The following is a 57671-nucleotide window of genomic DNA, read 5'->3' on the forward strand; positions in this document are numbered from 1 at the left end:
CCTTCTCGCCCTTGGCCTGCGCGATGATCTCCGCCGAGACGGTGAGGCCGTCGGTCGACTTCAGCTCGCCGCCGTCGCCGGCCAGCAGGACGTCGCCCAGCGTGATGGTATCGCCCGCCTCTCCGGCGAGCTTCTCGACGACGATCTTGTCTCCGGCGGCGACGCGATACTGCTTGCCGCCCGTGCGCACGATTGCGAACATGGCTTTCCCAGACACCTTCAATAACTTGACCGCGCAAGCCCAGGGCTGCGCGGGGACGCTGGCTGCTACATAGGGAGGCGCCGCCTGTCAACCAAGGGAGGGCCGTCCGGGGGAAAAGTCCGGACCGGCGGCGGCGCCGCCCGACGTCTCAGTGGCAGCGCTCCGGCCGCAGCCGGTAGCGGCCGCCGGCGAAATCCTCGAACATGCCGCTGATCGCCGGATGGTCGATCGGCTCGCCGAGCGTGTCGGGCACCAGATTCTGCTGGCTGACATAGGCGATGTAGCTCGACTCGCCGTTCTCGGCGAGGAGGTGGTAGAAAGGCTGGTCCTTGGGCGGCCGGACGTCCTCTGGGATCGCCTGATACCATTCCTCGCTATTGGCGAAGACCGGATCGATGTCGAAGACGACGCCGCGGAAGTCGAACAGGCGATGGCGGACGAGCTCGCCGATCGAGAAGGAGGCGTGCGCGACCGGCGGCGCCTTGACCGGACCGGGATTGCCGTTGGCGGCGTTATGGTTGCGGGAAGGACTCATGTGCCCCACATGTAGGCCTCCGCACGCCGACCGACAAGCGAGGGCATCCGCCTGCTTGGCAAGGCCGAATCCATGAGCTAAGGCGCGCGGCTCATCGACCGGCCCCTCCTGGCGAGGGGCCCGCTGACCAAGCAGCGGAGAGGTGCCGGAGTGGTCGATCGGGGCGGTCTCGAAAACCGTTGTGCCCTCACGGGTACCGTGGGTTCGAATCCCACCCTCTCCGCCACTTGTGCGCCGCCAGCCATGCCGAGTCCCGCAAACGCTGCCGCCCCCGGCCGCTAGCTCGCTTCGGTCGAGATCTGCCGATTCATCGACGACTGGATCGCCGGTTCCGATTGCGCTCTGGAAAGCGCCTCCGGCGACTGCTACAAACGTAGCACGAACATCCGGTGGGAGGGTAAAGGCGATGGTCCGCCTGATCGTGCTCGTGGCATTGCTCTTGTCGGTGAGCACGCCTGCGTCGGCGCAAGCCGGCGGCGCGCAGCCGGACGAGGCGGAACGGCTGGACGTGGCCCACAATGGGATCGCCGCGCGCTATTACGTGCCTGTCGATCGCCCGCCCGGAGTCGCGGTGCTGCTGCTGGGAGGGTCCGACTGCGGCTATCCCTCCGCTCGTGCAGCCCGTGACCTCGCCGGCGCCGGCTATGCGGTCCTTGCGCTTGCTTATTGCAGCGGTTTCAATGGTCCGATCGAAGGGCTGCCCGCTAGCCTCGCGAACATCCCTCTCGAATATGTGGATCGCGGGTTCGATTGGCTGCGCGGCCGGATCGGCAGCGGCATCCCCATCGTCATGATCGGCGAGTCACGAGGGGCCGAGCTGGCATTGTTCTATGCGGCCACTCGATCGGACGTGGACGGAGTGATCGCCTTTTCTCCGTCGTCCCTGCTCTGGGGCGCCGTCGGAGATGCGACCGGAACCGTCCCGGCCTGGACCCGCGACGGAATTCCCTTGCCGCGTGTCACCCGTCCGCTCGGGGCGGCGGCCGGGCCCCAGCCATTTCAGGCGATACTCGACGAGCCTGAACTGGTCCGCGCGGCGGCGATCCCCGTGGAGCGGATCGCGGGACCGATCCTGCTGGTCTCGAGCCGAGCGGACAATATTTGGCCTGCCGCAAGGATGGCCGATCAGATCGAGCAACGCCTCCGCCGGAACGGCTTTCGCCACGCTCTTTCGAACCTGCAGTTCGACGACGCCAGCCACCTGCTCATGGGCCCGGGCCCGGGACGGGTGACGTTCCGGCACGGTGACTTCAGCATCCATTTCGGGGGCAGCGAGCAAGGCACGCTTGCCGCCCGAACCTCCGCCTGGGAAGCGGCCAAGACCTTCCTCGAACATCTTGATCGAGGAGACCGGGTTCCGGCGGGCTCCGGTGACACCGCGGGTTCCCGTAATTTCGGGGACGCAATACTAAACTCCCGTGCCGCCGGTGCCTATGCCGCCAGCCGTAGTTGCGGGGACACAATACTCAATTCGCCTCAGCGGCATCCGCTCTCGGCTTCGGTCCGGGCTTGGCGGGCCTGAGCCTTCGCCCGAGCGCCGCCTCCTGGGCTTCGATCCATGCCTCGGTGCCGAGAGGGCGGCCGGTGCGCAGCCGCGCCTCGATCGCCTCGGCCAGTTCCTCTCCCTCCTCGCGAACGTCGCTCGCCTCCAGGCCGTGGCGCAGCATCGCACGCCAGTTCGGCACACGCGCCTTCAAGGCGCCGACATCGGTCAGCGGATCCTGCCCGGCCCGCCGGCCCACCACATGGCTGCGCGCGCTCGACCACGGCCAGTCCTCGGCCCGCTCGACCATCCCGGCGGCGACAGGGTTGCGCTCGACATAGCGCACCGCCACCATCAGATGCGCGTCGTCCATCGGATAGCTGGCGAAGCGGCCCTGGAAGAGGAAGCCGCGCCAGCCCTCGCGGAAATTGACGTGGCGGGTGTAGCGCCGGTGCGCCTCGGCGAGAGCGCCACGCAGCCCCTCCGCGCTCTCCGGCACCAGGATCAGGTGGACGTGATTGTCCATCAGGCACCAGGCGAGGCAGCGAACACCGGCACCGGCGCAGCCGTCGCGCAGCAGCGCGAGGTAGAGCTTGCGGTCGTCGTCGCCGAAGAAGATCGGCAACCGCCGATTGCCCCGCTGCGTCACATGATGCGCAGCGCCGGGAACCACGATGCGGGCGAGGCGGGCCATGGCCTGTAATATAGCGGGAGGAGGAGCCGCGGGCAATTCAGTATTGTGTCCCCGGAACTGTGTCCCCCGGAACTCTGTGTCCCCGCAACTCTTCGCGGACCTTGCTCGCATGTTTGACTCGGAGCTGAACGCTGCGTGCTTAGCCATATGTCCTCGGGGCGGAGTTTGCTCAATCCGCCGGGAACTGTCTGGCACCACCCCGTCGAGAACCCGAACGTTATGCGGCTTCTCCGCTCGACTGAGCACACGAATCCGCTAACACAGCCGACGCTGCATCCGAAGGGGATCGGTGGTTTTGGAACATACTATGGAAACTAATGCATTCAGGTCGAAATCCCGCGCGCGACTGGCGAAGGCAGGCGTGGACATTCCCGCGACGTTGCCGATGATTGACGACTTCTCAGTGCGTCCCAAGGCTGAGATTTTGGATCGCATCGCGTGTTTGAATGCTGTTGCCGCAGTCGCCCACGCCTTCGATAAAAACAAGGCGTTGGCATGGATTTCGCACGAGGGAATACTCGAAAGTCTCACTGACGATGAGCTCTCTTTCCTGGATTCTGGCGCGGGCAACGTAGATGAGTTCAAGGTTCAAGTGGAAGGGATGTGGGCATTGGCCTGGCTCGTCGGCGTCGTCCCCAATTTCGACTTCTGGCGAGGGTGCGATCAACGCTTTGTAACAATGCTTCCCGATCTCAGAACGGCTGAAAGCAGTTCCAACTTCCGCGCTCGCGCGAATGTTCGAAATGAGGTGGAGATCGGGTCCGAAGTCGACCTCGCTTACTGCCTGCACTGGGCGTTGCGGGACGCCGATATCAAGGGTGAGAACCCGCCTAAGGGCATCACTCCGTTTGTTGTTGTAGAACGCCGTAGGGCCCTTGAATGGGCAGTCGGTAACGCGGCTTGGAACGAAGTGTCGCTCGACACATAATCCTCTATCGCCGCAGAGAGTGCAGGGGCTCGATCCGCCGGCCTTTAGACGAGGACCGAGGTCAACGGTACCCGCGTCTATCGCCGCTCGGATCTTATTGATCCTGGTGCCATTTATTCCCTTGGCCGATCCAATCTACAGCGCATAGGAGCAGGGACTCGCGCCGCTTCGTGAGTTCCGGGGCCAAATACTTCCGGGGCCACAATACTTAATTGTCGTCGTTCCCGCTCCTGCGATGTAACTGGCCATGGCTCGGCTCCCCCGCATCGTGAAATTTCGGTTCCACTTCACCAGAAGTCACGGGGACATCAAGAGTCCCGGGACACAATACTAAACTCCCATGCCAATGCCCGGTGACTACGCCGCCAGCCGGTCGGGCACCATGCAGGCTTCAGCGTCGACGTTCGCCGATCCGTCGGCCGGAAGAACGCCCGCCCCGAACCGCCGCACCAGCGCCACCGTCACCCCGTTCGTCCAGCCGAAGCCGTCCTGCAGCGGATATTCGCCGCCACCGCCGGGCCGGCGCTCGGCGACGTCATATTTCTCGAGCAGCCTTCCGCTCTCGCGGTAGGTGCGGCCGACGGTGGCGAGCCAGCGGCGGGCAATCTCCTCGGCGAGCGCGGTCTCGCCATAGGCGCCGAGCCCTTCGACCGCGATCCACTGGAGCGGCGCCCAGCCGTTCGGCGCGTCCCATTGCTCGCTTGTGGTCTGGTCGGTCGTGGCCAGCCCTCCCTGGACCAGCAGTCGTTCGCGGATCGTCCGGGCGGTCCGGGCCGCCTGCCGCGGCGTCGCGACGCCGGTGAAGAGCGGATAGAGCGACGCGGCGCTGATATTGCCGACCAGGGCGCCCCGCCGCCAGTCGAGGTCGTCGAACAGGCCGTTCGCCTCGTTCCACAGATAGCCCGTCATCGCCGCTCGCCGCGCCTCGGCCTTGGCGGCGAAGGCTTGCGCGCAAGCCGCGTCGCCGGCGCGGCCGCAGCCCGCGGCGATCGCCTGTTCGAGGCCATGGAGGAGCGCGTTGAGGTCCGGCGGCACGATCGACGTCGTCCGGATCGTCGCCAGCTCGCGGCGGTCGGCGAGCCAGCGCGAGCTGAAGTCCCAGCCGCTCTCGGCCGCCGCGCGCAGGTCGCGATAGACCTCCGCCGCCGGCCGGTAGGCGCGCGCGGCCGTCCCGACGTCGGCCGCATAGGATTCGTCGCGCGGCACGTCGCGCGCGTCGTAATAACGGTTGAGGATGGCGCCGTTTGGCAGGGCGACGACGCGCAGCCGTGCCTCGCCGGGTCGCAGCCCGTCAGCGCCGTCCATCCAGAATTCATGCTCGCGGCGAAGGGCGCCCAGATATTCGGCGAAGGCGCGGGGCGGATCGTCAGGCGCGAGCTGCTCGACCATCTTGAAGAAGAAGGGCGGCTGCGACCGGCTGAGATAGTAAGTGCGATTGCCGTTGGGCACATGGCCGTAGGTGCGGATCAAATAAGCGAAATTGTCGACCATCGCGCGCCGCAGATCGGCCTCGGCGTGTCCGAAGCCCAGCATCGTGAAATAGGAATCCCAGTAATAGACCTCGCGGAAGCGCCCGCCCGGCACGACGAAGCGGCGAGGGAGGGGCAGCAGCGACGAACGCGGCGGCGGCGCGGCGGCCTCGCGGGTCAGGAGCGGCCACAGCCCGTTTATGTGCCGGCACAGGGGCAGGCCGGGCGGCGGCGCGGCGCCGGCGCCGGTGCGCGGCAGCTCGAAATGACGATCGACGAAGCTTCGCAGCGCGGCACCGGTCGGTCGCTCCAGGCGATAGGCGCGAACGATGTCCTGCGCGTCGCCGAGCGGACGGGCATCCGCCCAATCCTTGCCGTCCTCGAACTGTCCGGACAAGGCGACGTCGCTGAACAGCTCGCCGAGCAGGAGCGAAGGGGGCGTGGCCTGCGCGGACAGGTTCGCCGCGGCGGCCGCCGGCTGGGCCGGAATCGGCCGGACGCCGGTGCAGCCCGCCGCGAGCAGCGCGAATGCCGCCGCCCAGCCCAGCGCGATCGTTCGCGCCCAGTCGAGGATCCTCGGCGAGACCGGCTGCATGGCCCTGAAACGAGGCGCCGGCGCTAAAGGTGCCGCGTTTCCTCGGGGACGTTCCACCAATTGTCGTTGCGGCCGTCCTGGTAGAGGATCGGCAGCGCGGCCAGCTCGGCCTGGCCGAGATCGTCCAGGGTCGCGACCTGGATCGAGACGAAGGCGCCGCCGAGCGCCTCGACCTCCCCTTCGCCGAAGACGTGGACTCCGCAGCGGCTGCAGAATCGATGATGCCCGGAAAAGGTGCCGAACTGATAGTCGGACAGGCTGTTGGCGCCGGAGACGAGGCGGAAATCCTCGGGCTTGGCGAGCGTCCCCCAGCTCCGGTCCTTCGAGCAGAAGGAGCAGTTGCAGCGGCTGGTCCCCGCGTCCAGGTCGACATCGACTTCGAAGCGGACGGCGCCGCAATGGCAGCTTCCCTGATGGGTCTTCTTCATCGTGATTTCCTCCGTTGCGGGCACCTCCTAGCGCAAGCCTGTTGCCACCCTGCTGTCAGCATGGAATGTCCCTGACGATGCGTCGCGCCGACCGCCTCTTCCAGATCATCCAGATCCTGCGCCGCGCCTCGGGCCCTGTGACGGCGGAGCAGATCGCGCTCGAGCTGGAGACCTCGAGGCGCTCGGTCTATCGCGACGTCGCCGCGCTCATCGGCCAACGTGTTCCGGTCAGGGGCGAGGCAGGCATCGGATACGTGCTCGACGGGGGCTTCGATCTGCCGCCGCTGATGCTGACCACCGACGAGGTCGAGGCGGCCGTGCTCGGCGCGCAATGGGTGGCCGGCCACGGCGAGCCGGCGCTTGCCCGCGCCGCCCGCGACCTGATCGCCAAGATCGCCGCCACCGTTCCCGAGCGGCTGCGGCCGCTGATCGAGGACGGCGCCGCGCGCACGGCGCCGGGCTGGAACATCCCGCCTGACGGCCTCGACGTCGCCCGCGCCCGCGCCTGGGCGCGGCAGGGGCGCAAGATCCGGATCGTCTATGCCGATCGCGAGGCGCGTGAATCGACCCGCATCGTCTGGCCGGTCGCCATCGGCTATTCCGACGCGGCGCGGGCGCTGATCGGGTGGTGCGAGCTCAGGCGGGATTTCCGCAGCTTCAGGGTCGATCGGGTGCTCAGGGCGGACTTCCTCGACGATCGGTTTCCCGACCGGCCGGCATCGCTCCGGCGCCGCTGGCTGGCACGGATCGAGGCGCGCCACGACGACCCGGCGTGATTCTCCGAGGCGTGGTTCAAGGCGTCCCTCGCCTCAGCTCAGCCGGTTGACGCCCCTGGCCGCGCTCATCGTCTCGCGTCCCCCGACGGCCGACGATCGTTCGCGGATAGTGTCCATGAATAGCCACTCGCCCGACACGCGCTCCGGCGTCAGCTCGACGGTGAGGTAGCCGCGCCGGCTGAGATCGGCCCATCGCAGCTGCGGATTGGCAGCGACCGTCACCCGGGCCAGATCCGCTGGCGCCACCCAGGTCAGATAGCTTTCATAGCCCGGTGAGGTCACGCTCTGGACGGCGAATTCGACTCCGGCCGGAGTCCCGCCGAGGTCGAGATCGAAGGCCCAGGCATTGTGGCTGTCGCCGGAAAGGACGACGAGGTTGGCGTCCGCATCGAGCGCCGAACGCAGCAATCGGTCGCGGGCGGCCGGATAGCCGTCCCACATGTCGAGGTTGAACGGCAGCCCCGCGCGCGACGCGGCGGCCCCGGCAAGCACGTTGCGGCGGATCTGCTCGCTCGATTCCGGACGCAGCATGCCCGCAATCTCCGGCGCGAGTCGGACTGACCCCATGATCACCTGCTGGGCGAGCAGCTGCCATTTCGTGCCGGAACGAACCGAGTCTGCCATTCCCTCCGCCAGCCAGCGCTCCTGCGCGGCGCCCATGATGGAGCGGCTCTCGTCGCGCCATGGGCCGTCCCGGAACCGGATCAGCGCCGCCGCCAGATCCTCTTCGCCGGCGAGCGCGCGGCCGAGATCGAGCTGCTCGCTCCGCCCGGTGACGCGCGTCTCCGGTCTGAACAGGGTGGCGAGATCGCCGATCTGGTAGCTCTGCCAGGCCTCGTCGCCGACCGGCAGCCACTCGCGGTAGACGCGCTGCGCCGTCGCCTTGCGCAGCGGCCAGTCGCCCTCGGCGGCCTGGTGATTCTCGGCCCCGTCCATCCAGGCATTGTTGGCGAGCTCGTGATCGTCCCACATCATCACCATCGGGAACAGCTGGTGGAGGCGCTGCAGGTCCGGATCGGCGCGATAGGCGGCATGGCGCAGACGATAATCGGCCAGCGCGATGATCTCGTCCGCCGGCTCGATCACCCGCCTGGCGACGGCCTCGGCCGCGGCCGGGTACTTTCCGCGCTCATATTCGTAGAGATAGTCGCCGAGATGGACCATGAGGTCGATATCGTCGCGCGCGGCGGCATGGGCGTAGGCGTTGAACCAGCCGAAGGGCAGGTTGGAGCAGGAGAAGACGCCGAGCTTGAATCGCGCGGTCGGACCTTCCGGAAGGGTTCGGGTCCGCCCGACCGGCGAAGAACGACTCTGCGCATCGAGGAAGCGATAGAAATAGACCCGGCCGGGCGAGAGGCCCTGCGCGACGGGCTTGACGCAATGATCATGCTCGGCTGCGGCGGTGACGCTGCCGCCGGCGGCGATGCGGGCGAAATCGCCCGTCTCGGACACCTGCCAGTCGAGCCGCGCCGGCCCGCCGGAGCTGACGTAGCGCGTCCACAGCATGACCGAGTCCGAGCGCGGTTCGCCGCTCGCGACGTTGTGGGTGAAGCCGCGGGCGGCGGCGATCTGAGCAGCCCCGGGCACCGCCAGGCCGCCGAGCCCGAAGCTGCCGACCTTGAGGAGCGTCCGACGGTCGATCCTCAGCATGTCAGAACCTTACCGTCGCCTGGACGCCGTACAGGCGCGGCTCGCCCGCGATGAAGGTCGGGAAGCCGATCGCGTCACCGGTATTGCCGGCATCCTTGATATATTCCTCGTCGAGCAGATTGTTGACGAAGAGCTCGATCTCGTAGCGATCGTCGAGCGTGTAGCCCAGGCGGGCGTTGACGAGCGCGTAGCCGCCTTGGGTCTCGTCCTGGACGAGATCCGCGATCAGGGCGCCGGTCGCGACGGTCTGGAGGTCCGGGCGGTCATTGTCGTCGTCGAAATAGACTCGCGAGCGCCAGGTGAGGCTCGGCGCGAAGCTGAGCCGGCCCGGGCCGATGTCGGCGCCGATGATCGCGCCGAGCGAAAGGCTGTGATCGGGAGAGAGGCGGAAGCGGTTGCCGTCGCGAACGCCGGTGGTGAAGCGGCTATGATTGAAGGCGTAGGTCGCGAACAGGGACAGGCCGGAGCCGGCCCGCCACCGTGCCTGGCCTTCGAAGCCATAGGCTTCGGCCTCGCCCGCGTTGGTGACGACGAAGAGCGTGCCCTGCTGAACCGTGGTCTGGAAGTTGTCGTAGCGATAATAGAAGACCGAGCCGTCGAGAAGGAGGTCTCGGGTCTGGCTGCGGGCGCCGATCTCGAAGCTGTCGACCGTCTCGGCGTCCACCAGGTCGAAGCGCGCCGCGCCGAACGGCGTCGCCGGCGGAGAGGCGGAAAGCAGCTCGGGCCGCCGGCCGCGGGCATAGTTCGCATAGAGGCTGCTCGTCGGCGTCAGTTCGTAACGCGCGACCAGCCGCCATGTGAAGCCGCCATCGTCGAGGTCGGCGACGATTGTCTCGCCATTGTTCGGCGTCGGCTGTGATCCGAGACCGAAGAGCGGCACCGGGAACTGGGCGGAGGGAGGAATGGATGTGGCCCCTGGCGCCGCCAGGGCGGTCAGGAGCGCGTCGCGCTGCGCGGCCGGAAGGCCGAGGGCGCCGATGAAGCCGCCCAGGATCGATCGGCCGTTGAGCACGGCCGCACTGATCCCGGAAGCCTTGTCGTCATGGCTGTAGCGCAGGCCGGCGCCGAGCTCGAGCCGGTCGGTTACCCGCACCGTCACGTCGCCGAAAATGTCGAACGACTCGGTCTCGGAGAAATTGGTCGAGGTCTCGCGATGGTCGGCCTTCAGATTGGCCGCGATCCCGGCCGCGAGTGGCGCCGGCAGCGCCACGCCCGATGCGGCGGCGGCGCCCTGGAGCAGGGCCGCGGTGAAGGCGGTTTGCCCGAACAGGGCGGACGACGCCGGGTCGCTGGCCGGCCGCCCGGGGGCGAGCGGTCCTCCATTCAGCGTTCCGGTGAGCCGGGCGAGGAGGATCCGCTCGTCGAACTGGGACGGCGTTCGCTGTGAACCTTCCTCGTTGAAATAGGAGGCGCCGACAAAGGCGGTGACGCGGTCGCTCTCATAGGTGAGACGCAGCTCCTGGCTGAGCTGCTCGCCTTGCGCATCCTCGGCCGCGGTCAGGGCGGCGAGCGAGATGCCGTCGGCATCGAAGATCTCGAGCGAGTCGAATTCGCGCCAGGCGGTGATCGAGGTCAACGTGAAGGCGTCGCCGAGCGCCGCGCGGACGATCCCGGTCACGCCCCACACCTCCCGGTCGAGTCCGAGCGGCCGTCCGTCCTCGAAGCCCGCACCCGGCGCGAGCGTCGCGGCGGTCCATGGGCGGCCGTCGCCGAGCACGGCCCCCGTCGCCGGATCGGTGGGATTGAAGGCGAGCGACTTGAACGAGGTGCCGGACGGGTGGTCTTCCTGATAATTGCCGATCACGTCGATCGAGACCCTGTCGGCCGGCTCCAGTCGCAGCGTCCCGCGGATGGCGCCGGTGTCGGTCGAGTTCAGGTCTTCGCCGAGCAGATTCTCGACATAGCCGTCGCGCTGGCGATAACGGCCGGAAACGCGCACCGCCGCCCGCTCGCCCAGCGGCGCGTTGACCATGCCTTCGAGCAGGAGGCTGTCGTGACTGCCGTAGCCTGCGCGAAGGAGTCCCTCGAAGCCTCCCGGGTCGGCCTTGTTCTGGATGAGATTGACCGCGCCGATCAGCGCGCCGCGGCCATAGAGCGTCGATTGAGGGCCGCGCACGATCTCGACCCGCTCCATGTCGAAAAGCTCCACGTAGGAGCCACGCGATTTGGAGATCGACACGCCGTCCTGGAAAACGGAGACCCGCGGCTCGACGAAGGCGCTTCCGGAATCGGACGTGATCCCGCGCATGTTGAAGCCGGGATTGTTGGGGGACTGGTTCTGGACCTCGAAGCCCGGCACGAAGCGCGACAGCTCCTCGAAATCGTTGAGGCCGAACGCGTCCAGGAAGGCGCCGTCGACCGCGGTGATCGCCATCGGCACTTCGACGAGGCTTTGCTCGCGCAACTGCGCCGTGACGACGATCGACTCCTCCTCGGCGGGAGCCACCTGCTGGGCGAGGCAAGGCGTGGAGGCGAACAGCGCCAGCACGCTGGCGGCGCTGGTCGACGAGAAGCGAGACATGGATCATTCCCCCTGGAAGCGACGCGGTGCCCTTCCCAGACCATCATGACGGCCTCGTGACGTTCGGAGCGGGAAGGCGGGACGAGCGTCGCAGTGGCGGATTCCGCGCGGCCAGGCCTCCTTTCGAGGGGAGGACTGGCATGCATATTCTCGGCGCTCTGATCGTGGCTGCGATCGTCTGGTTGATACCCTCGACGGCCTCCGCCCGCGCCGACCCCCCGCCGCCCCTTTCGGTCCCCTCGCTCGACTACACCCACAGGACGCTCGCCAATGGCGCGCGCATCTACCTCATCCGAGACCCCTCGGCCTCCACCGCCACCGTCGGAATCTGGTACGATGTCGGCCAGAACGACGATCCGCGCGGGCGCAGCGGCTTCGCCCATCTCTTCGAGCATCTGATGTTCAAGACGACGCGGAACCTGCCCCAGGGCGTTTCCGCCTTCGTCACCTCGATCGGCGGCTCGACCAACGCGTCGACGCTGTGGGACTTCACCCAATATTATGCCACCGCCCCGGCCAGCCAGCTCGAAGCGCTGATCTGGATGGAGGGCGAGAGGCTTCGCAATCTCGTCGTCGACGAGGCCGCCTTTCGCTCGGAGCGCGACGTCGTGAAGGAGGAATTGCGCCAGCGTATCCTGGCCCAGCCTTATGGCCGCATCCTCTACACCCTGATCCCGGCATTCAACTTCGGCACCCACCCTTATCTGCGGCCGATCGGCGGCACCATGGCCGATCTCGATGCGGCGACGCTGGACGACGTCCGCGCCTTCCACGAGGCCTATTACCGTCCCGACAACGCGGTCTTCGTCATCTCCGGCAATTTCGACGCGGCGCAGGTCGATGCCTGGGTCGACCAATATCTCGGCTCGATCGCGCGTCCTTCGCGCCCGATCCCGCGTGACCTGACCGCCGAGACGGGCAGCCCGGCGCCGCGGACCGTAGACGCCTACGCCCCGAACGTGCCGCTGCCGGCTTTGGTCTTCTCCTGGCGCGCACCCGCGGCCGACGATCCCGATGCCGCGGGCCTCGCCTTGATCGACACCCTGCTGGCCCGCGGCGCCGCCGGCCGGCTGCGGCGCCGGCTGATCGACGAGCTGCAGCTCGCTTCCAACATCTCGTCCATCAACCTGCCGGCGCGGGACGGCTATGCCTATGCGCTGGTGGTCACACTGGCGCAGGGGAGGGAGGTCGACGAGGCGCAGGCCGCGCTCGCGGCGGAGATCGCGACCCTCCGCGACGGCCTCGTCGGGGATGACGAGCTCGCTGCCGCGAAGAACGCGATGCTCGGCGACGCCCTGGCGCGCCGCGAGACCGCGCGGGGCCGCGGCTTCGAGCTCGGCGGCGGCGTGACCGTGGGCGGCTCGCCCGATCATGAGGACCGGCAGCTGGCGGCGATCCGGGCGCTCGACCCCGCCGGGGTCCAGCGCATCGCCCGGCGCCTGCTCGACGACGGACGACGGATCGTCATCCGATACCAGGACGAATCGCTACGGCCGGCCGGCTATGCCGGCGATGCGCCGCCGGACAGTGCGCAACTCGGCACGATCGTTCCCGCGGCGACCCGCCCGCCCGTGACGCTCGCCTCCGACGCGGAACGGCGGCCGCCGCCGTCCCCGGGTGCCGCTTTGCCGCGCGTCGTCCCCACATTGAGCGACCGGCGCCTCGACAATGGGCTGCGCATCGTCGCCGCGCGCTCGACCGAGGTCCCGCTGGTGACGCTGACCTTGGCCATCGGCGGCGGCGATTCCGCCGATCCTGCCGGCAAGGCGGGCCTCGCCGATCTGCTCGCCGCCGTCGCCCAGCGCGGCGCCGGCGGCCGCAGTGCGGCCGAGCTGGCAAGCGAGGTGGCCGCGCTCGGCGGATCGCTCTCGGCGAGCGCCGAAGCCGACGCGACGCTCATCACGGTCAACGTGCCGGCCGCTTTTGCCGAAGCGGCCGGGCGGCTCCTCGCCGACATCGCCCGGCGCCCCGATCTGCCGGCAGCCGAGCTCGATCGCGTCCGCCGCCAGCAGACCGACGCGCTCGCCGTGGCGGTTCGCCAGCCGACCCAGGCGGCGCTGCGCGTCCTGTGGCGCGCCGCGTTCGCGGGCACGGCCTATGCCGGTCTGCCGACCTCGGAGAGCCTCGGCGACGTGTCCCGGGACGATCTCGTCGCCGCCCACAGGACGATGTGGGGTCCGCGCAATGCGACATTGATCGTCACCGGTGCCCTCACCGCCGACGAGGCGCTCCGCCTTGCCGAGCGGCTCTTCGGCGACTGGACCGCCGACGCGGCCGAAGCCGCGCCGCCGCCCGCGCCCGCGCCGGCTGCCGCGCCTCGGATCCTCGCCGTCGACATTCCGGGAGCAGGCCAGACGGCGGTGCTCAGCGCCCTGCCGACGGTCGGGCGCGCATCGCCGGATTGGCCGGCCCTGCAGGTCGCCAATGCGCGCCTGGGCGGCGGCCAGCAGGGTCTGCTCTACCAGGAGATCCGCACCCGCCGCGGGCTGAGCTACGGCGCCGGCAGCCAGATCGAGTCGCGCCGACACCAGTCGGTCCTGCTCACCGCGACGCAGACCCGCAACGAAGCGGCGGCCGAAGTGGTCGGCCTCGTCCTCGATCAGCTCGGCCGGATGGCCGAGGCGCCGGTGAGCCCGGAGGTGGCCGCGGAGCGATCCGATTTCCTCGTCAATGCGCTCGCTTCGCAGACCGAGCGGACGGCCGGCTTGGCCGCCTATGTCGCTTCGCTGGTGACGACCGGTGCGCCGCTCGCGACGGCTCGGGTGGAATTGCTCGGCGAGCGCGATCTCGCCCCTGCGCGGATGGCGGCGGCGGCGCGCTCTTTCGATCCGGCCCGGGCGACGATCGTTGTCGCGGGCGATTCACGGCAGTGGATCGAGGCGCTCCGGCAGCGTTTCCCCGAGGTCGAGCGCGTCGACGCGGACGGCGCTCCGGCCGGTCAGGCGCCGATTTCCACCGGCAGCTCGCTCAATGCGCCCCACTCCGCCCAGGACCCGTCATAGACGGCGGCCCATTCGTTTCCGAGCCGCGCGAGGGCCAGCGCGATCCCCGCGGCCGTGATCCCCGAGCCGCAGGTCGCGGTCACCGGGCGGCCGGGATCGACGCCCGCCGCGGCGAAGGCGGCGCGAAGCTCGCCGGCGGGCTTGAGCTTTCCCTCGAGATCGATGAGCAGGGACAAAGGCAGGCTGAGCGCGCCCGGCATGTGGCCGCTGCGCAGGCCCGGACGAGGCTCGGGAGCCGCCCCGGCGAAGCGGGCGGCGGGCCGGGCGTCGACGACCTGCGCGCCGCCGGTGCCGAGGTCGCGGCGCACGCCCGGCAGATCGCGGACGAGACCCGCCTTGAACGGCGCGCGGAACGTCGCCGGTGGCGGCGCCGGCAACCCCTTCTCCAGCGGCCGTCCCTCCTCGGTCCATTTCGGGAGGCCGCCGTCGAGGACGCGGGCCCGCTCGGCGCCCATGGCCCGGAAGGTCCACCAGACGCGTGCGGCGGAGAACAAGCCGGCGCTGTCATAGACGACGATGTCGTCGCGGTTGCTTATCCCCAATGCGCCGACCGCTTCGGCGAAGGCCTTGGGCTGGGGCAGCATGTGCGGCAGCCGGCTGCCGGTGTCCGAGATAGCGTCGATGTCGAAGAAGACGGCACCCGGTATGTGTCCGGCGCGATATTCCTCGAGCGCGTCGCGCGAGTCGAGGTGCCAGCTCGCGTCGACGATGCGCAGATCGGGTGCCCCGACGCGTGCGGCCAACTGCTCGGTCGAGACCATCGGATCCGACATTGTTCTGCCCCCCTCGTGCGCCTCTCTCGATGGGATGACGCTCCGGAAGCCGTTTTCCTCACCTGCGAGAGAATCTTTGGCAAGAGTGGCGGATCGGTCTTTCCCGTTCATCGTCAACGGCAGGCAAGGGAGCGGGGCATGGGCATGGGCATGGGCGTGGGCATGTATCGGACTTTGGTCGTCCTTCTGTCGCTGCTCCTGGGCCTCGGCGCCGCGATTCCGGCGGCCGCCCAGCCAAGTTTCGCCGTCACCCTGCCGTCGACGGAAGAGGGGCCGGTCACCGGCCGGCTCATCGTGGTCGCGGCCCGCGCCCATGACCCGGAGCCGCGGCTCCAGATCGGCATCACCGGGCCGCCTGCCTTCGGTGTGGACGTCGAAGGCCTCCGTCCGGGCGGGACCGCGGTCGTCGGCGGAGCCGCCGACAGCTTTGCCGCCAACCTTTCCGAGCTTCCGCCGGGCGACTACCAGGTCCAGGCGCTGCTGATCCGCTACACCCAGGTGAGCCGCGCCGATGGTCACCGCATCTGGGTGCCGATCTCCAATCGCCGGGTCTTCTCGACGATGATGGAGGGAAATCTCTACAGCCGTCCGGTGGCGGTGACGATCGATCCGGCCGGCTCGCAACGGATCGCGCTGGCACTGACCGAGCGCGTCCCGGCCACGCCCGAGCGGGTCGAGACGGACTGGATCAAGCATGTCCGCATCCGCAGCGACATCCTGTCCCGCTTCTGGGGCCGGGACATGTACATCGGCGCGAGCGTGCTGCTGCCGCGGGGATTCGCCGAGAATCCGGGCGCCCGCTATCCGGCCGTCTACGTCTTCGGCCATGGCGATGCGCCGTTCGGCTTCACCACCGATCCGGCGACCAACACGCCCCGCGCCCAGGCGGCGGCGCAGGACGCCAACGTCCGCACCGGCTACGAGTTCGCGCAGGAATGGATGGCCGACGGCTTCCCGCGCATGGTCGCGATCACCTTCGAGATCCCGAGCCCCTATTTCGTCGAATCCTATTCTCTCAACTCGGCGAACAACGGCCCCTATGGCGATGCGATCACGCGCGAGCTGATGCCCCATCTCGAGCGCACCTTCCGGCTCATCCAGCAGCCTTATGGTCGGATCGTCGAGGGCGCCTCGACCGGCGGCTGGGAGGCCCTGGCGATGCAGGTCCATTATCCGGAGCTGATCGGCGGCGCCTGGGTGTTCAATCCCGACCCCATCGACTTCACCCGCTACCAGCTCGCCAACATCTACGAGGACGAGAACATGTTCACCTTGCGGGTGAACGACTGGAACGTCCGCGAGCGCCCGTTCCGCCGGTCGCGCGAAGGCCAGCCGGTGTTCGACGTCCGTCAGCTCGCCCGCCTCGAGGCGGTGCTCGGCTCGCGCGGACGCTCCTTCTACCAGCTCGGCATCTGGCAGGCGACGCACGGCCCGGTCGGTGCCGACGGCTATCCGGTCCCGCTGTTCGATCCGCGCACGGGTGTCATCGACCGCGAGGTCGCCCATTACATGCGCGACAACGGCTACGACCTCAGCGCCCATGTCCGGCGCCACTGGGATCGGCTCGGCCCGCAGCTTCGCGGCCGGATCAACCTGTTCGCCGGCGAGATGGACGATTTCTACCTGAACCTCGCTGTCTATCAGTTCGAATCGATGGTGCGCGAGGTCGGCGGCGCCGAATATCCGATGCGCTTCGAATATGGCCGGCCGAAAAAGGGCCATAACTGGCATCACACCGATTGGGCGGGCGTGGTTCGCGAGATGGCTGAGCATGTCCGCCGCACCGCCCCACCGGGCGAGGATGTGTCGGATTGGAATTATTGAGCAAGGAGGGCGGCATGGGGTGGAAAGCGTGGGCAGCGGCGGCATTGGCCTTCGGAGGAGGGACGATGCTGCCGCTGACCTTCGCCTCCGCCGATCCGCAGCCCGGGCCGACGACGTTCGACGAGATCAATGTCCAGAGGCTCAACATCGTCGAACCGAACGGGCGCTATCGTCTCGTCCTCGCCAACAGCGCCCGCTTTCCGGGCCTGTTCATGAATGGCCGGGAATATCGCCACCACAGTCGCAGCGGCGGCGGCATGTGGTTCTACAATGACGACGGCGACGAGGTCGGCGGCCTCACCTATCGAAGCAATGCGGCCAACCGCTCCGCCAGCGCGAGCATCATGTTCGATCAGTACAAGCAGGACCAGACGGTCGGCCTCGAATATGCCGAGAGCGGCGGCCGGCGGTCGGCCGGGCTTCGCGTGTGGGATCGCCCGGATTATTCCATCGAGCCGCTGATGGAGATGAGCGACCGGGCGGCGCGGGCGCAGACCGACGACGAGCGCAACCGCATCCGCGCCGAGATGCGGACCTTCGCCGAGGCCAATGGCGGCGGCGGCGCCGAACGGGTCTTCGCCGGCAAGACAAGCGGCGATGCCCTCGTCCGCCTCGCCGATCCGCAGGGCCGGCCGCGGCTGGTGATGCGGGTGGCGAGCGACGGCACCCCCAGCATCGACTTCCTCGACGAGAATGGCCGCGTCACCCGGAGCATCAGCCAATGAAGGCACAGGGGCGCAAGCGCCTTGACCAGAAGGCCGATCAATGATGCCATGCGACATGGATCATGGCAGCCGCCTTCGCTGGTTCGCCCGCGAAGTCATTCCTCACGAGCCGGACGTCCGGCGCTGGCTGTCGGTGCGGCTGCGCGGGCTGGAATCCTGCGATCTCGATGAGGTGGTGCAGGAGGCCTATGCCCGCCTGTGGACCGCCGACATCGACAAGATCCTCAATGCGCGCGCCTATCTGTTCGTCACCGCTCGCCACATTATCGGCGAGCATCTGCGCCGCTCGCGGATCGTCTCGATCGAGCTGATGGCGGATTTGGAAGTCTTGAACATCGTCGACGATGAGGTAAACGCCCATCGCCGGCTGAGTGGACAGGAAGAAATCGCGCGGTTGCACAGGCTGATCGAAGAACTTCCACCGAAATGTCGCCAGGCATTCAAGCTGAAGAAGTTCGAGGAGCTATCGCAGCGCGAGATCTCGGCGCGCATGGGTGTTGCCGAAAGCACGGTCGAGAAGCATCTAGCGAAGGCCCTGCGCCTCATCTCGCAGAAGATGAAGTCGGCGGAGCAAGGGTCGGAGGTTTTGAAGGTTGGTACGGATCGGTTCTGGAAACGGGGACGAGGTTGAGGGTCAGGCCGCGGCCTGGGCCGTCCGTTCGGCCGAGCGGGAGCTGACCGGCGAGGAGCAGCGCCAGCTCGATGCGTGGCTCGCCCAGAGCCATCGCCATCTCGGGGCCTTCGTCCGCGCCCAGGCGCTCTGGCTCGACGTCGACCGCGTCGCCGCGCTCGACGCGGCGCCCCGGCCGGAGCCCGTCGCCGACGAGGCGCCGCGGCGGTGGAGCCGCTACGCGATGGCGGCTTCGCTCGCCGTCGCGCTGATCGGCGGCGGACTGGCTTATGATCGGCTCCCCGGCCGCGTCGCCACCGAGCGTGCCGAAGTACGCGAGATCGCGCTCGAGGACGGGTCGAGGCTGTTCCTGAACGGCGGCGCCACCGTGCAGGTGCGCTATGGCGAGGATCAGAGGCGGATCGTCGTCCGCGACGGCGAGGCTCTGTTCGACGTCGCTCATGACAGCGCCCGCCCCTTCGTGGTCACCGCGCAAGGCGTCACCGTCACCGCGATCGGCACGCGCTTCGCCGTCGAGCGCCGGCACGGCGAGGTCGAGGTCACGGTCGAGGAGGGGGTCGTCGCCGTCGATGAGGCGGGCGGCGAGCGCCGCCTGATCCGAGCCAACGAGCAGTTCGTCATGGCTTCGACCGGCGCGCGCCGCGCGACCCTCGAGGCGAGCGAGGTCGGCCGCCGCCTCGCCTGGCAGCGCGGCCTGCTGGTGTTCGACGGCCAGTCGCTCGGCCGCGCCGCCGCGGAGGTGAACCGCTATTCCGACGTCGCGGTGACGATCGACGATCCGACCCTGGCGCGGGCCGAGTTCGTCGGCGTGTTCCGGATCGGCGATGGCGAAGCCTTCGCCCGCGGCGCCGCCCAGGCCTTCAACGGCCAGGTGGTCGTTCGCGAGGACGGGCTCCACCTGATGCGGCGGTCGAATTCCCCGTCGCACTGAAACGGTCGCCCGCGCATGGCGTCGCCGTTGGCTAAGCATCTGATACCAAAGAATATTATTGGACGGTTTGCCCCTGAGACCTGCTGCGGACCTGATGCTCCGCAGCCACGCCTTCATTAAGTTTCCCGAGCTATGGTGGATTCCCCCTTGCCGTCGCTCGTTCCCGCTGAAGGACGATGAGTCCGCATCCACGGGAGGGTGGTTCGATGACAGGGGCGGGATCGACGAATTCGACGTTGCGCGGAGCCTTGCTGGCAGGTGTCGGCTTTGCCCTCCTCGCGGCCAGTCCGGCGCTGGCCCAGGGCCGGCAGCGCTACGACCTGCAACCCGGCGATGCGGCCCAGCAGGTCCAGGCCGTCGCGATCCAGTCGGGGGTGCAGATCATTGCGCCGAGCAGCGACCTCGCCGGAATCCGGACGCGGCCGGTGGCCGGAAGCTATACGCCGCTCGAAGCGCTTCGGCAGATGCTCGCCGGCACCGGGTTAGAGGTGACGACCGGTAGCGGCGGCGCGCTGGTGGTGACCCGGGCGGCGGCCGCGGCAACCGCCGCGCAGGCAGGCTCGGCGGCGCCCGCGGAGGCGCGAGAGGACATCTTCGTCACCGGCTCGCGCATCGAGCGCGTCGGCGTCGACACCATCCAGGCCGCGACCGTCGTCGACGAGGCCGAGATCGAACGGCGCGGCTATACCAATGTCATCCAGGCGCTGGCCGACACGCCCGGTTTCGCCCCGCCCGCGAACAGCCAGCTCGGCACCTCCCAGGGCCAGCTTGGCGTCGCCCAGAGCTTCGCCAACTTCTTCGGCCTCGGCTCGCAGCGGACGCTGACCCTGGTCAACGGCCGGCGGTTCGTCTCGTCCAACACGGTCTCCGGCAGCGGCGGTCCGGTCTCGCCCGGCTCCCAGGTCGACGTGAACCTGATCCCCGTCGGCCTCGTCGAGAGGATCGAGACGGTCGCGATCGGCGGCGCCCCGGTCTACGGCTCGGACGCGATTTCGGGCACCGTCAACTTCATCCTCAAGGACGATTATGAGGGGCTCGAGCTGACCGGTCTCGCCTCGATCAGCGAAGAGGGCGACGCCGCCAGCCAGACCGTGCGCGGGCTGTTCGGCCGCAACTTCATGGAAGGCCGCGGCAATATCGTCCTCGCTGCCGAATATGTCCGGCAGGAAGGCATGCGGCTGTCGGGCCGCTTCCCCGAATTCCTCTCGCTGGTCTCGTCCGGCAATACCGACCGCAACGACGGCATTCCGGCGCTCACCGTCATCGATCAGCGGATCGCGCTCTTGACCGAAGGCGGCCTGCCCTTCCGGTCCGGTGCGCTGCCGTCTGACGACACCTACATCACCGCGAACGGCGTGCCGGTCACCGCCGGAGGCACCCCGCTGCAATTCGCTCCCGATGGCCGCCTGGTGCCGTTCGTCCGCGGCGCGCGCTTCGTCGGTGACAGCGGCGGCCTGTTTCGCAACGGCGGCGACGGCCTCAACCCCGCCGATCACGCCCTGCTGCTCTCGCCCAACGAGCGCTACCTGCTCAACGCGCTCGGCAATTTCGACGCGACGCCGTGGCTGAACCTCTTCTTCGAGGGCTCCTACGCCCATACCAGCGGCACCAAGCTCAGCGACCTGTTCCAGTTCGCGGCGCCAGGCGTCGGCGGGCCGTCGCTCGCCTTTCGCGCCGACAATCCGTTCCTGCCGGAAGAGACCAGAGCGATCCTCGCGCTCAACGGTATCACCGGCGACCAGACGTTCCGGCTCAACCGCAACCTCAACGACATCGCCGACAGCGATCCTGCCAAGACGGAGCTCGACGTCTGGCGCATCGTCGTCGGTGGCCGCGGCGAGTTCGACGCCTGGGGTCAGACGCTCAACTGGGATATCGCCTACAATTACGGCCACAGCCGCAATCGGTCCGAACTGAACCAGATCAACCAGACCCGTTTCCTGCAGGCGATCGACGTGGTTCGCGACGGCAGCGGCAACATCGTCTGCCGAAGCGGCGGCGCCTGCGTTCCGTTGAACCCGTTCGGCTATCAGGCCTTCTCGCCCGAGGCGGCGGCTTATGTTATCGATCAGGGCGTCGGCATCAGCCGCAACGCACTCGAGGAGATCACCGCCAATCTCGGGGGGCGGCTTCCCTTCGGCATTGCCGAGCCCATCGCCTTCAGCATCGGCTACGGCCATCGCACCGAGACCGGCTCGTTCGAAGGCAATGACATCATCAATGGCGGCCTGACCCTGCTCGGCGGGGCGGTCGCCTTTCCCGACGCGGCCGAGGGCCGGTTCAACACCGACGAGGTCTATGCCGAGACGGTGGTGCCGCTGGTCAGCGACGCGACCGGCTGGCCGGTCATCCGCCGCCTCGAGTTCGAAGGCGCAGCGCGCTACGTGTCGCATTCGACCACCGGCGGAGACATCACCTGGTCGGCCGGCGGCCGCCTGGAGCCCCGCTTCGGCGGCATCCTCGAAGGCTTGACGCTTCGCGGCGTCTTCACTCACGCGATCCGCTCGCCCTCGATCGTCGAGCTCTTCCTCAATACGACACCTGTGGCCCGCCGCGCCGACGACGTCTGCGCCTCGACCCGGGTCAATGCCGGGCCGAACCCGGCCGTCCGTCTCGCCAATTGTACAGCCGCTCTGGCGGCGGTCGGAGGTCCCGACCCCAATGCTTTCACCCCGACGACGAACGGGGCCTCGCCATTCGGCATCATCGGCGGCAATCCCGATCTCGATAACGAGACCGCCGATTCCTGGTCCGTCGGACTGGTCTGGCAGCCGCCCAGCATTCCCCGGCTGCGGATCACGATCGACTATAGCGAGATCAAGCTCGACGGCGCGATTTCCCGCTTCACGCTCGGCAGCGCCCAGACCGCCTGCTACGACAGCCCCACCTTTCCCGACGAGGCGGCCTGCGACGCTTTCCGCCGCCTCACCGCCGCCGAGGCGGCAGAGCAGTCGGCCGCTACCGGCCGCAACCGCATCGCCGGCGACATCGCCGACGGCTATCAGGAGACCTATTTCAACAGCGCCACGCTCGACTTCGCCGGGATCATCGGCGAGATCGACTATCGCATTCCCATCCCCAATATCGCCTCGGATAGACCCGCCTTCATCCGGCTGGGCCTCAAGGCCTTCTATATCGACCGGTTCCGCAGCCAGGCGTCGGGCGCTGCGCCCATCCTGGAGGCGGCGGGAACGGTGGGGACGCCGGAATGGCGGCTCAACGGCCGGGTCGGGTTCAACTTCGATCCGGTGGACATCGACCTCCAGGTGATCTGGAATTCCGACACGGTCGGCGATCTCGACGCCACGATCGAGGACACGCCGATCAACGAATATGGCGACTATACGATCGTCAACGGCACCGTCGGCTTCGCGGTCAACGACAATGTCCGGATGCAGGTGAGCGTCCGCAACCTGTTCGATGCCGACCTTCCCTTCGCCGCCACCGTGACCCGTCCATTCAACGTCTACGATCCGATCGGCCGTACCTTTACCGCGACCGCTTCGGTGCGATTCTGAGCGTGTCCGAGCGGGGCAGGGCCGTGACGCTTCGGCTGCTGGCGCTCGTCTTCGCGCTGCTGCTCGCGCCCATGCCGGCGGTGGCGGCCGACAGCGCGGTCCGGACCTATACGATCGAGCAACTGATGGCGGCCGACTCGTTCGGCCGCCTCTCTTTCTCGCCGGACAATTCCAAGCTGCTGACCACGAGCAACCGCACCGGCATCGCCAACATCTACGTCGTCCCGGTCGACGGCGGCCCGCTCCAGCGGCTGACTGAGTCGACGGTCGAGACGGTGAGCGCGATCGGCTATTTTCCGCGCGACGAGCGGATCCTCTATTCGAGCGACCAGGGCGGCAACGAGCTCGCCCATCTCTATGTGCGCGAGCTGGACGGCAGCGTCCGCGACGTCACTCCCGGCGAGCGCCACGTCGCCCGCTTCGTCGACTGGGCGCATGACGGCCGCTCCTTCTTCGTCCAGATGAACGATCGCGATCCGCGCTTCTTCGACCTCTACGAGATCTCGGCGGACGGCTACGAGCGGACCAAACTGTTCGAGAACGACCGCGCCTACCAGATCCGCGCGGTCAGCCCGGACCGGCGCTACGTCGCCTTGAGCCGGATCCACGACAACGCCACCAAGCCTTGCTACGTCTATGACCGTCAGGACCGGCAGCTTCGCCAGCTCACCGCAGCCGGCCCGGTCGCCTGCGAGCCCCAGGCCTTCGCCGCCACCGGTTCGGTGCTCTTCTACACCACCGACGATGGCGGCGAGTTCACCTTCCTCGTCCGCCAGGACCTGGCGACCGGCGAGCGCACGACGGTCTTCCGGCCCGAGCGGTGGGACGTGAGCGGCGCCACTCTGTCGAGCGACAATCGCTACCTCGTCGTCTCGGTGAACGAGGATGCGCGCGGCCGGCCCTATCTGTTCGACGCGGCGACGCTCCGCCCGGTGCCGTTCGAGAATCCGGCGCCGCAGGCCAGCGTCGGCCTGCTCCTCGCCAACGGCGCGCCGCTCGCCGCCGTCTCGGTGTCGAGCGGCAACACGCCCGGCGACGTCTATGTCCAGGATCTCGGCACCGGCGAGCGCCGACTGCTGCTGCGCGCCCAGGCGCCGGAGGTCGATCCGGCCGATCTCGTCAATGGCGAGGTGGTGCGCTTCCGATCCTATGACGGAGTCGAGGTGCCGGGCGTGCTCTATCTCCCGCACGGCGCCCACCCCGGCGAGCGCCGGCCGGCGGTGATCCACGTCCATGGCGGACCGGGCGACGAGAGCCGGATCGGCTACCGCCCGCTCGTCCAGTATCTCGTCAACCACGGCTATGTCGTCTTCGAGATCAACAATCGCGGCAGCAGCGGGTCGGGCCGCAGCTTCTACCACATGGACGATCGCCGCCACGGCAGCGCCGATCTCGACGACGTCGTCGCCGCCAAGAGGTGGCTCGGCGAGACCGGGCATGTCGATGTCGACCGGGTCGCCATCCAGGGCCAGAGCTATGGCGGCTACATGGCGCTCGCCGGGCTGACCTTCCGGCCCGAAGAGTTCGCCGTCGGCGTCGACATTTACGGCGTCTCGAATTGGCTGCGCCTTCTCCAGAACACGCCGAGCTGGTGGGAGGACCTGCGTCGCCTGCTGTTCACCGAGGTCGGCGATCCGGAACGCGACGCCGACTATCTGCGCAGCATCTCGCCGGTCTTCCACGCCGAGCGCATCCGCCGGCCGCTGCTCGTCCTTCAGGGGCAGAACGACCCGCGCGTGCTGCCGGTCGAGTCCGAGGACATCGTCGCCCGCGTGCGCGCCAATGACGTGCCGGTCGACTATGTCGTCTTCCCGGATGAGGGCCACGGCTTCCGGAAGAAGGCCAACCAGATCACCGCCTACCGCACCATCCTCCAATTCCTCGACCGGCACCTGCGGGGCGGCGCCGAGACCGCCCGGGCGGAATGAGCGGCCTCGCCTTCAGCCGGCGCGAGATGATCGTCGCCGGCCTGCTCGCCGGCGCCGCTCCCGCCTGGGCGATGCAGCCGGGGAGCCAGGATGCCCGGCTCGCCGCCTTCTTCGAGGAGGTCTGGCAGCGCAACCTGGCGCGCAGCCCCGGCCTCCAGTCCAACCTCGGCCTGCGCAGCGGCCGCGACCGCTGGCCCCAGGTCGGCGAGGCCCACGCCGCCGAGGAGGCCGAGCTGGTCCGCCGGGATCTCGCCGCCCTCGACCGCTTCGACCGCTCCGCGCTCTCGTCCGACGCGCAGCTCAGCTACGACCTGTTCCGGTACGAGAACGAGCAGTCGCTCACCGCCCATCGCTGGCGGTTGAACCGCTATCCGGTCTGCCAGATGCGCGGCCCGCAGCGCTCGGTTCCTTCGACCCTGATCAGCGATCACCCGATCGCGGATAGCGCCGATGCCGAGGCCTATGTGGCCCGCCTCCACCGCGTGCGCCCCTATCTTGGCGAGATCGTCGCCCATCTCGAACTGCAGGCGCGGCACGGCACCCGCCCGCCCGATTTCTCCTATCCGCTGGTCATCGCCAATATCGAGAATCTCCTTCGCGGCGCCCCCTTCGACGCGAGCGGGAGCGACAGCCCGATCCTCGCCGACTTCAAGGCCAAGGTCGGCGCGCTCGACATCGACGAGGCGGCGCGGGCGCGGCTGGTGCGCGACGCCGAAGCGGGGCTGACCGAGGGCTTCGGCCCGGGCTTCCGTCACCTCATCGAGCATCTGCGCGAGAGCGAGCGGATCGTCGACCGCAATGACGGCGTCTGGCAACTGCCGGAGGGCGAAGCCTATTACGCCGCCGCCCTGGCGATGGAGACGACGCTTCCGACCTCGCCGGCCGAGGTACACCGGATCGGCCACGAGGAGGTGGCGCGGATCCACGGCGAGATGCGCGCCTTGATGCCGCGGCTCGATTTCTCCGGGTCGCTGCAGCAATTGTTCGTCCACGCCCGCACCAGCGACCGTCTCTATTACCCGAACAGCGACGAGGGACGGGCGCGGTTCCTCGGCGAGATGCGGGCGCGGATCGACGAAGTCTCGGCTCGTCTCGACGAGATCATGACCCGGCGCCCGCGCGCGAACGTCGTCGTCGAGCGCGTGCCGCTGTGGATGGAGGTGTCGGCGGCGACGGCGGGCTATTTCGCGCCATCGGCGGACGGCAGCCGCCCGGGCCGGCTGCTGGTCAATCAGCGCGAGATGCGCAACCTCCCGGTCTACGAGCTTTCGGCCCTCGCCTATCACGAGGGCGTCCCCGGCCATCATCTCGAGCGGGCAGTGTCGCGCGAGCTCACCGGCCTTCCCAAGTTCCGCCAATATGGCGGCTATACCGCGTTCAGCGAGGGCTGGGCGCTCTATGCCGAGCAGCTTCCGCTCGAGATGGACCTCTATGCCGATGCCTGGCAGGAATTCGGCCGCCTCTCGATGGAACTGATGCGCGCCGGCCGGCTGGTGGTCGATACCGGCGTCCATGCGCTGCGCTGGTCGCGCGAGCAGGCGATCGCCTGGCTCGACGAGAACACGCCGAGCAATCACGCCGACAACGTCACGGCGATCCAGCGCTACATCGTCACGCCCGGCCAGGCCTGTGCCTACGAGATGGGCAAGTTGAAGCTGGTCGAGCTGCGCGCCCGCGTCCAGGCCCGGCTCGGCCCGCGCTTCGACCTGCGCCGGTTCCACGACGTCGTGCTCGGCAGCGGACCGCTGCCGCTGCCGATGCTCGATGCCAATGTCGAGCGCTGGATCGGCGAGGGAGGAGAGGCATGATCAGCCGGCGCGAATTCGGCGCGCTTTCGGCGGCGCTGGGGCTGCAGCTCGTCGTCCCGCCCTTGTTCGCTGCGCAGGGCAGCGAGGATGCCCGGCTCGATGCCTTCTTCGAGGCGATCTTCCAGCGCGGGCTGTCGCGCAGCCCGATCGCCCAGTCGCGCCAGGGGATCAAGCGCGACCAGGACAAATGGGACGATCTCGGCGAGGCGCGCGCGCTCGAGAACCACCAGCTTCGCCGGCAGGATCTCGCCGAGCTTCGCCGTTTCGATGTCGAGCGCCTGTCCCCGCAGGCGCGGCTCAGCTACCGCATGTTCGAGCGCGACGCCGAGGAGTCGATCCGCTCCTGGCGCTGGCGCGACCATGGCTACGGCCTGACCCAGATGGGCGGCATGCACACGCGCGTGCCGACCACCCTGCTCAATTTCCATCCGATCGCGACCGCGGCCGACGCCGAGGCCTATATCCTCCGCCTCGAGCGGGTGGCGCCGCTGATGGAGCAGGTGATCGACTCGCTGCGGCGCGAGGAGGCGGCCGGCGTGCGGCCGCCGCGCTTCGTCTATCCCCTCGTCATCGGCCCGGCCGAGAATCTGCTGCGCGGCGCTCCGTTCGAGCCGGGCGCGACGGACAGCCCTCTGCTCGCCGACTTCAAGACCAAGCTCGCCGGGTCACAGGTTCCGGAGGCTGACCGCCCGGCGCTGGTCGCCCGGGCGGAGGCGGCGCTCCGGGGCGGCTTCGCCAGCGGCTATCGCAGCCTGGTCGCCTATCTGCGCGCCGCCGAGGGGCGCGCCGACGAGGTGGACGGCGTCTGGAAGCTGCCCGACGGCGCCGACTTCTACCGCGCCCGGCTGGAGGCCTATACGACGCTGCCGCTCGCGCCCGACGACGTGCACGTGCTCGGCCTGCGCGAGGTGGCGGCGATCCACGAGGAGATGCGCGCGATCATGACGCGCGCCGGTCGCACCGGCTCGCTCCAGGACTTCTTCGACTTCATGCGCACCGACCCGCGCTTCTACCATCCCGATACGGCGGAAGGGCGCGCCGCCTATCTCGCCGAGGCCGAGGCGCTGCTCGACGAGATCCGTGGTCGGCAAGGCGAGCTGTTCGGCCGGCTGCCGACCAAGCCGGTCGAGGTCCGCGCCGTCGAGGCGTGGCGCGAGCGCTCGGCCGCCAAGGCCTCCTATACCAACCCGCCGCAGGACGGCTCGCGGCCCGGCATCTTCTACATCAACCTCGCCGACATGGGCGCCCAGCCGCGCTACCAGCTCGCCGCCACCCTCTATCACGAGGCGATCCCCGGCCATCATGTCGAGACGGTGATCGCCCACGAGCTGCAGGGCATCCCCCGCTTCCGCCGCTTCGCCAGCATCGCCGCGTTCAGCGAGGGCTGGGGGCTCTATTCGGAGCGGCTGCCCAAGGAGATGGGGCTCTATGCCGACCCCTATGCCGATTTCGGGCGCCTCTCGCTCCAGCTGATGCGCGCCTGCCGCCTGGTGGTCGACACCGGCATCCACGCCCTGCGCTGGACGCGGGCGCAGGCGACCGAATATCTCGATCGGAACATGCCGAGCAGCCATTACGACAATCAGCGCGAGATCGACCGCTACATCGTGCTGCCGGGCCAGGCCTGCTCTTATTATGTCGGCATGCAGAAGATCCTCGCGCTACGCGAGCAGGCGCGAGCCCGGCTGGGCGACCGGTTCGACCTTCGCGCCTTCCACGACCTCGTCCTCGGCAACGGCCCGCTGCCACTGCCGCTGCTCGAGGAGCAGGTAGAGGGATGGATCGTGGGACAGGGGGCATGATGGCGCAACGACGAGATCCTCCCCTTCGAGGGGAGGGGGACCGCCCGCAGGGCGGTGGAGGGGTGTCAGCGCCGGTGCCATATGCGGCGCGCGCAGAACCAGCGGAGACGCTGACACCCCTCCACCAGGCTTCGCCTGGTCCCCCTCCCCCCAAGGGGGAGGATTGGGTGCGTGCCTTCTTCGCCCTGCTCCTTGCCTTCTTCGCTCTCGCCCCCGCTCACGCCCAGGAACCCGCCACCACCTTCATCCAGGCCGGGCGGCTGCTCGCCGATCCGGCGACGGGCCGGGTGCTGAGCGCCCACACGATCGTCGTCCGCGCCGGGCGCATCGTCGACATCCGCGAGGGCTATGTCGGCGAGGGCGAAGGCGAGGTGATCGACCTTCGCGACCGCTTCGTCCTGCCGGGGCTGATCGATTCGCACGTCCATATCTGCCACGAGAACGGTCCTGACGACCGCGTCCGCCGGACGGTGCAGACCGCCGCCGACCTCGCCATGGACGGCGTGCATTATGCCCGCGTCACGCTGGAGGCGGGCTTCACCACCGTCGCCGACATGGGCGAGGAGAATGACGCCATCTTCGCGCTGCGCGACGGCATCGCCCGGGGGAGAGTGCCGGGTCCGCGCATCCTCGCCGCCGGCAACGCGCTGAGCCCGCATGGCGGCCCCGGCGACCCCGCCGGCTACCGCCCCGACGTCGGCCACGTCCTGAGGCGGCCGAGCCTGTGCTCGGGTGCGGACGATTGCCGGCGGGTGACCCGCGAGACCATCCATCGCGGCGCCGACCATATCAAGATCACCGCCACCGGATCGGTGCTGTCCGACATCGCCTCGGGCCTGGGCCAGCAATTCACCGACGACGAGATGGCGGCGATCGTCGAGACCGCCCACGCGCTCGGCCGGCGGGTCACCGCCCACGCCCATGACGCGGCGGCGATCAACGCCTTCCTGCGCGCCGGCGGCGATTCGATCGAGCACGGCACCAATCTCGACGCGGAATCGGTGCGGCTGATGCGCGAGCGCGGCGCCTGGCTGGTGCCGACCCTTCTCGCCGGCGAGACGGTGACCCGCTGGGGGAACGACCCGAACAGCTTCCTCTCCCCGGCGATCCGCGACAAGGCGTTGCGGGTCGGCCCGCGGATGATCGAGTCGACCCGCCGCGCCCATCAGGGTGGCGTCCGCATCGCCTTCGGCACCGACGCCAGCGTCAGCCGCCACGGCGAGAATGCGCGCGAGTTCGGCCTGCTCGTCCGCGCCGGCCTGACCCCGCTCGAGGCGATCCGCACCGCCACCGTCAACGCCGCCGAGCATCTCGGGCTGGCCGATACGATCGGATCGATCGCCGCGGGCAAGGCGGCCGACATCATCGCCGTCGACGGCGATCCGCTCGCCGACGTCGCGGCCCTCGAGCGGGTCGCCTTCGTCATGCGGGACGGCCGGATCCATCGCCGGTGAGGCTGCTGCTCGTTTGGCTCGCCGCCCTGCTGCTGACCGCTTCGGCAGAGCCGGCACCGGCGCCCCCGCATTACGCCCTCCGCGCCGCCTTCGACGAGAGCGGCCGGCTCGAGGCCGACGTCACCATCACCTTGCCGCCGGGAACGCGCGAGAAGGAGTTCCTCCTCTCGCGGCGGTTCGTGCTCGGCGGTGTCCAGGTCTCCCCGGGCACCCGCCTCGCTTCGGCGGAGCCGGTGGAGAGTCCGGTCGAGGGGCTGGTGCGCTATCGCTTCGCCGCCGCGCCCGGCGCCTCGGGGCCGATGACGATCCGCCTGCTCTATGCCGGACCGATCAATCCCGCGGACGATGCCGGCGTCCGCCCGCTCCGGCCTGAGGGGTTCGAGCTGTTCATCGACCATATGTGGTTCCCGGTCGGCGCCGACATCCAGACCCGCTTCACCCTCGATGCCGAGATGGACGGGCTCGATCCCGACCTCGTCGTCGTCGCCCAGGGCGAAGTGACCCGGACCCCGACCGGCGTGCGCATCCGCCGCGACTATATCGACATCGACGTGCCGATGGTGGCGATGCGCGGCCTGCAGCGCGCCGAGGCGCCCGGGGTCGAGTTCTTCGCGCGCGACCTCGCCACCCGCCTGTCCAGCTTCTACATCCGCCATTCCGAAGGCGCGGCGCGCTACTTCCAGGCCCAATATGGCCCGATGGACCAGGTGGTGCGGATGGCGGTGGTCTGGCGCGAGCGGTCGATGGCCTATGCCCGCACCGGCTACACGGTGTTCTCGGAGGGCGGCCGCAGCGCCCCCGATTATCCCGAGAGCGGCGCCGCGCGCCACGCCGCCCACGAGATCGCCCATGCCTGGTGGAAGCTGGCGAGCCCGATCACCGACGATTTCTGGCTGGTCGAATCCGCCGCCGAATATGCCGCCATCCGCTATGTCGAGGCCGCCTTGGGGCCGGACGAGGCGGAGCGGATGATCGCCGAGAAGCGCACCGCCGCGGCCGACGCCGGGCCGGTCATGGGCCATGGCCGCCCCAATCGCGTCCAGCTCTACCAGAAGGGACCTTTGCTCCTCGTCGAGCTCGAGCAGCGCATCGGCCGCCCGGCGATGGACCGGCTGATGACCCGGATGGCGCGCGAGCCGGTCCATACCACCCAAATCTTCATGGGCCTGCTCACCGAAATCGCCGGCGCCGAGGCCGCCGCGGCGTTCGAGCGGGCGCTCCACAGCTGAAGCGAAAGCCGGGGAGCGCGCCTACCGGGATGACGGACCGGGGGTCGTGGCGTAGGAGGAATAGCGCGGAGACGCCGTGCCGTTCTCCAAGGCGCGAGGGGAGGGGCCATGCCTGCACGGTGCTGCATTCCGCTGCTTCTTCTGCTGCTGACTCTCGCGGACGCGCCCGCGGCGGCCGAGCCGCCTTCCACCTTCTGGCCCGACGGTGCCCGCGCCGCGATCGTGCTCACGTATGACGACGCCTTGCCCTCGCAGCTCGACACGGCGGCGCCGCAGCTCGAGGCGAGCGGCTTCAGGGGGACCTTCTTCCTCAACGCGACCTTCCCGGCCGAGGACGTGCCACGCTGGCGCGCCGCCGCCGCGGCCGGGCATGAGCTCGGCAATCATTCGGCCTTCCATCCCTGCCCGGCCGCGTCCTTTCCCGCCGAGCGCATCTTCCATGCCGAGCGATGGAGCGTGGCGGCGATGCTGCGCGACATCGCGGCGATGAACACCTTGCTGGCGGCGATCGACGGCGAGGCGGCGCGCACCTACTCGGTGCCGTGCAGCCAGACGATCGTCGGCGGCGAGGACTATGTCGAGCCGCTGCGCGCCTCCGGCCTCGTCCGCCACGTCCGCACCGGCGGCGACGGCGACGGCATCGTTCGCGACCCCGCCGCGATCGACCGCTTCCGGGTGCCGAGCCGCAGCTTCACCGAGTTGAACGGCGCCGAGGACCTCATCGCCTTCGCCGAAGCGGTCCGCGCCGGAGGCGGCCTCGGAATCTTCATGTTCCACGGCGTCGGCGGCGATCATCTTGCCGTCTCCGCCGAGGCGCACCAGGCGCTGCTCGACTGGCTGGCCGCCCGTCGCGGCGAGATCTGGGTCGCGCCGTTCGGCGAGGTGATTGACCATGTCGCCGAGCGCGCCGAGGGGCGCTGAGGCAGCGGACGGTCAGCGCGTCTTGCCGCGGCGGGCCATCAGCACCAGAGCGGCGACCCCTGCGGCGACCGGGAGGAGCACCCAGATCCAGAGCGGCAGGCCGCTGCGCCCCAGCCAGGCGAGGAGGCCGCCGGAGCGCTCGGACTCCGGCACGATCTCCACCCTCGCCGTCACTTCCTGGACCGGGGCTTCGGTGCCATCGGTCGCCGGCCCGGCGGAGCCGACCGGCGGCGCCGCGACCACCGGCGGCATCGCGAGGTCGGAAGGCTTGGCGCCACCGCCGGCGCGGCAGCTGTCGAGATGGGGTTGGAGCCGGGCCGCCGCTTCCTTGCCGCCGATCCCGCCGAGGGCGTCGGCCCCCGCTTCGCGGATCAGGGCATCGGCCGCGCATCGGCAATCCGCGAAGCTGTAGCCGCTGCCGTCGGCATCGAAAGCGGGCGGATAGGCCGAGACGCAGGCGGCCTCGAGCCGCGCCTCGGCCGCCGCTCGCCGTGCCTCTCGCTGTATCTCGTCCGAATCGAATGCCTGCGCCCACGCCGCGCCTGCCGCTCCGCCGACCAGCCCTGCCAGCAGGGCGCCCCTCATCCCCATCTTCCTCGTCACGGCAGACCCTCCCGCGCTCGACCGCTGCGCCGGCATATCATCCCGAGCGGCGCGGGAGTAGCGGAGGGGTCGTGGACGTCACTTCGTATCCCGGATTGCGTCGGGGTGACGGGGGATGGTCCGTTCGCTCGTCGCGCATTGGGCGAGGAAGGGCCTCACCACATCCGCCGGCGACGCCGCGGCGGCTCGCGCTCGGGCGGGAGGTCCTCGACCAGCCATTCGTGATTCTCGGTCATCCGCGACACGATCGGCCGGCCGCGGCCGTCGCGCGACGGCTCGAACAGATAGCGGCGCTCGATCAGCCGGCAGGTGGCGTCGTCGAGCGCATCGCTGCCGCTCGAGCGGGTGATGCGGCAGTCGGTGACCCGCCCATCGTCGAGGATGGTGAAGATGACCGAGACCCGGCCGCCGACGCCGATTTCGCCGAGGCCCGGCGGATAGTCGCTGTCATAGAGGTCGCCGCGGATCCGGCGCGGCGGCGTCAGCCGGCCATAGCCGCCGCCCCCGCCGCCGCCGCCGCCGGCGCCCGAGCCGGTGCCGTCGCCGATCCCGCCGCTGCCGGTGCCGGGACCGCGGACGTCGGCCGATCCGGTCGTCGGATCGCTGCCGGTCCCGGGCTTCTCGGCGACGACGATCGGCGACGGCACCGGCAGCGGCACCAGCGGCTCGGGCGCGGTCGCCTCGGTCGCGCGCGAGCGGATGTTGGGCGGGGCGGCGCCGCCTTCCTCGTCCGGGGCGAAACGCTGCGAGCGGGTGTCGCTCTCGACCCGCGGCGGCGGCCGCACCACCTCGGGTTCGGCGGGCGGCTCGAGCGGCAATATGTCGATGGCCTGGAGCGGAGCCTCGATCGCCTCGCGCAGGTCCGTGCCCAGCCCCCACAGCAAGGCGGCGCCGATCCCCGCCTGGACGAGCAGAGCCGCCGAGGCGGAGCCGATCCTGTCACGCCGACTGGGATGACCGGCCGTCATCATGACCGGGAGTGTCAGCGATTCCAGAGGCTTGTTCAAGCCCGCCGACGCTCCGGGAAGCGCCGATGCGAAGGCCCGCCGCGCCCGGACGAGCAACGTAGATCAAGATGCTTCGTTGAACCGACATCCCCGCAACCCGCGGGACGAGCGTGAGGAGTCTGAAAGATGGCCAACCAGGACAATCAAGGCGACCGCCAGCAGAACCAGCAGGGCGGCCAGCAGAACCAGCAGGGCGGCCAGCAGGACCGTCAGCAGCAGCAGGGCGGACAGGGCCAGCAGGGCCAGCAGCAGCAGCAGGATCAGGACCGCAACCGCCAGCAGGACGATCGTCAGCAGGGCGGCGGCCAGATGGATCGCGACCAGGACGATCGTCAGCAGCGCTGACCGAAACCTGGTTCGTACGAGGGAAAGGGCCGTCCGCGAAAGCGGGCGGCCCTTTCTCGTCGCGGTCGCCGCATTCCCGCTGGCAAGCGTGCCGGCCCGGCGCCATTCTTTCCCAGGCGAAAAAGGAGAGGATGGGTGATGAAGCGCCGGACCTGGGCGATCACGGCTAGCCTCGCTCTGGCCATGGCGTCCGCGGCGGCCGCTCAGCCGGATCGGTCGCAGGCGGGTGCCGGCCGCGAGGCCGGCCCGACTTGGAGGCGTGCCGGCGGGTGCAGGCGGCGCTCGACAGCGCTTCGTAGGCGGAGGCGCTCGGGGAGGAACCGGCGCCTTCTTGCGCCGTTGATGGTCGCCAAGCGATGAAGAGTATCACGGCCGCCGCGGGAAGGCGGCCGCGAAGGGATCGCGACCAGGGCGATCGTCAGCACGCTGACCGCCTCTAAAATCGTGTGAGGGGAAGGGCCGTCCGCCAGTCGGGCGGCCCTTTCTCGTTGGCGGTGCCTCTCGCGTCGGTCCAGCGCCAGCTCGGATTTCATGTCTCGAAGGAGAGCGAGATCCCAGCTTGCGCCGGGTTGACGATCGGGGGTGGGGGGAACGAAGTCTCCTTATGGCGTTTCGGCCGGTGGGGAGGCGCCTTCGATCATGAACCAGGGCGTCGGACCGTAATCCAGCGGCGGGCGGGCATAGAGCCAGCGCAGGGCATCCAGCGCGGCGCCGTGATAGATGGTGGCGTGGGTCTCGCTGGCGCTGCGGTCGGCGTAGCGGAACTCCAGCCCTTCCGGCGGCCGCTCGGCCAGCGCCGCTCGCAGCCGGTCGACTCCGTCCTGCATCGTGCCGCCTTCGTTCGCGACGGCGAGATAGAGGCGCCGGCCGCCATAAGACCGGCGCGCGAGCCGCTCGGCGGCGCGGCGCATGTCGGCGCGGTCGTCCCACCACAGGCTCGGGCTCACCGCGACATAGTCATGGAACAGGTCCGGCCGCTCGAGGAAGGTGTCGACGACGAACAGGCCGGCGAGCGATTCCCCGATCAGCCCGCGTCGCGGCCCGGCCCGGTAGCGCGCCTCGACGAACGGGATCACCTCCTCGGCGATGAAGCGGCGGAAGCGCTCGGCGCCACCGGCCTCCGGGAAGGCGGCGCGGTAGCGCGGGTCGGCAGGCGGCGGCGTCAGCTCCGCACGGCGCTGGCGGGTCTGGACGCCGACGACGATGACCGGGCCGAAGGTCCAGCTCAGCGAGCCGAGCTGGGCAAGCCCGGCCATGTGCTGGAAATCCTGGTCGAGCGCGCCGTCGAGCAGGTAGAGGACGGGGAATCGCGCATCGCCCTCGCCATGCTCCGGCGGCAGCCAGACATTGATCTCGCGCGTGTCGCCGAGGATGGCCGAATCGAGCCGGTGCGAGGTGCCGATGACGATCGGCGCTTCCGCGACGGCGGCGGGCGGATTCTGGGCCGGCACGGGGACGGCGATCGCGGTGAGGATGCAGAAGAGGGCGAGCAGCCCGTTTCGTCTTTTCGCCCGCACGCTCCGTTCCATATTCGTCCTCCCGGTTTGTCGGGAGAACCTAGAGACGGAGCGGTCGAGGCGGCAACCCGCCAGCGGCGGATGCGGGCGGTCCGCTTGCGGCCCGCGCCGGATGAAGTCTGGCCGCCCGAATGGGGTCGCGCAAAGACGCAAAGACGCAAAGAGGCGCCTTGGTCCCCTCCCCGTCATCCTGGCGAAGGCCTGTCCTGAGCTCGTCGAAGCGGCCAGGATCTCCCTTTTGCCTTGCAAGGGAAACGAGATTCCAGCTTGCGCTGGAATGACGGGAAGGGAGTCGCCGCCCTGCTGCGCCTCCGCGCCAGGGTGAGCGCACTACTGCGGAAGCGCTCTTCGGCGGGAGAATGACGAAGCCGGAAGAACAGGCGGCGTCGTCTCGCGCGCCGGCGTTCACGGCTTCACGCCCTCAACCGCATCGAGCGCGCTCGGGCGCACCCACCCCCGGCCCCTCCCTTGCAGGGAGGGGAGATCAGGCGGCCAGCGATTCCAGCGCTTCGTTGGCCTCGAGCCATTCGGCTTCGATCGCCTCGATCCTGGCCTCGATTTGGGCGCGCTTGCGCATCAGGTCGCTCATCGTCAGCTTGGCCAGAGCGACGTCGGCGCCGGCGGGATCGAACATCGCCCGGTCGATCGCGCTGCGCTGCTCGTTGAGCCTGGCCAGCTCGGCTTCGGCGGCCTTGGCGCGCTTGCGCAGCGCCTGGCTCTGCTCGCGGGCCTCGGCGGCGGCGCGGCGGGCTTCCTTGCGGTTGCCGCGGGCCTCGGCCTTGCCGGCATCGGCGGCGTCCTTCGCCAGCACCAGGGCGATATAGTCGTCGAGCGAGCCGTCATATTCGCGGGCGGTGCCGCCGTCGACGAGCACCAGCCGGTCGGCGGTGGTCTCGATCATGTGGCGGTCGTGGCTGACGATCACCACCGCGCCCGAATAATCGTTGAGCGCCTGGATCAGGGCCTCGCGGGCGTCGACGTCGAGATGGTTGGTCGGCTCGTCGAGGATGAGCAAATGCGGCGCATCGCGGGTGATGAGCGCGAGCGCCAGCCGCGCCCGCTCGCCGCCCGACAATTTGCCGACCTCGGTGGTTGCCTTGGGGCCGCCGAAGCCGAACCGGCCGAGCTGCGCCCGCACCGCCGCCGGGCTCGACTGGCGCATGAGCCGGGTCATGTGCTGGAGCGGCGTCTCGGCCCGGTCGAGCTCCTCGACCTGATATTGGGTGAAATAGCCGACCCGCATCCGGCCGCTGGCGTTCATCGCCCCTTCCTCCGGCGCGAGCTGGGCGGCGAGCAGCCGCGCCAGCGTCGTCTTGCCGTTGCCGTTGCGGCCGAGCAAGGCGATGCGGTCGTCCGGATCGAGCCTGAGGTCGACCCGCCTCAGCACCGGCTCGCCGCCATAGCCGACCGCGGCATGGTCGAGCGTCACCAGAGGCGGCCGCAGCGGCTCCGGGCTCGGAAAGTCGAAGCTCAGCGACGGATCGTCGAGCAGTTCCGCGATCGGCTGCAGCCGCGCCAGCGCCTTGACCCGCGACTGGGCCTGCTTGGCGGTCGAGGCGCGCGCCTTGTTGCGGGCGATATAGTCCTGCAGCTTGGCGCGCTGCGCCTCCTGCCGCGCCTTGGCCGAGGCGAGCTGCGCCTGGCGCTCGGCCCGCTGCCGCTCGAACGCGTCATAGCCGCCGGGGTAGAGGAAGAGCTTGCCGCGCTCGAGGTGGAGGATGTGGTCGACGACGTTGTTGAGGAAGTCGCGCTCGTGGCTGACCAAGAGGATCGTCGCCGGATAGGATTTGAGGAAGTCCTCGAGCCACAAGACCGCCTCGAGATCGAGATGGTTGGAGGGCTCGTCGAGCAGCAGCAGGTCCGGGGCCGAGAAGAGCAGGGAGGCGAGCGCCACCCGCATCCGCCAGCCGCCCGAGAAGCTGTCCAGCGGCCGGTGCTGCGCCGCCTCGTCGAAGCCCAGGCCGACCAGGATCCGCGCCGCCCGCGACGGCGCCGAATGGGCGTCGATCGCGTTCAGCCGCTCGTGGATCTCGCCGAGCCGGTCGGGATCGTGGCTGGTCTCGCTCTCGGCGAGCAAGGCCGCCCGCTCGGTATCGGCGGCGAGCACGGTCTCGAACGGCGACGCGCTCCCCGCCGGCGCCTCCTGCGCGATATAGCCGATCCGCGACCCGCGCGGCATGCGCAGCTCGCCGGCATCGGGCTCGAGCTGGGAGGCGACGACCTTGACCAGGGTGGTCTTGCCGGCGCCGTTGCGCCCGATCAGGCCCACCCGCGCGCGCGGCGGCAGCGCCGCGGTGGCGCCGTCGAGGATGGTCCGGCCGCCGAGGCGGACGACGATGTCCGAGAGGGTAAGCATGAGCGGGCAGGTAAGAGGTCGGGGCGGCGAGCGCCAGTGGTCATCGCGAAGGCGGGCGTCCCGGCGACGGCGGCGGGACGGGGAGAGAGCTCAAAATTGAAACACCCTGGGGGTCGTCAACTTCATCAATTTAGAAAGGCAGGAGGGCCTGAACATGAACGGAGCGAGGGCCCGAGGCTTCTTCGCAACCCTCTCCCGGAGGGGAGGGCAAGGTGGGGCGTTCGGGTCGGAGACTTCACTCCGACTGCCTTACCCCCTCACCCCAACCCTCTCCCTCCGGGAGAGGGGGCAGGCCGGGCTCGAAGGGGTTGGCGTGACTGCCTGTCACCGCCGCTTCATCCGCCCGGGCTCCAAAGGTCTGGACGCCTGAAATGCGCCCTTGGGTGAGACGGGATAAAAGTGACGAAGGTGACGGGTGCCATTGGTGCCGTAAGCGGGTTTGCGGGGGGCGCGGAGACGCGATGCATATCCTGGTCGGATTCCGGGTGCTCGCCGCACCCCGCTCCCTCACCCTGCGGCTTCGCCGCTTCCCTCTCCCGCGAGGGGAGAGGGAGGACGCGGGTCGGCGGCCGGCGCAATGGATCTGCACGCTGTCAAGGAGCCGAGCGCTCCGCGGCGGGCGGTGGGGGCTCAGGTCCCTTGTGGCAGAAATAGTGGAACAAGTCAAGAACAAACCCGCCGCCTGCAGGGAGAAGCGGGCCTGGAGCCACTCACGCTCCGGTGTCGCCGTCGGTGGCTGGAGCGGTGGGCGGCGTGCTCTCCGCAGGCGGCGCGGCGTCGGCAGGCGGGGTCGTCCCGGCCGGGGGCGCGGCGGCGGGCGTCGCCGCGGCGGGCGCGACGATCTCGATCGAGCAATTGCGGAGCCAGCGATCGTCGCGGTCGCCGGCCATGCCCTGGCAGCTCACCGTGACGGTCTGGCCCGGCTGCAGCCGTGACGCCTCCTCGTGGCTGGCGGCGATGATGTCGGCGCCGATCGGCCGCTCGGGATCGGCGGTGAGGAAGCGCAGGTCGGGATGGCCCTGGCCGTCGGGAACGGTCCGGACATATTCGCCGGTGACCACCATCGCGCGATCGTCGAAGCGTTCCTCCGCCTCGTCCTCATTCTCCTCATAGGCATCGAACAGGGCCCCGGCCGCGATCACCGCCGCCGGCCGCGGGCGGTGGTCGTCGAAGTCGAAATTGGCATCGAACCAGCTGGACTGGCCGCCGACGACGATCCCGAAGAAGAAGGCGGCGGCGGCGATGAAGAAGGTGCGGCGGTTGCGCTTGAGCTCGTCCTCGCTGCGCTCGACGGTCGGTGACCGCTCGCGCAGGCGCATCCGCGTCGGCATGCCGCAACGCTGGCAGAATTCGGCTTGCGGGGGCACGATCTCGGCTTCGCATCGGGGGCAGTGCAAGGTCGGCGTCTCCCTGGATGCGGGTGGGAAGGACTGTTATAGACGAGCAACACACGTGTCCGCAATGGCGGGCGCGGCGCTGGCGCCCGGCCGCCTTCACGTTATCATGCCGGCGAGGGAGGAGCGAGCGGTGGCGCGACTGGAGGATCGGCCAGGCCCGGAAGTGCTCCGGCGCGTCCTGTCGCCGGACCGGCGGCTGGCGCTCGACTACATGCCCTATCCGGATCCGCGCACCGCCTACGAGACGGAGGCGCCGGAATCGATCCTGCTGCGCGATGCCGAGTCCGGGGCGCGGCTCGCCGAATTCGGCGGCTGGACCTTCTTCAGCGATCATCGATGGCCGGAGGCCGGCGGGATCGAGATCGTGCTGGCGCGCGGCCTCTCGATCCATGTTTCGCCGGACCTCGCCACCTTCCGGTCCGGCGAGGACGGGCTGCCCGCCCGCCCGATCGGCGAGCTGCAGGAATGGCTCCGCGCGATCACGCCGCGGCCCGAACCGATCCCGCGGCCGTCCTTTCTCTCGCGCGCGACGACGATCGCCGTCGGCCTGGTCGTGCTGGCGCTGGCCGGCTACGGACTCTCGCGCCTGCCGCACTTCGCCCGGCTGGCCGAGCTGATCGAGGGCGAGCCGCCGCCGCGGCCGGGGGACGAGGGCGAGATCAATGCCTGGATCGTGCGCTGCCCGGACGTGGGGCGGGTGACAATGAGCCTCACCCCGGAACGCCGCCTGCAGGTGCCGCCTTCGATGGCGCCCGCGCCGCTGCCGCCGGTCGACGAGACCGGCCGGCGTTTCGGCAACGGCAAGGTCGCGGTCGAGGTGGATGGGATGGACGCGACCTGGTGGCCGCACGGGCCGGCGGGCGAGGCGGTCGCCTGCCCGGCCTCGTTCGAGGCGGCGCGGTGAGGCGGCGGCTCCGGGCGGCGACTGCCGCTGCGGGGCGTCGAGAGGCGAAGCAGTGGGTCGCCCCTGCGTGGCCGGGCGGGACTAAGATGGTAGGCAGTGATGTCTTTGCCGCGCTCAGCTTGGGCCCCTGCTTGCGCAGGGGCGACGAGAAAATGGGCGCCCCGTCCTGGTCCCGGGGGCGCGTGGCGGTCGGGCAGATCCGGCCGGGATTTTGAACGGAGGGCGAATGCCAGTTCGGATCTTGGGGATGATCGCGGCGGCCGCGGCCGTGGGGGTGGTGGCCGTGCAGGCGGCGGCGGCCGGCCAGGGCCATGAGGCGCAGGCCAAGGTCGAGGAGGCCGGGCGGCTGATCGAGCAGGGCGATCGACGCGGCGAGATCGGCGACCGCGGCGGCCGGATCCGCGCCTATCGTCGGGCGCTGGCGCTGGTCGACGAGGCGATCGCGCTCGGCGACACGCGGCCGGAGGTGGTGCTCGGCCGGCGCGAGTTCGGGCTGATGCTGGGCGACCATCTGCTCGAGGCGGAGCGGCCCGAGGAGGCGCTCGCCGCCTTCGGCGAGATCGCCGCTTCGGCCGGCGGCGGGGTCGGCGCGGACATTCCGGAGGACCGGCAGGACCGGCTCCACCTCGCCCGGGCGCTGCGCGGCATGGTCTTCGCCGCGGCGGCGGCGGGCGATTTCGGCGAGGCGCGGGCGCGGCTCGGCGCGCTGATCGCCGTCGGCCGGGCGATGCAGGCGGCCGAGCCCGACAATCTCTACCTCGCCCGCCGGCTGGCGCAGGACCTGGAGAATGAGGTCTTCTTCCGCTGGGTGACCGAGGACGGGCCGGGCGCGCGCGAATCCGCGCTCGAGGTCCTGGCCCTGTTCCGGCAGGTGGACGAGGCCAATCCCGGCAGCGACGAGGCGATGCGCAGCCATTTCCGCTGGGCCTATGTCGCGGCGGCGCTGCACGAGGACGACGCGGCCCTGTGGGCGGAAGCGCGGACGGTGGGCGAACGGCTGCGCACGCACGGCGGCTTCCAGGCGCAGGACGAGGATCATATGCGGGTGGTGCGGAGGCGGACGGAGGGGTGAGCGGCGCCGGGCTTTGATTGTGTGGCCTGCCCTTTGGTTCAAGCGGCGCGGAAGCGAGAAGCGTTGGCGTCCTTTCAACATACTCGGCTTGAACCCCTGCTTTTGCAGGGGCGACGAAGGTGGGTGGCGGCGCTGCGCTGGGCTGATCTCACCGGAATGTAGTTGGCGCCTTCATCTGCCCCTCCGTCGCCCCGCGCAGCCTGTCCTGAGCGACGCCGCAGGCGGCGTCGAAGGGGCAGGGGGGCCAAGCGGCGCTGGAGTGAGAAGCGGTGGCGTCCTTTCAATACACTCGGCTTGGGCCTCTGCCTACGCAGGGGCGACGAAGGGGTGGAGGCGATGGCGCGCCGGCGCAACCATTGCGCCGCCGATTCATTCTCTTCGGTGGGGCGGCGCTGAAGGGAGAAACGGAATGCGGATTGCGATCTGCGCTGCCGCGGCGACGGCCGCTTTGGCCACGGCCGGCTGCACCACCAATGACGGTTATCGCTACGGTGCCTACGACTATAACCGGCCGGACCCGCGTGAAGGCGGCTATTATCCGGACCGCTATTACCGGCGCGGCGACCCCTATGCGCTCGGCGCCAACGACCGCGTCTATCGCGGCCGCGACGGCCGCTATTATTGCCGGCGTTCGGACGGCACGACCGGCCTCATCGTCGGCGGCGCGCTCGGCGGGACCTTGGGCGCGGTGATCGCGCCGGGCGGATCGGAGATACTCGGCGCGCTGATCGGCGGCGCCGCCGGCGCGGCGGTCGGCCAGCAGGTCGACCGCGGCGAGGTGCGCTGCGAGTAAGGCGGCGATGCGCTGAGGGCGGCGCGGGCGAAACCGGACCGGTTCGCGTGCCGCCCCAACCCGTCGCCCCTGCGCAGGCAGGGGCCCAGACCGAGTTCGTTCAAGACGCCATCGTCCTTGGCGTTAGCGCGGCTTGGGCCCCTGCCTACGCAGGGGCGACGAGAGAGAGTTGGCGGCCTCAGGATTCTAGCGGACGACCGCGTCGAGCCCGAGCTCGCGGAGGATGGCGTTCGCCCGTTCGGTCGCCGCGCGCTGCTTCGCCGGGCTGACCCTGGTGATCGCCACCAGCTGCTCGGCCTCCGGGAAGCCCAAGGCGGCGGCGGCCATATACCAGGCGAGCCCTTCCCAGGGGTTTTCGGGCACGCCCTGGCCACGCTGGTGAAGCACGCCGATCCCGTAAAGTCCGTGCGGCTCGCCGCGGCGGGCCCCCTCGAGATAGTATTGATAGGCCTGTCGGTAATCGAGGGGAACGCCGCGGCCCATAGCGTAGAGGCCGGCGAGGCTGACGAATCCCATGGCCTGGCCGCCCTCGCCGGAACGCCGGAACCAGGTGGCGGCTTCCTCGGGATTCTCCGGGACGCCCTCGCCGAAATTGAGCATCGTGCCGAGCCGCCACTGACCTTCCGCATCGCCGGCCTCGGCAGCGCGGCGATACAAAGAGGCGGCTCGGGCGAGATCCGGTTCGACACCGATCCCTTCGTCGTAGAACCGGCCGAGGGCGGTGATCGCGCCGGGATCGCCGCCGGCCGCGGCGGCCTCGGCCAGCGCGAAGGCGCGTTCCACCTCCCCACGCTCGAGCAGTTGCTGGACGTCGGCCGGCGGAGCGGCCGCGACGAGCAGGAACGCCAACGCCGACAGCAGACAGGCTCGCATGTCCACCTCCCCCGATTCATGCGCGGCGACAGTTTTCGCCAGAAGCGCGCGGGCGTCCACGCCAATTCGCGCCGGAGAAAGGAAATTTCGTGGGGCGCGGCGGTCCCACGCCGATTGGGGCTTGGCCTCCGATCCGGAACATGTCAGGAACGGGGCGTCCTTGTCTGCGTCGATCGGAAGCCTGTTCGGGACCGCGCGGCCGCGGACGCCGCTCTCTCCCGGCCAATTCGTGGGGGAGGTGGATGCTGAAGATGGTCCTTCTGGCGTCGATGGCGCTGCAGGGCGCGCCGAGCGTCGATCCGAGTTGGGATTGCACGTTGCCGGCGCAAATGACCTGCAGTGCCGGCGGCTGCACCGAATCCGAAGGCACCCTGCGCGTGCGTGTCGAACGCGACATCGACCAATATTGGCGTTGCCTCGATCCCGAAGGTCGCCGCTGCACACGCCATCGCGCGGTTGCGACCGAGCGGCCCGATGGCCTGCTCATCCAGGTTGCGGGCCTGCCGATGTTCCTGATGATCGACGAGTCCTCGTCGGCCGTCGAATCGGCCTCGCGCGGAACGGAGGTCTTCCTGTCGCGGGGGACGTGCCGCGCGATGGCGCCGCGGATCCGGATCACGCCGCCGACGGGCGAGGAGTAGAGGGCGCCGATCGCGGCTCCGCGGTCGCATCGTTGCGGTTCGGGAGGTCATGCGTGGAAGCAGGCGACATCGTCATTCCGGTGAGGGAGGGCCAGGTCTCCGCGCTGTGGCTGCGGCCGGAGGGCGCGAAGGCGGCCTATCTGCTCGCCCATGGCGCCGGCGCCGGGATGCGGCACCAGGCGATGGCGGCCGCCGCCGCAGGGCTCGCCGGGCGCGGCTTCGCGACCCTGCGCTTTCAATTCCCGTACATGGAGAAAGGCTCGAAGCGGCCCGATCCGCCGGCGGTGGCGCAGGCGGCGGTGCGCGCGGCGGCCGAGGAGGGGGCGCGGCTGGCGCCCGATCTCCCTTGGTTCGCCGGTGGACGATCGTTCGGCGGCCGGATGACTTCGGAGGCCCAGGCCGAGGCGCCGCTGCCCGGCGTGCGCGGCCTCCTCTTCCTCGGCTTCCCGCTCCATCCGGCCGGCAAGCCCGGCATCGCCCGCGCCCAACATCTGGCGCGGGTGAAGGTGCCGATGCTGTTCCTCTCCGGCACCCGCGACGCGCTGGCGGAGACGGACCTGCTGCGGGGCGTGGTCGAGGGATTGGGGGACCAAGCAAGCCTGCACCTCGTCGAGGGCGCGGATCACGGGTTCAACGTGCTGGTGCGGAGCGGGCGCAAGCCGGCCGAGGCGGAGGCGGAGGTGTGGGACAAAGCGGCAGCGTGGATGGCGGCCGTGGCGCATCGATCGCCGGAAGACGAAGTCGTGCGGTCCCCTTGAGAATGTGCGGTTCCGGAGGCCCGGGATGAGAATCGGAGTGGGTGACGATCCTGATGGGAGGGCGAGGCGATGAAGATGCTTTTTCTGGGGCTGCTCGCGCTGCAGGCGGCGCCGCGAACCGATTATGCGTGGCAGTGCGACGTGCGCTCGCGGCAGAGCTGCGACGCGGGCGGCTGCGTCGAGACGGATTGGGCGTATAATATCCGGCTCGAGCCGACCGCCGACAATTATATGCGTTGCCCGACACCGGGCAATTATGTCGAGTGCGCCGAGTCACCGGCCAGAGTGAGCCAACGCGGCGCATTCGCCTTCTTCGAGGTTCCCGCGCAGGCGGTCTTCTCGAGCATCGGCCCGGACCGCTCCCTCGTCGAGGTCCAGTTCACCGGAACCAGCACGTTCTTCTCCTACGGGACCTGCGTGGAAGGTCCGCCGCCGGCCATACGCCATCGCCTGACGCCGCCGCCGCGATGAGCCGCCGACGTCGACGACGCTGAAGTGGACCGACGGCGTCCTGGGCGGCAGGACGACGAGCCCGCCGCGTGAGCCTCAGCGAAGCATCGCCGCGACCCGGTCGGCGATCGCCAGCGAGGCGGTGAGGCCGGGGGATTCGATTCCGAACAGGTTCACCAGGCCGGGAAGGCCGTGGTCGCTGGGCCCGGAGATGACGAAATCGGCCGCCGGTTCGCCGGGTCCGGACAGCTTGGGGCGGATGCCGGCATAGCCAGGCTGGAGCCGGTCCGGATCGACGTCCGGCCAGATGCGCCGCGCGGCGGCGGCGAAGCAAGCGTGGCGGGCGGGATCGACCTTGTGGTCGGGCGCGTCGATCCATTCGACGTCCGGCCCGAAGCGGGCCTGGCCCGCAAGGTCGAGGGTGAGATGGGTGCCGAGGCCGCCGGGCTCGGGCACCGGATAGACGAGGTGCCGGAACGGCACCGGCCCCGAATAAGTGAAATAGACGCCGCGGGCGAGGAAGAGTGGCGGCACGTAAAGCGGCGCCAGCGCCTCGATGCGGCCCGCCAGCGCCTGCGCGCCGAGGCCGGCGGCATTGACCAGCAAGGGCGTTTCGACGACCGGCTCCGCCTCCCCTTCGAGACGGACCTGCCAAAGCCCACGCTTGCGGCCGATCCGCTCGACCGGCGCGTTGCAGACCAGCCGCGCGCCCTGCGCCTCGGCCTCGCCGAGCAAGGCGAGCATGAAAGCGTGGGCGTCGATGATGCCGGTCATCGGCGAGAGCAAGGCCTCGGCCGCGTCGAGTTCCGGCTCCAGCGCGCGGGTCTCGGCGCGGGAGAGACGCTGCAGCGCCCCGGCGCCGGCCGACCGCGCCGACTCCTCGATCGCGTCCAGCTCCGAGGATTGCGCCGCATCGCGTGCGAAGACGATCTTGCCGATCCGCCGGTGCGGAACCGCGCGCGCCTCGCAAAAGGCGTAGAGCCGATCGCGCCCCTCGACGCACAGAGACGCCTTGAGAGAGCCGGGTGGATAATAGAGGCCGGCATGGATCACTTCGCTGTTGCGGCTGCTGGTGACCGAGCCGAAGCGCGCCTCGCGGTCGAGGATCAGCACCTCGCGGCCGTCACCCGCGAGCTCGCGGGTGACGGCAAGGCCGATCACGCCGGCGCCGATGACGATGGCGTCTGTGCGGTTCATGGGGAGGTCCTAGCCGATGCCGGGGCGGTGGGGCAGCGGGTGCGGGGTGAGGGGCGTTCCACGCGGCGACGGCTCGCGGTGGCGGGGGAGTCGCGCGGCGAGTAAGGCGGCGGCGGACACGGCAGGGGCCTGAGCACCGGCCAGCCGGCGGGCGGCACCTTCGCACCTGCGCTCGGTCGATCATGAGATCTCATTGGCTTGTCCCCTTCGACCGAAGCGCATGAAGAGATCCCGGCGTCCGCCAGGATGACGGAGAGGAGGATTTCCTCACTCGCCTGTGCGGCGCGTCGACGCGGGCGTTCGCGTCGGCGGGCGCTCCCCCTTGGAGCCGACTGCGTTCCGATAGCCTCAGAACGGCCGCTCCAGGATTCGATTGCCGCGATTTTCGAGCCGCCAGACGATTCCGTCCGACGGCAGACCGCTCTAAGGGCGGCGCATGTTGAAGTCCCTCGCCAAAGCCGCCTTCCTTTTCTCTATCCTCGCCTTCGCTACACCGGCCGCCGCGCAATCCTTTCAGCCCTGCGACGATGCCTCGGCGCTGCCGTCGCTGGCGGGCTCGCTGTGCATGATCGTCCAGGCCCCATTGGACCCGGAGGGGGATCCGGCGTCGGGGGCCGGAAGCCTCGCGCTTTTCGTGCGGAAGCTCCCCGCTCCCGAGCCGGCGCGCCGGGTCGGCGAGATCTGGCTCGTCGCCGGCGGCCCCGGCGAATCCGGCGCCGCCTTCCTTCCGGTGCTTCCGGTGCTCAGGCGCGCCTTCCCCGATCATGATCTCGTCATCCCCGATCACCGCGGCACCGGCTATTCGGCCAAGCTCTGCCCGGACGAGGAATCGCCGGAAAGCCCCGAAGGCCTTTCGCTGGCGGGGGAGGAGTGGGGCCCGTGCATCGGGGCGATGCACGCGAACGCCGCCCGCACCCGCGCCTTCACCATCACCAACGCCGCGCACGATCTGGCGGGGCTCATCGCGCGCCATCGCCAAGCCGGCGACGTCCATGTCTACGGCGTATCCTACGGCACCCAACTCATCCTGCGCATGATGCAGGTGGCGCCCGTCGCGCTCGACGGCATCATCCTCGACGGGTTGGTGCCGCCCGAATCCGAGCCGCGCTGGGATCTGAGCCACCGGACCGAGGTCGTCGACGCGGTCGGGCGCGCGATCCTGTCGCCCGCCCAGGCGGAGCAGTATCGCGCCATCCTGTCCCGGACCCAGCCGGCATGGGGCGGCGACGTGCCCGGCGGGGATCTGCGGCGCTTCATGGGGCGCCTGCTGAACTTTCCCGAGCTGCGTTCCCGGATTCCCGCCATCATCGAGGGACTGTCGCGCGACGATCCCGCGGCGCTGAACGCGGCGGCGGCCGCGCTGCAGGCCAGCCTGGCCGGATTGAACGCCACGGCGCAATCGCCCGCCTCGCTGCCGCTGGTGATGCTCATCAGCGGCTCCGAGAATAATGGCCGGCGGGACCTCGATGCGGAGACCGTGGCGCAGGAAGCCGCCGGCGCCCTGTTCACCAGCCCGCTGCCCGGCCTCCTGGTCGGCAACCCGGCCCCGCTCTACGATCGCGATCGCTTCTTCGGGGGCGTGCCCCGGCCGCTGCCGCGCACGCTCGTCGTCCATGGCACGCTCGATCCGAACACGCCCTATGAGGGCGCGCGCGCTCACGCGGCGGCCCTGGCCGCCGCCGGGGGCGACGTCGGCTTCGCGACGGTGACGGGGGGCGCCCATTTCCTGCCGCTCGTCGCGCCCGAATGTTTCGTCCGGATCGGGTCCGCCTTCGTCGGATCGGGCGCGGTCGTGGAAAACTGTCGCTCGTCGCCGGACCGGGAGTAGCGGGCGAAGCGCACCGATTTGCCGCTTCGCCACGCCGGATCGCACCGACACAGGGAAGATCCCGCAGCCGCGCTTTGCCGAGCCGAACCGCGCCTTTCGGTCGCGCTGCGGCCTGGAGGAACCCGCACGCGGAAGCTCGAGGACCCGGGGACGGAGCGCAGGGGCGATGTAAGTCTTCTCCCGTAAGGGAGGCGAGCATGCTGGAGTTTCGAAAGGTGGCGACGCGGCTTCCGGCGAAGGACCTGGACCGTGCCCGGGCCTGGTATGCCGAGAAGCTCGACCTTCATCCGGTCGAGGAGCGGCCGGGCGGGCTCCGCTATCTGGTCGGCAGCGGGGAGTTCGCCTTGTTCGCGTCGGCGGGCGCTTCGGACGGCTCCTTCACGCAGATGAGCTTCGAGGTCGCCGACCTGCGCGCCGCCGTCGCGGCGCTGCGGGGGCGCGGGGTGGTGTTCGAGGAATATGAGGGACCGCTCGCCACCGAGGACGGCATCGCCACCGTCGACGGCAATTATCCGAGCAAGGGCAAAGGCGAACTCGGCGCCTGGTTCCGGGACAGCGAGGGCAATCTGATCGGAATCGGGCAGCCCGTTCGGGCGTGAGCCTGGACGCGCAGACCGGCAGGAAGGCGGCATGACGCTCCGCCGCCTCGACTTCGGCGCCGGGGTCTCCGACAATGCGCGGGGCCGGGCCGATCGCGCGCCGGCAGGGAACCAAAAGGAGGTCATCCATGCGTGCCGTCCTGCTTACCTTGCCTGCTCTCGCCGCCCTGGCCGGGGCGCCGCTCGCGGCGGCGTTGCCGCCGCAGCATCAGCGCCTTGCCGAGCTGCGTGCGGTGCTCGCCGATCCGGCGGTGGCGCAGGCGCTCGGCACGACGCCGATCGACCGGATCGAGCATGCCGGACCCGACCTCTACCGGGTGAGTGCCGGCCCCTGCACCATCGAGGTCGCCATCGTCGACCGGACCGGGGTGCCGGCGCGGCCGGGGCCGCGACAATTCGTGACCCGCGCCGGCCCGCGTCACTGCGCGGAGGAGTGAGCGGGGAGCCGGAGTGGCCGACACGGCGGCCGGCACCGAGCCTGCCAGGGTCGGTTCCTGCGGGAGGTGGGAGCGAGTTGAGACCGACGCTGATCGGCGTTCGCCAGGCGAGGCGCGGGATCGGGCCGACCGGCGCTCAAGGGGGCCGGCCCGGCGCATCGGCGGCCCGGTCGGCTCGCAGTAAACGACTCGCCAGATTTCGCAGGGACTTTGGGTCGCGTCTCGGTTTGAAAGCGTAATTCTCGGGTGCTAGCGCTGGAGACATGCCGCCCGTTTCCCTTTGGCTCATTGCTCTCCTGGTAGTCGTGACAGCCGCGGCCCTGCTGGCGCCGCCTGTGGCAACTGGATGGCAGCTCGAGCCTTTCAGCTGCGATCTTGGCGGTTCACCCGATTGGGCGGCGACGATTCTCAATCGTCGGCACCTGATCTCGTACGGCATATTGGCGGCGCTCGCCTTCCGGGTGTTTCGCAATCAATCGATCTGGACGCCGATAATCTTCATGGTCGCCGTCACCGGTGCCGTCGAGGTCGAACAGGCGATATTCGGGTCCGGTCATTGTCGACTACGCGATATGGTCCCCAACCTAGCAGCCATCACGATCGGCTGGCTGGCGGCACTTCTGATTGCGCGACTACGCCGGAATTCAGACCGAGACACGGCTCGATTTCGGCATGTCTTGACCCGCCGCGCGCGGGGGCGCAGCTTCGACGACGCGTGACCGACTTCGGGGGAGGGGGAAATGCAGGATATCTGGATGATCGGCATCGTCGCCTTCGCGGTGCCGCTGCTGATGATCGGTGCGATCAGCTTCGGACTTCGCTTCTTCGTCGCGCTGGGCGCGCCTCCGTCCAGGCGGGCGGCCTGGACGGTGGGACTCGCCTACCTGATCACCTCGGCGATCATCGTCTTCGGGGCGCCCGACGAAATCGCCTACTATGGGCCGCTGGCAGCGCTTCCGGGCGGCCTGATCGCCTTCTGGTTCTGGCGCAGCGACTTCCGCCGCGGCTGGGTCGAGAATGAAGCGGGGCTCGCGGACGGGGCGGTGCTCGCCAATGACGACTGGCGCATCGGCATCCTCCAGCTGCTGGCCGTCATGGTCCTGGTGATCGGCATCGTCCTGCTGCGCGCCGTCAGATCGGGCGTCTTCGGGTCTCCGTGAAGATGAGGGGATGCAGGAATGGCCGACGCATCGCGGCGCGCGACGATCCATATGGCGATGGTTGAGATGCGGTATCAAGTGTGACGCTGACGCGCGATAGGCGGCGCGCATGACTGAGCTAAGTAATATATCCCCGGAGTTCCATGATGACTAAGTTAAGTAATATGTCCCCGGAGTTCCATGATGACTAAGTTAAGTAATATGTCCCCGGAATTCTGTCCATGCCCCCAGAACTACACCCGGAACTCACAATGCAGAGTAGGGTAACATGCCGAGAACTCAAGCTTTAACTTCACCCAGAATCTTCAAAACGACCAAGTGCATCGATGTAGACGGGTTCGGCTCACCGGTGTCATCTGCGTCGGACGCAGCCATCTTTGCGTTCTTTGCAGCTTCAGGTGTGCGCGGAAGAAGTTTCTCTATCTCGTCGCGATCAGACTTTGAGTATCTCGGTAAGAACTTCTTAAGCTCTGATATTACGGCACCTGCGGGGGACTTGTTTCCAGTAGAAGTAAATGGCGCACGGCGATATACAAAGTGAAACAGAAACCAAACTTCGATGCACGGATACGACACTATCGCAGAGAAGCTTCGTTTGCCCGACTTCTTATCGGTATCCTCGCATATTTCAAGAGCTCTGGTGAAACGTTCGACGGGATGTGAATCTCTATCTATCAAACAGTAACAAAAGTCATAATCCCCATCTGAGGTGAATTTCTGGCGAGCGAACTCTACAACGCTGAGAGGATCGGTCCCACACTCTCGTCCATAGAGATCCACAGATACATTTGACGCTCCGTGTTCCCTAATCAGAAGTGAAAGGTATAACCCTTCTGTCTTTGCTCCCTCTGACACAATTAGTATCCGAGCCCTTGCTCGACGGCTACCCCTTTTTCTGCCAAGCTGACTAAGAGTGCGGATGGGCCTCATTATTAATCAATCTCAGGAAGACAGTCGGCGAGTAATCCCGCAGCAATGACTGGGATTCCGCCATATCGCCCGCCGAGATATCCTTTGTCCAATGCCTCACCTTTTCGCGGAGAAAAGTCTGATAATGGAATTAGCTCCGCACCCATGCCATCGCTTTCTATTAGCCAAACTTGGTCTCGCCTAAGTCGATGCTGGGCAAGCACACTTGTGTCATGGGACGTAAATATTAGCTGAGCTCGTAACAAATTTTGCGATGTATCAGCAAACAGATCAACTAAAAATCGAACAATCACTGGGTGGAGGCTAGTATTAATTTCGTCGACAATTAGGCAGCGTCCGTATTCAAGTGCCTCGAATAATGGACCTGCCATGCCAAATAGAATCTGCGTCCCGGTGGACTCTCGGTTTAGCGAGAACAACTGAGTCTTGTCTTGGCCGGCCTTTTTTTGGAAGCGAACCTTCCATCTTGCCTTGAACTCACTCTCTCCCAACTCAGATTTAATTGTCTCTAAGAATTTGGCCGCAAATGTCGAATTCAGAAAGTTCTCGTCAATCTCGTCTTCCTCGATCTCTACATCGACAACATTGATGTCAAGGGCCTGTAGGAAAGACACTATCTGCCTACGCCGGGCGGCGCTCTCCAAGCACATTCTTGCCGTAACATTCTTCAGAATAGGGCTAGAGATGTCTAGCGTAACGAGATACGTCGTTAGCCACTCCCATGCAGGGAACAAATCTTCAGCGTTCAAGCTAACCGCGGTAGATAGAAAAAGTGAGTTGTCCCTTGTAACATCTTGCCAAGTGGCGCGCCGTCCCGATAGTGCATCGCCGAACGTATAATTATAACGTTCTTCATCACTTATGTACGTCCGTTCGTACATCTTCCTAAACCTGACGGACTTGTCTGCAACGCTCAGCCGCTCATAGGTAATTCTGTCCGAGACGTGGGAAAACTCGAAGTCAAATACTGTGCCTCTCATTGAAAATACCAATCGATAAGACGTCGGCTGATCCGAGCATCCATCGGTAAGCAAATTCGGATAGTAGGGTATTTTTTCAGACTTCTGAGACTCGGCGGCGGACTTTTTCACAATCTGAGATATGAATCTCATCGCGGAGACCAAAGTCGACTTACCGCTATTATTTTTTCCCAGGATTAGCGCTGAGGTTAGGGCTTGTGTTTCAGCCATGTCACCTACTGGCACGGTGTGCCCGTCCTCGACGTCCTTCAGCTTCGTCGCAACCAAACTGAGAGTGCTCTCGCAAGCGAAGGCGCGGTCGTTTGCGATCGTGAAGCTCAGCAGCATTCCCGTCCTTTCGAGGCCAATTTCGCGGACTTTCTGCAAATCCTCTGCTAAAATCAAGTTAATTCGGTCGTGGCACAGGGGAACGGGTGTCGCTACCGATGTCGGTCGGCCCCGCAAGATGTACCTAAGACAGAGCCTCTGTGGCCAGAATGCGCCGTCGCGTGGCCCCGGCTTTTGCGTCGACCCTCTTCTTCAGCAGATGTTTCCAGCCGTTCCTCTGCCGACCTACTCCGCCGCTTCCCGCTGGCGCATCAAAGCGGAGGAACCTCGCTTCTTTCTGGCTGGCGCGGCCACGGCTTCCGCGACTCGCGGGTTGAGCAGGGCCTTGAGATAGGCGCCGGTATAGGAGCGGGGTTCCTCCGAAACCTGTTCAGGGGTGCCTTCGGCGACGATCTCGCCACCCTTGTCCCCACCTTCGGGTCCAAGATCCAGCACCCAGTCCGCGGTCTTGATGACTTCGCGCTTCGCGTGTGCTCGATCTGACCGTCCCCCGGACGGTCCGCCCTTCGGGCACCACGACTACTCGGCCGCTTCTCGCTGACGCAGCGAAGCGGAGGAACCCCGCTTCTTTTTCGGCTGTGCGGCCACGACCTCCGCGGCTTTCCCCTTGAGCAAGGGCTTGAGATAGGCACCGGTGTACGAGCGGGGTTCCTGGGCCACAACTTCGGGCGTCCCCTCGGCGACGATCTCTCCGCCCTTGTCGCCACCTTCGGGCCCAAGATCGAGCACCCAGTCCGCGGTCTTGATCACCTCAAGGTTGTGCTCGATGACCACCACCGTGTTGCCCTGCTCGACCAAAGCATGGAGCACCTCGAGCAGCTTCCGCACGTCCTCGAAATGCAGCCCCGTCGTCGGCTCGTCGAGGATGTAGAGCGTCTGCCCGGTCGCCCTTCGCGACAGCTCCTTGGCGAGCTTCACCCGCTGGGCCTCGCCGCCGCTGAGCGTGGTCGCCTGCTGGCCGACCTTGATATAGCCCAAGCCGACTTCCTCGAGCATCCGCATCTTGTCGCGGATGGCGGGAACGGCCTTGAAGAATTCGGCGGCGTCCTCGACGGTCATGTCGAGCACGTCGGCGATCGACTTGCCCTTGAACTTCACCTCCAGCGTCTCGCGATTGTAGCGCTGGCCGTGGCAGACGTCGCAGGTGACGTAGACGTCGGGCAGGAAGTGCATCTCGATCTTGAGCAGGCCGTCGCCGGCGCAGGCCTCGCAGCGGCCGCCCTTGACGTTGAAGCTGAACCGGCCCGGCTTGTAGCCGCGGGCCTGCGCCTCGGGCAGGCCGGCGAACCAGTCGCGTATCTGGGTGAAGGCGCCGGTATAGGTCGCCGGATTGGAGCGCGGGGTGCGGCCGATCGGCGACTGATCGATGTCGATCACCTTGTCGAGATATTCGAGGCCGCTGACCTTGTCATGCCGCCCCGCCTGGATGCGGGCGCCGTTGAGGTGGCGCGCCGCCGCCGCGTAGAGCGTGTCGATGGTGAAGCTCGACTTGCCCGATCCGGAGACGCCGGTGATGCAGGTGAACGTCCCCAGCGGGATCGAGGCGGAGACGCTCTTGAGGTTGTTGGCGCGGGCGCCGTGGACGGTGAGCTTCTTGCCATTGCCCTTGCGGCGCTTGTCCGGAAGCGGCACCGCGCGGCGGCCGGTGAGATAGTCGGCGGTGAGGCTGTCCTCGCAGGCGAGCACCTCGTCGAGGGTGCCGCGCGCGACCACCTGGCCGCCATGGGCGCCGGCGCCCGGCCCCATGTCGATGACGTAATCGGCGGTGCGGATCGCATCCTCGTCATGCTCGACGACGATCACGGTATTGCCGAGGTCGCGAAGCCGCTTCAGCGTGACGAGGAGGCGGTCATTGTCGCGCTGGTGGAGGCCGATGCTCGGCTCGTCGAGCACGTAGAGCACGCCCGACAGGCCGGAGCCGATCTGGCTGGCTAGGCGGATGCGCTGGCTCTCGCCGCCCGACAGGGTGCCGGAGGTGCGGTTGAGGTCGAGATAGTCGAGCCCGACATTGTTGAGGAAGCCGAGCCGCTCGTTGATCTCCTTGAGGATCGCCCGGGCGATCTCGCTCTGGGTGGGGTTGAGCTTCTCGTCGAGGGTCGAGAACCAGGCCAGAGCGTGGCGGACGCTGCGCGCGGTCGCCTGGCTGATATGCTCGCCGGCGATCTTCACCGCGAGCGGCTCCGGCCGGAGACGGGCGCCGAGGCAGGTCTCGCAGGGCGCGGAGGACTGATATTTGGCGAGCTCCTCGCGCATCCAGGCGCTCTCGGTCTGCAGCATCCGGCGCTGGAGATTGCCGATGACGCCGTCGAACGCCTTCTTGACCTCGTAGCTCTTGCGGCCGTCGACGAAGCGCAGGGTGACCGGACGCCCCTTGGTGCCGTTGAGGATGATGTCGTGGACCTCGGCGGGCAGGTCCTGCCAGGGGGTGTCGAGGCTGAAGTCGAACTCGCGGGCGAGGCTGCCGAGCACCTGCATGTAATAAGGGCTGGGCGGGTTGGAGCGGGCCCAGGGCACGATCGCGCCCTTCTTGATGCTGAGCGCCTCGTTGGGGACGATCAGCTCCGCGTCGAACAGCAATTTCTCGCCGAGCCCGTCGCAGGCCGGGCAGGCGCCCTGCGGCGCGTTGAACGAGAAGAGCCGCGGCTCGATCTCGGCGATGGTGAAGCCGGAGACCGGGCAGGCGAACTTCTCGGAAAAGACGATGCGGCCGGGCGGGGCATTGTCCTGGAGGACGGCGCGGTCGGCGGCGTCGGCGAGCGCCTTGGCGACGCCGGTGCGGGCGGAGCTGCGGTCGGAATCGGCGGATTCGGGGGCGGCGCTGTTGGCGCCTTCGACGAGGGTGGGATCGTCGAGCTCGGACGGGACGCAGAAGGTGGCGCGGGCTTCGGCGACCCTCGATGAGCCGCCCTCCCCTTGAAGGGGAGGGCTACGGGTGGGGTGGCGCTGGTCGTCGGGCTCGGTGCCGGCGGGGACTCCACCCCCACCCACCTCCCCCATCAAGGGGGAGGCTTTAGAAGAAGAAGGGGAGGGGCTTGCCGCCGCGCCCGGCGCATCCGCCGGATCCAGGTACACCAGGCCATCCGCCAGCTTCAGCGCCGTCTCGAGGCTGTCGGCCAGCCTTGTCTCGATGCCTTCGCGGACGACGAGGCGGTCGACGACGACCTCGATGTCGTGCTTGTACTTCTTGTCGAGGGCGGGGGCTTCCTCGATCTCGTGGAAAATGCCGTCGATGCGGACGCGGGTGAAGCCGGCCTTCTGCCACTCGGCCAGCTCCTTGCGATACTCGCCCTTGCGGCCGCGGACGACCGGGGCGAGCAGATAGAGGCGGGTGCCCTCGGGCAAGGCCATCACCCGGTCGACCATCTGGCTCACCGTCTGGGCGGCGATCGGCTCGCCGGTGACCGGGGAATAAGGAATGCCGACCCGCGCCCACAGCAGGCGCATATAATCGTAGATCTCGGTGACCGTCGCGACCGTCGAGCGCGGATTGCGGCTGGTCGTCTTCTGCTCGATCGAGATGGCGGGGGAGAGGCCCTCGATATGGTCGACGTCGGGCTTCTGCATCATCTCGAGGAACTGGCGCGCATAAGCCGACAGCGACTCGACGTAGCGGCGCTGGCCCTCGGCATAGATGGTGTCGAAGGCGAGGCTGGACTTGCCCGATCCGGACAGGCCGGTGATCACCGTCAGCGTCTCGCGCGGGATATCGACGTCGACGTCCTTGAGATTGTGCTCGCGCGCGCCGCGGACGCTCAGGTGGGTCAGCATACAGGCTTTCCGTTCCAGATTTGTTCTTGGTCTAAATGAGGCCGCGCCGGGCGTCAACGCGAAGGCGGGATGTGGGTGCCGCGCGGGTGGTTGGCAAGGCGGGGCGGCATGCCGTGGTCGCGATGGCGGGACTCCGGCCCCATTCAGTCGTCATCCCGGCGAAAGCCGAGATCTCAATGACTTCCGGGCGCACGAGTGGCCAAGAAGGAGAGAAGGGAGACCCTGGCCGCTTCGACGGGCTCAGGACAGGCCTTCGCCAGGATGACGAACGAGGGTTCTTCCGGAGCAGATCGACGACCGGCGGCGCTTTCCCCGGCCCCGCCGCTCGGCTAGCTCTTGCGGCGGGAGGGGTGCCGATGTCGATGCTGGTTGTTCCGGGGGCCTTGCTGCTCTCGCTCGCGGCGGACGGTGCCGCGGCGGCGACGGGGTTCGAGCCGCTCGCGGCCGTCGGCGCGGCGACGGAGGCCGCGGACGGTGCCGCCGCGCCGCCGCTCCATTGCACCGGCGACCGCCGCTGGTGCGCGCGGATCGACCGGGCGGAAGCGAGGCTGGTGCTGACCGAAAGGGCGGGAGAGGATGCCGGCGCCGGCCGAAGCTGGGCATTGCCGCTGCCCGAGGACGGGATAGACGACCATGAGGTCTGGCCTCATCTCAGGATCGAGGCGGACGGCGCCGTCCTTGCGGGGGTGCTGCGCCGGCGCGGCACCGGCTTTGCCGGCGGCAGCGAGAGCTCGGCGGAGCTCGTGCTGGTGCGGCTGCCGGCCGACCGGTCGGCGCTGAGCGAGGCCGGCGAGCTGCCGGTTTCCGGCGGCGCCGACATCCGCGCCTGCTTCGACGCGGACGACCGCCGCGCCCGGCTCGGCGCCTGCTCGGACGAATATGAGTTCACCGCGTCGATCGCGGCGGAGCCGGTGGACGGGGCGCCGGCGGAGCTGCGGCTCGAGACTCGCGCCCGCACCTTTCCCGGCCGCCGCTCGCGCACCGAGGATTCGCTCGCGGGCCCGCCGCTGCGGCGCGGGGACCTGGTCTGGGCCGAGGATGCGGAATGCAGCTATCGAAGGCGCTTCACCTTCGATGCGGCGAGCGGGCGATACCGGCCGGACGAGGCGCTGCCGGAATGCAGCAATTATTTCGGGTTCTAAGGCGCGGGCGCGCGAGCGCGAGCCCTTCCTTCGCGGGAAGACCATGCCGGCGTTTCAGGTTCGTGCCGGTGAGTTCCGGCCTGCTTGCGGGATGCCGCGGTGCGGGTGGGGACGCCCACGGGGACTCACGCGAAGACGCGAAGGCGCGAAGGGGTCCCCGCCGCGAGCCCGCCCTGCGTCATCCCCGCGGGGACCCGGCTCATCGGCGGCCGTCTGATCCGCGTTGCCTGCCCCTATGATGCGGCGCCTTCGTCGAAGCCTGCCCTGGCTTGGCCGAAGGCGGGCTGCGGCGGCGGCGGCGGGCGGCCATCCTTGCCGGGCTCCAGCGAAAGGGACCGTCATGGCCGTCCGCCGCTTCGCCCTGCTTCTCGCCGCCGCCGGGTCCGTCGCCTCGGCGCAAACGACGCCGCCGCCGCCGCCGGCCGCTGCGGTCCCGCCGCCGCCGCCCGCCTGCGAGAGCCCGGAGCATCGCCAGTTCGACTTCTGGGTCGGGCGCTGGGACGTCTATCCGACCGGCACCGACCGGCTGGTCGCGCACAGCCTGATCGAGAAGCTCTATGGCGGCTGCGCGATCCGCGAGAATTGGATGCCGCTCGGCCGGACGGGCGGCGGCAGCCTCAACGCCTGGCGGCCGGCGGAGCGGCGCTGACGGCAGGTCTGGGCGGATTCGTCGAACGAGTTCACCCACTATGAAGGCGGGATCGAGGCGGGCGCGATGGTGATGACCGCGCCGGCGACCCTGGCCGACGGCCGGGCCGGG

Annotated in this window: 47 protein-coding genes, 1 tRNA gene and 2 pseudogenes (2 of these 50 cut by a window edge); 31 read left to right on the plus strand and 19 right to left on the minus strand. The window is 68.8% G+C overall.

Features of this window, described 5'->3' with window-relative positions:
• Both rplU and hspQ read right to left on the minus strand, forming a co-directional pair.
• Window positions 1-202 (minus strand): annotated as a pseudogene (gene rplU, locus DDE10_RS23815) (50S ribosomal protein L21) (its annotated part extends 140 nt beyond the left edge of the window); the annotation flags it as partial.
• Between the two features lie 148 nt (window positions 203-350).
• The gene (hspQ, locus tag DDE10_RS12265) at window positions 351-737 is read right to left on the minus strand and encodes a heat shock protein HspQ (RefSeq protein ID WP_114953073.1); all 387 of its coding nucleotides are present in this window, start codon (window positions 735-737) and stop codon (window positions 351-353) included.
• 136 nt (window positions 738-873) lie between these two features.
• On the opposite strand from hspQ, the gene DDE10_RS12270 reads away from it, so the two are divergent.
• Window positions 874-963: transfer RNA gene (locus tag DDE10_RS12270), tRNA-Ser, on the plus strand.
• A 180-nt stretch (window positions 964-1143) separates the two neighbouring features.
• Entirely contained in the window at window positions 1144-2259 is a 1116-nt protein-coding gene (locus tag DDE10_RS12275; RefSeq protein WP_114953074.1) for an acyl-CoA thioester hydrolase/BAAT C-terminal domain-containing protein, read from the plus strand.
• Here the strand turns inward: DDE10_RS12275 and DDE10_RS12280 are convergent.
• The gene (locus DDE10_RS12280; RefSeq protein ID WP_114953075.1) at window positions 2204-2914 is read right to left on the minus strand and encodes a transposase; all 711 of its coding nucleotides are present in this window, start codon (window positions 2912-2914) and stop codon (window positions 2204-2206) included. The genes DDE10_RS12275 and DDE10_RS12280 overlap by 56 nt on opposite strands.
• A gap of 307 nt (window positions 2915-3221) precedes the next feature.
• Here DDE10_RS12280 and DDE10_RS12285 point away from each other — a divergent pair, with 307 nt between their 5' ends.
• Complete coding sequence (locus tag DDE10_RS12285; RefSeq protein WP_114953076.1) at window positions 3222-3842, plus strand: DUF4272 domain-containing protein; 621 nt, start codon at window positions 3222-3224, stop codon at window positions 3840-3842.
• Window positions 3843-4199: 357 nt separating this feature from the next.
• On the opposite strand, the gene treF is transcribed toward DDE10_RS12285, so the two are convergent.
• On the minus strand, window positions 4200-5906 hold the full coding sequence (gene treF, locus DDE10_RS12290) for an alpha,alpha-trehalase TreF (protein ID WP_114953077.1): 1707 nt from the start codon (window positions 5904-5906) through the stop codon (window positions 4200-4202).
• A gap of 23 nt (window positions 5907-5929) precedes the next feature.
• Window positions 5930-6334 (minus strand): GFA family protein, encoded by a 405-nt coding sequence (locus tag DDE10_RS12295; RefSeq protein WP_114953078.1) that lies wholly within the window; start codon window positions 6332-6334, stop codon window positions 5930-5932.
• Window positions 6335-6411: 77 nt separating this feature from the next.
• On the opposite strand from DDE10_RS12295, the gene DDE10_RS12300 reads away from it, so the two are divergent.
• Complete coding sequence (locus DDE10_RS12300; protein WP_114953079.1) at window positions 6412-7110, plus strand: helix-turn-helix transcriptional regulator; 699 nt, start codon at window positions 6412-6414, stop codon at window positions 7108-7110.
• Between the two features lie 33 nt (window positions 7111-7143).
• On the opposite strand, the gene DDE10_RS12305 is transcribed toward DDE10_RS12300, so the two are convergent.
• Both DDE10_RS12305 and DDE10_RS12310 read right to left on the minus strand, forming a co-directional pair.
• Complete coding sequence (locus DDE10_RS12305) at window positions 7144-8760, minus strand: alkaline phosphatase D family protein (protein WP_114953080.1); 1617 nt, start codon at window positions 8758-8760, stop codon at window positions 7144-7146.
• Between the two features lies 1 nt (window position 8761).
• Window positions 8762-11281 carry a TonB-dependent receptor gene (locus DDE10_RS12310; protein ID WP_114953081.1) on the minus strand — a complete coding sequence of 840 codons (2520 nt, stop codon included), beginning with the start codon at window positions 11279-11281 and terminating at the stop codon, window positions 8762-8764.
• Window positions 11282-11421: 140 nt separating this feature from the next.
• On the opposite strand from DDE10_RS12310, the gene DDE10_RS12315 reads away from it, so the two are divergent.
• A complete protein-coding gene (locus tag DDE10_RS12315) occupies window positions 11422-14283 on the plus strand; it encodes a M16 family metallopeptidase (protein ID WP_114953082.1) in 2862 nt (953 codons plus the stop codon).
• Here the strand turns inward: DDE10_RS12315 and sseA are convergent.
• Window positions 14220-15056, minus strand: a complete 837-nt coding sequence (gene sseA / locus DDE10_RS12320; protein WP_114953083.1) for a 3-mercaptopyruvate sulfurtransferase — start codon at window positions 15054-15056, stop codon at window positions 14220-14222. The two genes, DDE10_RS12315 and sseA, sit on opposite strands and share 64 nt — an antisense overlap.
• 138 nt (window positions 15057-15194) lie before the next feature.
• On the opposite strand from sseA, the gene DDE10_RS12325 reads away from it, so the two are divergent.
• From DDE10_RS12325 to DDE10_RS12375, 11 genes are all read left to right on the plus strand, one after another.
• Window positions 15195-16880: an alpha/beta hydrolase-fold protein gene (locus tag DDE10_RS12325; RefSeq protein WP_114953084.1), complete on the plus strand. Its 1686-nt coding sequence runs from the start codon at window positions 15195-15197 to the stop codon at window positions 16878-16880.
• 14 nt (window positions 16881-16894) lie between these two features.
• Window positions 16895-17605 (plus strand): hypothetical protein, encoded by a 711-nt coding sequence (locus tag DDE10_RS12330; protein ID WP_162806584.1) that lies wholly within the window; start codon window positions 16895-16897, stop codon window positions 17603-17605.
• Between the two features lie 55 nt (window positions 17606-17660).
• On the plus strand, window positions 17661-18236 hold the full coding sequence (locus tag DDE10_RS12335; protein WP_162806585.1) for an RNA polymerase sigma factor: 576 nt from the start codon (window positions 17661-17663) through the stop codon (window positions 18234-18236).
• Window positions 18199-19167 carry a FecR family protein gene (locus DDE10_RS12340; protein ID WP_114953087.1) on the plus strand — a complete coding sequence of 323 codons (969 nt, stop codon included), beginning with the start codon at window positions 18199-18201 and terminating at the stop codon, window positions 19165-19167. Before DDE10_RS12335 ends, DDE10_RS12340 begins: the two co-directional genes overlap by 38 nt.
• Window positions 19168-19403: 236 nt before the next feature.
• Complete coding sequence (locus DDE10_RS12345; protein ID WP_162806586.1) at window positions 19404-22685, plus strand: TonB-dependent receptor; 3282 nt, start codon at window positions 19404-19406, stop codon at window positions 22683-22685.
• A 23-nt stretch (window positions 22686-22708) separates the two neighbouring features.
• Window positions 22709-24613, plus strand: a complete 1905-nt coding sequence (locus DDE10_RS12350; protein ID WP_114953089.1) for a S9 family peptidase — start codon at window positions 22709-22711, stop codon at window positions 24611-24613.
• Window positions 24610-26421: a DUF885 domain-containing protein gene (locus tag DDE10_RS12355; protein ID WP_114953090.1), complete on the plus strand. Its 1812-nt coding sequence runs from the start codon at window positions 24610-24612 to the stop codon at window positions 26419-26421. Before DDE10_RS12350 ends, DDE10_RS12355 begins: the two co-directional genes overlap by 4 nt.
• A complete protein-coding gene (locus DDE10_RS12360) occupies window positions 26418-28223 on the plus strand; it encodes a DUF885 domain-containing protein (RefSeq protein WP_114953091.1) in 1806 nt (601 codons plus the stop codon). Before DDE10_RS12355 ends, DDE10_RS12360 begins: the two co-directional genes overlap by 4 nt.
• Window positions 28224-28390: 167 nt before the next feature.
• Window positions 28391-29677, plus strand: coding sequence for a metal-dependent hydrolase family protein (locus DDE10_RS12365; protein ID WP_284734628.1), 1287 nt, complete (start codon window positions 28391-28393; stop codon window positions 29675-29677).
• Complete coding sequence (locus DDE10_RS12370; RefSeq protein WP_114953092.1) at window positions 29674-30906, plus strand: hypothetical protein; 1233 nt, start codon at window positions 29674-29676, stop codon at window positions 30904-30906. The genes DDE10_RS12365 and DDE10_RS12370 overlap by 4 nt, the downstream gene beginning before the upstream one ends.
• A gap of 108 nt (window positions 30907-31014) precedes the next feature.
• Complete coding sequence (locus DDE10_RS12375) at window positions 31015-31827, plus strand: polysaccharide deacetylase family protein (RefSeq protein WP_114953093.1); 813 nt, start codon at window positions 31015-31017, stop codon at window positions 31825-31827.
• Between the two features lie 12 nt (window positions 31828-31839).
• On the opposite strand, the gene DDE10_RS12380 is transcribed toward DDE10_RS12375, so the two are convergent.
• On the minus strand, window positions 31840-32412 hold the full coding sequence (locus DDE10_RS12380) for a hypothetical protein (RefSeq protein WP_114953094.1): 573 nt from the start codon (window positions 32410-32412) through the stop codon (window positions 31840-31842).
• A gap of 173 nt (window positions 32413-32585) precedes the next feature.
• On the minus strand, window positions 32586-33437 hold the full coding sequence (locus DDE10_RS12385) for an energy transducer TonB (protein WP_284734629.1): 852 nt from the start codon (window positions 33435-33437) through the stop codon (window positions 32586-32588).
• Between the two features lie 126 nt (window positions 33438-33563).
• Between DDE10_RS12385 and DDE10_RS12390 the strand changes: the two genes are divergently transcribed.
• The gene (locus DDE10_RS12390) at window positions 33564-33782 is read left to right on the plus strand and encodes a hypothetical protein (protein WP_114953095.1); all 219 of its coding nucleotides are present in this window, start codon (window positions 33564-33566) and stop codon (window positions 33780-33782) included.
• 602 nt (window positions 33783-34384) lie between these two features.
• Here DDE10_RS12390 and DDE10_RS12395 read toward each other — a convergent pair.
• The 3 genes from DDE10_RS12395 to DDE10_RS12405 all read right to left on the minus strand — a co-directional run bounded on the left by DDE10_RS12395 (window position 34385) and on the right by DDE10_RS12405 (window position 39022).
• Complete coding sequence (locus DDE10_RS12395) at window positions 34385-35311, minus strand: alpha/beta hydrolase (RefSeq protein ID WP_162806587.1); 927 nt, start codon at window positions 35309-35311, stop codon at window positions 34385-34387.
• A gap of 472 nt (window positions 35312-35783) precedes the next feature.
• Complete coding sequence (locus DDE10_RS12400; RefSeq protein WP_114953097.1) at window positions 35784-37655, minus strand: ABC-F family ATP-binding cassette domain-containing protein; 1872 nt, start codon at window positions 37653-37655, stop codon at window positions 35784-35786.
• A gap of 710 nt (window positions 37656-38365) precedes the next feature.
• A complete protein-coding gene (locus DDE10_RS12405) occupies window positions 38366-39022 on the minus strand; it encodes an OB-fold protein (RefSeq protein ID WP_162806588.1) in 657 nt (218 codons plus the stop codon).
• A 160-nt stretch (window positions 39023-39182) separates the two neighbouring features.
• Here DDE10_RS12405 and DDE10_RS12410 point away from each other — a divergent pair, with 160 nt between their 5' ends.
• From DDE10_RS12410 to DDE10_RS12425, 3 genes are all read left to right on the plus strand, one after another.
• Window positions 39183-39956, plus strand: a complete 774-nt coding sequence (locus DDE10_RS12410; protein ID WP_162806589.1) for a hypothetical protein — start codon at window positions 39183-39185, stop codon at window positions 39954-39956.
• A gap of 226 nt (window positions 39957-40182) precedes the next feature.
• Window positions 40183-41028 carry a hypothetical protein gene (locus DDE10_RS12420; RefSeq protein WP_162806590.1) on the plus strand — a complete coding sequence of 282 codons (846 nt, stop codon included), beginning with the start codon at window positions 40183-40185 and terminating at the stop codon, window positions 41026-41028.
• 409 nt (window positions 41029-41437) lie between these two features.
• Window positions 41438-41821: a glycine zipper 2TM domain-containing protein gene (locus tag DDE10_RS12425; RefSeq protein ID WP_114953102.1), complete on the plus strand. Its 384-nt coding sequence runs from the start codon at window positions 41438-41440 to the stop codon at window positions 41819-41821.
• 186 nt (window positions 41822-42007) lie between these two features.
• On the opposite strand, the gene DDE10_RS12430 is transcribed toward DDE10_RS12425, so the two are convergent.
• On the minus strand, window positions 42008-42694 hold the full coding sequence (locus DDE10_RS12430; protein WP_114953103.1) for a tetratricopeptide repeat protein: 687 nt from the start codon (window positions 42692-42694) through the stop codon (window positions 42008-42010).
• 242 nt (window positions 42695-42936) lie between these two features.
• Here DDE10_RS12430 and DDE10_RS12435 point away from each other — a divergent pair, with 242 nt between their 5' ends.
• From DDE10_RS12435 to DDE10_RS12445, 3 genes are all read left to right on the plus strand, one after another.
• On the plus strand, window positions 42937-43335 hold the full coding sequence (locus DDE10_RS12435; protein ID WP_114953104.1) for a hypothetical protein: 399 nt from the start codon (window positions 42937-42939) through the stop codon (window positions 43333-43335).
• Between the two features lie 53 nt (window positions 43336-43388).
• Window positions 43389-44093, plus strand: a complete 705-nt coding sequence (locus DDE10_RS12440; protein WP_284734630.1) for an alpha/beta hydrolase family protein — start codon at window positions 43389-43391, stop codon at window positions 44091-44093.
• A 69-nt stretch (window positions 44094-44162) separates the two neighbouring features.
• The gene (locus DDE10_RS12445; RefSeq protein WP_114953105.1) at window positions 44163-44564 is read left to right on the plus strand and encodes a hypothetical protein; all 402 of its coding nucleotides are present in this window, start codon (window positions 44163-44165) and stop codon (window positions 44562-44564) included.
• A 75-nt stretch (window positions 44565-44639) separates the two neighbouring features.
• Here DDE10_RS12445 and DDE10_RS12450 read toward each other — a convergent pair whose 3' ends face one another.
• On the minus strand, window positions 44640-45740 hold the full coding sequence (locus DDE10_RS12450) for an NAD(P)/FAD-dependent oxidoreductase (protein WP_114953106.1): 1101 nt from the start codon (window positions 45738-45740) through the stop codon (window positions 44640-44642).
• A 436-nt stretch (window positions 45741-46176) separates the two neighbouring features.
• On the opposite strand from DDE10_RS12450, the gene DDE10_RS12455 reads away from it, so the two are divergent.
• From DDE10_RS12455 to DDE10_RS12475, 5 genes are all read left to right on the plus strand, one after another.
• Window positions 46177-47568 carry an alpha/beta fold hydrolase gene (locus tag DDE10_RS12455; RefSeq protein ID WP_114953107.1) on the plus strand — a complete coding sequence of 464 codons (1392 nt, stop codon included), beginning with the start codon at window positions 46177-46179 and terminating at the stop codon, window positions 47566-47568.
• 197 nt (window positions 47569-47765) lie between these two features.
• Window positions 47766-48167, plus strand: a complete 402-nt coding sequence (locus DDE10_RS12460) for a VOC family protein (protein WP_114953108.1) — start codon at window positions 47766-47768, stop codon at window positions 48165-48167.
• Between the two features lie 128 nt (window positions 48168-48295).
• Window positions 48296-48604, plus strand: a complete 309-nt coding sequence (locus DDE10_RS12465; RefSeq protein WP_284734631.1) for a hypothetical protein — start codon at window positions 48296-48298, stop codon at window positions 48602-48604.
• A gap of 263 nt (window positions 48605-48867) precedes the next feature.
• Window positions 48868-49323 carry a VanZ family protein gene (locus tag DDE10_RS12470; RefSeq protein WP_114953109.1) on the plus strand — a complete coding sequence of 152 codons (456 nt, stop codon included), beginning with the start codon at window positions 48868-48870 and terminating at the stop codon, window positions 49321-49323.
• 21 nt (window positions 49324-49344) lie between these two features.
• Window positions 49345-49764, plus strand: a complete 420-nt coding sequence (locus tag DDE10_RS12475; protein ID WP_114953110.1) for a hypothetical protein — start codon at window positions 49345-49347, stop codon at window positions 49762-49764.
• Window positions 49765-50043: 279 nt separating this feature from the next.
• On the opposite strand, the gene DDE10_RS24065 is transcribed toward DDE10_RS12475, so the two are convergent.
• The 4 genes and pseudogenes from DDE10_RS24065 to uvrA all read right to left on the minus strand — a co-directional run bounded on the left by DDE10_RS24065 (window position 50044) and on the right by uvrA (window position 55769).
• Entirely contained in the window at window positions 50044-50694 is a 651-nt protein-coding gene (locus DDE10_RS24065; RefSeq protein ID WP_114953111.1) for an RloB family protein, read from the minus strand.
• Between the two features lie 2 nt (window positions 50695-50696).
• Window positions 50697-52001: an AAA family ATPase gene (locus DDE10_RS12485; protein WP_162806592.1), complete on the minus strand. Its 1305-nt coding sequence runs from the start codon at window positions 51999-52001 to the stop codon at window positions 50697-50699.
• 225 nt (window positions 52002-52226) lie between these two features.
• Window positions 52227-52460: pseudogene (locus tag DDE10_RS24070) on the minus strand (hypothetical protein); the annotation flags it as partial.
• 60 nt (window positions 52461-52520) lie between these two features.
• Window positions 52521-55769: an excinuclease ABC subunit UvrA gene (gene uvrA, locus DDE10_RS12490; RefSeq protein WP_284734632.1), complete on the minus strand. Its 3249-nt coding sequence runs from the start codon at window positions 55767-55769 to the stop codon at window positions 52521-52523.
• Between the two features lie 356 nt (window positions 55770-56125).
• Here uvrA and DDE10_RS12500 point away from each other — a divergent pair, with 356 nt between their 5' ends.
• From DDE10_RS12500 to DDE10_RS12510, 3 genes are all read left to right on the plus strand, one after another.
• Window positions 56126-56911, plus strand: coding sequence for a hypothetical protein (locus DDE10_RS12500; RefSeq protein WP_114953113.1), 786 nt, complete (start codon window positions 56126-56128; stop codon window positions 56909-56911).
• A 340-nt stretch (window positions 56912-57251) separates the two neighbouring features.
• Window positions 57252-57560: a hypothetical protein gene (locus DDE10_RS12505; protein WP_114953114.1), complete on the plus strand. Its 309-nt coding sequence runs from the start codon at window positions 57252-57254 to the stop codon at window positions 57558-57560.
• Between the two features lie 66 nt (window positions 57561-57626).
• Window positions 57627-57671: the beginning of a hypothetical protein gene (locus DDE10_RS12510; protein WP_114953115.1), read on the plus strand. The gene runs 141 nt beyond the window's last position; the window shows 45 of its 186 coding nt (coding positions 1-45); it begins with the start codon at window positions 57627-57629; its stop codon lies off the right edge, out of view.

The organism is Sphingosinicella terrae (genome assembly GCF_003347635.1).
In the GTDB taxonomy this organism is placed as follows: domain Bacteria; phylum Pseudomonadota; class Alphaproteobacteria; order Sphingomonadales; family Sphingomonadaceae; genus Allosphingosinicella; species Allosphingosinicella terrae.

Bases quoted from the DNA above. Each gene is read 5' to 3' on its own strand.
- DDE10_RS12335 (WP_162806585.1), top strand. From the start codon at position 17,661: ATGGATCATGGCAGCCGCCTTCGCTGGTTCGCCCGCGAAGTCATTCCT.
- DDE10_RS12460 (WP_114953108.1), top strand. From the start codon at position 47,766: ATGCTGGAGTTTCGAAAGGTGGCGACGCGGCTTCCGGCGAAGGACCTG.
- DDE10_RS12455 (WP_114953107.1), top strand. From the start codon at position 46,177: ATGTTGAAGTCCCTCGCCAAAGCCGCCTTCCTTTTCTCTATCCTCGCC.
- DDE10_RS12465 (WP_284734631.1), top strand. From the start codon at position 48,296: ATGCGTGCCGTCCTGCTTACCTTGCCTGCTCTCGCCGCCCTGGCCGGG.
- uvrA (WP_284734632.1), bottom strand. From the start codon at position 55,769: ATGCTGACCCACCTGAGCGTCCGCGGCGCGCGCGAGCACAATCTCAAG.
- DDE10_RS12475 (WP_114953110.1), top strand. From the start codon at position 49,345: ATGCAGGATATCTGGATGATCGGCATCGTCGCCTTCGCGGTGCCGCTG.
- DDE10_RS12310 (WP_114953081.1), bottom strand. From the start codon at position 11,281: ATGTCTCGCTTCTCGTCGACCAGCGCCGCCAGCGTGCTGGCGCTGTTC.
- DDE10_RS12420 (WP_162806590.1), top strand. From the start codon at position 40,183: ATGCCAGTTCGGATCTTGGGGATGATCGCGGCGGCCGCGGCCGTGGGG.
- DDE10_RS12305 (WP_114953080.1), bottom strand. From the start codon at position 8,760: ATGCTGAGGATCGACCGTCGGACGCTCCTCAAGGTCGGCAGCTTCGGG.
- DDE10_RS12505 (WP_114953114.1), top strand. From the start codon at position 57,252: ATGGCCGTCCGCCGCTTCGCCCTGCTTCTCGCCGCCGCCGGGTCCGTC.
- DDE10_RS12325 (WP_114953084.1), top strand. From the start codon at position 15,195: ATGGGCATGGGCATGGGCGTGGGCATGTATCGGACTTTGGTCGTCCTT.
- DDE10_RS12330 (WP_162806584.1), top strand. From the start codon at position 16,895: ATGGGGTGGAAAGCGTGGGCAGCGGCGGCATTGGCCTTCGGAGGAGGG.
- DDE10_RS12445 (WP_114953105.1), top strand. From the start codon at position 44,163: ATGAAGATGCTTTTTCTGGGGCTGCTCGCGCTGCAGGCGGCGCCGCGA.
- sseA (WP_114953083.1), bottom strand. From the start codon at position 15,056: ATGTCGGATCCGATGGTCTCGACCGAGCAGTTGGCCGCACGCGTCGGG.
- DDE10_RS24065 (WP_114953111.1), bottom strand. From the start codon at position 50,694: ATGAGGCCCATCCGCACTCTTAGTCAGCTTGGCAGAAAAAGGGGTAGC.
- DDE10_RS12390 (WP_114953095.1), top strand. From the start codon at position 33,564: ATGGCCAACCAGGACAATCAAGGCGACCGCCAGCAGAACCAGCAGGGC.
- treF (WP_114953077.1), bottom strand. From the start codon at position 5,906: ATGCAGCCGGTCTCGCCGAGGATCCTCGACTGGGCGCGAACGATCGCG.
- DDE10_RS12275 (WP_114953074.1), top strand. From the start codon at position 1,144: ATGGTCCGCCTGATCGTGCTCGTGGCATTGCTCTTGTCGGTGAGCACG.
- DDE10_RS12280 (WP_114953075.1), bottom strand. From the start codon at position 2,914: ATGGCCCGCCTCGCCCGCATCGTGGTTCCCGGCGCTGCGCATCATGTG.
- DDE10_RS12300 (WP_114953079.1), top strand. From the start codon at position 6,412: ATGCGTCGCGCCGACCGCCTCTTCCAGATCATCCAGATCCTGCGCCGC.
- DDE10_RS12450 (WP_114953106.1), bottom strand. From the start codon at position 45,740: ATGAACCGCACAGACGCCATCGTCATCGGCGCCGGCGTGATCGGCCTT.
- DDE10_RS12285 (WP_114953076.1), top strand. From the start codon at position 3,222: ATGGAAACTAATGCATTCAGGTCGAAATCCCGCGCGCGACTGGCGAAG.
- DDE10_RS12435 (WP_114953104.1), top strand. From the start codon at position 42,937: ATGCTGAAGATGGTCCTTCTGGCGTCGATGGCGCTGCAGGGCGCGCCG.
- DDE10_RS12315 (WP_114953082.1), top strand. From the start codon at position 11,422: ATGCATATTCTCGGCGCTCTGATCGTGGCTGCGATCGTCTGGTTGATA.
- DDE10_RS12485 (WP_162806592.1), bottom strand. From the start codon at position 52,001: ATGCTGCTGAGCTTCACGATCGCAAACGACCGCGCCTTCGCTTGCGAG.
- DDE10_RS12380 (WP_114953094.1), bottom strand. From the start codon at position 32,412: ATGAGGGGCGCCCTGCTGGCAGGGCTGGTCGGCGGAGCGGCAGGCGCG.
- DDE10_RS12400 (WP_114953097.1), bottom strand. From the start codon at position 37,655: ATGCTTACCCTCTCGGACATCGTCGTCCGCCTCGGCGGCCGGACCATC.
- DDE10_RS12355 (WP_114953090.1), top strand. From the start codon at position 24,610: ATGAGCGGCCTCGCCTTCAGCCGGCGCGAGATGATCGTCGCCGGCCTG.
- DDE10_RS12295 (WP_114953078.1), bottom strand. From the start codon at position 6,334: ATGAAGAAGACCCATCAGGGAAGCTGCCATTGCGGCGCCGTCCGCTTC.
- DDE10_RS12375 (WP_114953093.1), top strand. From the start codon at position 31,015: ATGCCTGCACGGTGCTGCATTCCGCTGCTTCTTCTGCTGCTGACTCTC.
- hspQ (WP_114953073.1), bottom strand. From the start codon at position 737: ATGAGTCCTTCCCGCAACCATAACGCCGCCAACGGCAATCCCGGTCCG.
- DDE10_RS12470 (WP_114953109.1), top strand. From the start codon at position 48,868: ATGCCGCCCGTTTCCCTTTGGCTCATTGCTCTCCTGGTAGTCGTGACA.
- DDE10_RS12425 (WP_114953102.1), top strand. From the start codon at position 41,438: ATGCGGATTGCGATCTGCGCTGCCGCGGCGACGGCCGCTTTGGCCACG.
- DDE10_RS12500 (WP_114953113.1), top strand. From the start codon at position 56,126: ATGTCGATGCTGGTTGTTCCGGGGGCCTTGCTGCTCTCGCTCGCGGCG.
- DDE10_RS12395 (WP_162806587.1), bottom strand. From the start codon at position 35,311: ATGGAACGGAGCGTGCGGGCGAAAAGACGAAACGGGCTGCTCGCCCTC.
- DDE10_RS12430 (WP_114953103.1), bottom strand. From the start codon at position 42,694: ATGCGAGCCTGTCTGCTGTCGGCGTTGGCGTTCCTGCTCGTCGCGGCC.
- DDE10_RS12360 (WP_114953091.1), top strand. From the start codon at position 26,418: ATGATCAGCCGGCGCGAATTCGGCGCGCTTTCGGCGGCGCTGGGGCTG.